This window comes from Streptococcus sp. 2022WUSS083, assembly GCF_044427155.1.
Classification (GTDB): Bacteria; Bacillota; Bacilli; order Lactobacillales; family Streptococcaceae; genus Streptococcus; species Streptococcus hashimotonensis.
This window is the reverse complement of the sequence record NZ_JAOTGK010000003.1, coordinates 346029-390502: the sequence shown is the minus strand read 5'-3', so window position 1 is coordinate 390502 and position 44474 is coordinate 346029. Positions and strand designations below refer to the sequence as shown.

Genomic DNA, 44474 nt, shown 5'->3' with positions numbered 1-44474 from the left:
GGTTCTGTTGCAAAGTTTTAAATCTACTATCAAATAAGGTAGAATAATAGAAAAAGATAGCAGGAGGAATGACGATGAATCATTTTAAAGGAAAGCAATTTCAGCAGGATGTGATTATTGTAGCCGTGGGCTACTATCTTCGTTATAACCTTAGCTATCGTGAAGTTCAAGAAATCTTATATGATTGTGGCATTAACGTTTCTCATACGACGATTTATCGTTGGGTGCAAGAATATGGCAAACTACTCTATCAAATTTGGAAAAAGAAAAATAAAAAATCCTTTTATTCATGGAAAATGGATGAAACGTACATCAAAATTAAAGGAAAATGGCATTATTTGTATCGAGCCATCGATGCAGATGGTTTAACCTTGGATATTTGGTTACGTAAAAAACGGGACACACAAGCAGCCTATGCTTTTCTTAAGCGGTTAGTGAAGCAGTTTGATGAACCGAAGGTTGTAGTCACAGATAAAGCCCCCTCTATTACAAGTGCCTTTAAGAAACTAAAAGAATACGGCTTTTATCAAGGGACAGAACATCGTACCATTAAATACCTGAATAATTTGATTGAACAAGACCATCGTCCAGTAAAGAGACGCAATAAATTCTATCGAAGTTTACGCACTGCCTCTACCACGATTAAAGGTATGGAAGCCATCCGAGGATTATATAAGAAAACCCGAAAAGAAGGCACTCTCTTCGGGTTTTCGGTCTGTACTGAAATCAAGGTATTATTGGGAATCCCAGCTTAAATCATAGATACCGTAAGGGATTTTATTCTTTATTTAAAACTTTGCAACAGAACCATCTCAAGTGATAACTAAGATACAGGCTTTAATTGTTATTTACTTTAAATACATGTTCTCAAAGTGAAAGTATTGATTTAAATGATTCTTTTGTAATTTACTCTTGATAAGATCCTTTAACCATAGTATAATAAATAATAGTAGTTAAAGTAGTTTAAGAGGAGATATTAAAGAGATATTTTACTTTAAATAAAAATTAACAAGGTTTATAATTTGTAGTAGTTAAAGTATTTAAAGAGGTGGGAACATGTGAAGGTTCAAAGGATAGAAGTGGAGAATAAGCCGTATCCATTGTATTTATTACTAGATAAAGAATACCAGCTAATAGAACCAGTAATGAAATTTATTAAATACTTAGATAATACTGGTAAGTCTCCTAATACCATTAAAGCATACTGTTATCATTTAAAGTTGCTGTATGAGTTCATGGAACAGAGAGGCGTTATTCTTAATGATATTAACTTTGAGTTGTTAGCAGACTTCGTAGGTTGGTTGAGATATCCAACAGCAACAAATGTAATTGATCTTCAGTCAAAAGAAGCCATAAGAGAAGAAACGACAGTGAATACAATTTTAAATGCCGTTATGAGTTTTCTTGATTATTTAAGTAGATTAGGAGAATTTAAATCAATTGATGTATTTAAACAAGCAAAGGGAAGAAATTTCAAAGGATTTTTACATCACGTTAATAAGGGTAGATACCAAAAGAATGTCTTAAAGTTAAGGGTTAAAAAGAAACAGATAAGAACATTGACATCAGAGGAAGTTAAGCAAATTATTGATGCTTGTCATACGAAAAGAGATAAATTAATTTTAATGCTTATGTATGAGGGTGGTTTAAGAATCGGTGAAGTGTTATCGCTTAGGCTAGCCATTGCGCTAGCGACTTGGTACAATAAGGTGGCAATTGAATTATATTAATAATCGATAGGAGGGAGAAGCAAATGAAATCTACAACTAAAGTAACATTTAAAGAACTCCATGTATAGGTGGCTGTGACAAGCTTTACATGGAGTAGAATAATTATTGTCCAAAGCCACCTTTGCAATTGCTAGTACTAACGCAAAGGAGGATATGAAAATGCAATACAAAATAATTAATGGTGCCGTTTACTATGATGGTAATATGGTGTTGGAAAACATCGATATTGAAATCAATGATAATGAAAAGATTGCTATTGTTGGTAGAAATGGATGTGGAAAAACAACCTTGCTAAAAGCTATTATAGGCGAAATTGAATTAGAAGAAGGAACTGGTGAAAGTGAGTTTCAAGTAATAAAGACCGGTAACCCTTATATTAGCTATTTAAGACAGATGCCTTTTGAAGATGAAAGTAGATCAATGGTGGATGAAGTCCGTACGGTATTTAAGACGCTTATTGATATGGAAAACAAGATGAAACAGCTGATAGATAAAATGGAGAATCAATATGATGATAAAATCATCAATGAATACTCTGATATCAGTGAAAGGTATATGGCTCTTGGAGGTCTAACCTACCAAAAAGAATATGAAACGATGATTCGTAGTATGGGTTTTACTGAAGCAGATGATAAAAAACCCATTTCTGAATTTTCAGGTGGTCAGCGAACTAAGATAGCTTTTATAAAAATACTTTTAACAAAGCCAGACATTCTATTACTTGATGAACCTACTAACCACCTTGATATAGAAACAATACAATGGTTGGAGAGTTATTTGAGAAGTTATAAATCTACATTGGTTATTATTTCCCATGATAGAATGTTTCTTAATCGAATTGTGGATAAGGTTTATGAAATCGAATGGGGAAAGACCAAATGTTATAAAGGTAATTATTCAGCCTTTGAGGAGCAAAAACGAGAAAATCATATCAAACAGCAAAAAGATTACGACTTGCAACAGATAGAAATTGAAAGGATTACACGCTTGATTGAACGTTTTCGTTATAAACCTACGAAAGCTAAAATGGTGCAATCTAAAATTAAATTATTACAGCGTATGCAAATATTAAATGCACCAGACCAATACGATACAAAAACTTATATGTCTAAATTTCAACCGAGAATCAGTAGTTCAAGGCAAGTATTAAGTGCTTCAGAACTTGTGATAGGCTATGATACTCCTCTTGCAAAGGTTAATTTCAACCTTGAAAGGGGACAGAAGCTTGGAATTGTTGGGAGTAATGGTATTGGTAAATCCACGTTGCTTAAAACACTTATGGGTGGTGTGGCAGCATTGTCTGGAGATTTTAAATTCGGATACAATGTTGAAATTAGCTATTTTGACCAACAGCTTGCTCAAATCAGTGGAGATGATACACTATTCGAAATTTTTCAAAGCGAATACCCTGAGCTAAATGACACAGAGGTCAGAACTGCTCTTGGCTCATTTCAGTTTAGTGGAGATGATGTTTTTAGACCGGTGTCCTCTTTGTCAGGTGGAGAAAAGGTTAGATTGACATTATGTAAATTATTATATAAACGTCCTAATGTTTTAATCTTAGATGAACCGACAAACCACATGGATATTATTGGAAAAGAGAATTTAGAGAATATCTTATGCAGTTATCAAGGTACAATTATTTTTGTGTCACATGATAGATATTTTACTAATAAGATTGCTGACAGATTACTTGTTTTTGATAAGGATGGTGTAGAGTTTGTACAATCTACTTATGGTGAGTACGAGAAAAAAAGGATGAATTCTGAAAAGCCATTTAATAACATTAAAGTTGAGCAGAAAGTAGAGAAAAATAACACAGTAAAAGGCGATCGTAACTCCATTGAGAAGGAGAAGGTTAAGAAGGAGAAACGAATTGAAAAGCTTGAAGTGTTAATAAATCAATATGATGAAGAATTAGAAAGATTGAATAAAATCATTTCTGAACCAAACAATTCTTCTGATTATATAGTACTGACGGAAATACAAAAATCAATTGATGATGTTAAAAGGTGTCAGGGTAATTATTTTAATGAATGGGAACAGTTGATGAGAGAATTGGAAGTTATGTAATTTTTGAGTTATGCAATAAGGATGTAAAAGTGTTAATGATACATTCTGGTTGTTGAAAATGTAAAAAAATTAATGAATTTTTATTAGATATAATCGCTATGTGAAGACCTTTTGAGTTTGCCGCATAGCGGTTTTTATTATCTATACTTTGGAATTGTCAAGAAAAGTGTAGTCGTATAAACTCACTAAATTTCCTTTGATTGTTATGCTGCCAGAAGTTGTTCTTCCAGTAGCCCTCTGTATATAACAGGAGGATTGAGCAGGTGGTTTCTGTCGTTGCAGAACCAGATTCTAAATATGGGACTGAAGTATTTGATGAATATGTCATAAGTAAAGAATTTGAAAATGTTCAAGAGGTTATGACGTCTCAAATACAGCAGAAAGGAAGGTTAAGATAAGAGAAACTGAAGTTCAACAATAGTATTTAGATATAGGGTGATAAATCAGATTATATTGTGATTTGTAGAATTGCTTGCCTTGGTGCTAAATAGGTATGGTAATAATGTACTAATCGATTGTTTTGTAGTAAAAAAGCAACAGATAATTAGGATATTTTTCTTGTATTGTTCGTTAAAAAGAGCCAAACGAAGTATATTTTCTCATAGAAGTTGAACATAGTAGACTGATTATTGCCACTGTAAAAAATGAGGAATGTATCCTGTGTTACAGTTATTCCATTAATGAGAGATGAGGATAAAGATAGATTTGTACAGGGAATTGAGAAATTGGTTCTGTTGCAAAGTTTTAAATCTACTATCAAATAAGGTAGAATAATAGAAAAAGATAGCAGGAGGAATGACGATGAATCATTTTAAAGGAAAGCAATTTCAGCAGGATGTGATTATTGTAGCCGTGGGCTACTATCTTCGTTATAACCTTAGCTATCGTGAAGTTCAAGAAATCTTATATGATTGTGGCATTAACGTTTCTCATACGACGATTTATCGTTGGGTGCAAGAATATGGCAAACTACTCTATCAAATTTGGAAAAAGAAAAATAAAAAATCCTTTTATTCATGGAAAATGGATGAAACGTACATCAAAATTAAAGGAAAATGGCATTATTTGTATCGAGCCATCGATGCAGATGGTTTAACCTTGGATATTTGGTTACGTAAAAAACGGGACACACAAGCAGCCTATGCTTTTCTTAAGCGGTTAGTGAAGCAGTTTGATGAACCGAAGGTTGTAGTCACAGATAAAGCCCCCTCTATTACAAGTGCCTTTAAGAAACTAAAAGAATACGGCTTTTATCAAGGGACAGAACATCGTACCATTAAATACCTGAATAATTTGATTGAACAAGACCATCGTCCAGTAAAGAGACGCAATAAATTCTATCGAAGTTTACGCACTGCCTCTACCACGATTAAAGGTATGGAAGCCATCCGAGGATTATATAAGAAAACCCGAAAAGAAGGCACTCTCTTCGGGTTTTCGGTCTGTACTGAAATCAAGGTATTATTGGGAATCCCAGCTTAAATCATAGATACCGTAAGGGATTTTATTCTTTATTTAAAACTTTGCAACAGAACCTAAAAAAGGATATGCTAACAATAACTTGATTAGTTAGCATATCTTTTTTATTTTTTTGTCACGATTACCTAGTGGGGCAGATAAAAGTTTTAATCTAAGTCTGTAGAAATAATAATTGTAATAAGACTAATCATCTCATCAAGAACATCTGCAAGTGAAATCCCCTTTGTATAGCTATATTTTTTTGAATAATTTTGCCATTGTTTATTCTGAATAGGGTCAGATTTGAACCTTTCGAGTAGTTCAATAATCTTTTCAAAATCGAGTTCTGTTTCGCGATATGAAAATGTTCTCTGACAGGCATTTTTCAATTGAATGAAGTCAATGTCTTCTTTCTTCAGTTTTGAAAGAATATAAACATCGTAAAAATCTTTGCTTCTGCTGTTCAAGAAGTTGCGTGAATAGATGGTTTGAAGTTTTTCAGCTAGAATTGTTTCAATTGTATAAGCAATGATTGGAAAATTGTCTTCATCAAAAATAGCTTTATAGTTGTATGTAATCGGCTGAGGAGTTACAACATCACCTGTCGCAATATCCAAATGGATAACTTGTTTAATATTCTCAAGTTGGCACAAAATGGTTGCACGATAGCCACCATAGTCATCACTTTCTTTTATAGCTGTGATAGATTGAATTGTGAAAGAAATACCTTTTTCAGAATCTGCTAAAACTTCTTCAATTTGCTGTTTAACAGTTTCTTCTGAGAGTGTTATTTGATGGAATAAAAAGTCAATATCAACAGTGCTACGAGATTCAACTCCGATGACATTCGACAGTAGGAATCCTCCTTTGAAGATATAGTGATTTGAATAAGAACTTTGACTTAATTTTTTCAAAATGACTTCTAGGAAGTAATAGGTCATCACGGAATTAAAGGTTAAACCAGTATTCTTTGATATTTTATGACAGAGTGCTGTTAGCTTAGCTTTATTCATACTAGGACCTCCAGAGTTTGTTTGACCTTGTCCAAGGTGTTCATTTTTGTCGCATATTCATAGAGTTTTGTAAGATTTTTTTTAGAATAGTTTCCGTAATGTTGAAGTGTTTTGACAAAAAGCTCAGTATCTATTTTTTCTCGATGAATCACAAAATCACAGATAATACGTTCTAAATCATACACTCTTACCTCGTTTCCCATAGGGGTTTTTACAAGTGTAATTCCTAGTTCGCTATATTCCTTAGAAACGGAATGAATGTTCAGATTTGCTGGAGGAGTATTAAAACGGTAGCCTCTAGGAATGGTTACGTCAAAATATTGAGGAATTTCATCTGTAAATTGTTGCAGGTAAAGCGCTGAGATATAAGAGAAAATAGCCTTGGGATAACGGTACTGAAAGAAGTAGTATTCGTCGTAGTCTCCATTCTGGGTTAGGAAAATTCCTTTTTCGACGCGGTATAGAATCCCTTCTTTTTCTAGTCTTGTCAAATATATTGTTGGAATCTTTAGAACTTTACAATCTTTATAGGTGATAATGCCATTGTGGTTTTCTATAAATTCAAGTAGAATCTCTTTTTTTGACATACTTACTCCTTCCAATGTTGCTTTTATACTACAATTTTACAATATTTGTAGTGCAAAAGCAACATTTCTTTTCCCTCAATTTATTGTGATAACAAAATCAAGCCTTCTTTTTTATTATGAGGAAAGAGTGACAGTTTGTTGCTACATAAAAAAGAAAAGAAGGACTATTTATGACCAAAACATGTAATCATCACTTTCTTGTCAATCAGGAAAAAGGCGAGAAACACGTCTTTCGTAAGAGTAAAAAATACCGTACTCTATGTTCGGTTGCCCTTGGAACGATGGTGACTGCCGTTGTTGCTTGGGGAGGAACGGTTGCACATGCTGATGAAGTTACATCAACAGTTGACACCATCATCCAACGAACGGAGAATCCGGCCACGAATTTACCAGAAGCACAGCCAACCCCTGTTTCTGAACAAACTGAAAGTTTAGCGTTAACTGGACAATCTAATGGAGCGATTGCTGTCATCGTACCACATGATACGGTAACACAAGCAGTTGAAGAAGCAAAGGCTGAAGGTGTTTCTACGGTTGAAGATAGTCCAATGGACTTGGGAAATACAAGATCTGCGGCAGAGACCAACCAACAAATTTCAAAAGCTGAAGCAGATGCCCAAAACCAAGTTGAGGCTATCAATGAAGTTACTGAAACCTACAAAGCTGACAAAGCGACATACGAATCGAATAAAGCACGCATTGAACAGGAAAATAAGGTACTGTCACAGGCCTACGAAGAGGCCAACCAAACTGGTAAAGAGACAAATGCTTGGGTTGATTCTAAAGTCAATGACCTAAAAACTCGGTATGCAGATGCTGATGTGACAGTAAAAGAACAAGTAGTTTCGTCAGGAAACGGGACATCTGTCCTTGACTATACAAACTATGGCAAGGCTGTTGAACCCATTCAATCAACTAACGAACAAGCTTTAGCGGATTATCTAACAAAGAAAACCAAGGCAGATGATATTGTTGCGAAAAATCAGGTCATTCAAAAAGAAAATGAGGCTGGACTTGCTAAGGCAAAGGCAGATAATGAAGCCATTGAAAGGCGTAATCAGGCAGGTCAAGCAGCTGTTGATGCTGAAAACCGTGTAGGTCAAGCCGCAGTAGATCAAGCGAATCAGGAGAAACAACAATTAGTTTCAAATCGTGCAGCCGAGATTGAAGCCATTACTAAACGAAATAAAGAAAAAGAAGCCTCAGCCAGAAAAGAGAATGAAGCGATTGATGTCTACAATGCCAAAGAAATGGAACGCTATCAACGTGACTTGGCCGAGATTTCAAAAGGTGAAGAAGGTTATATTTCTGAAGCCCTTGCTCAAGCCCTCAATCTCAATAACGGTGAGCCACAAGCACAACATGGAGCCATTACCCGAAATCCTAATCAAATCATTTCAACTGGTGATGCTATGCTGGGTGGCTACTCAAGAATATTGGATTCAACAGGATTCTTTGTCTATGATAGCTTCAAAACAGGTGAGACTCTTAGTTTTAGCTATCAAAATCTTCAAAATGCACGATTTGATGGTAAAAAGATTAGTCGAGTGACTTACGATATTACCAACCTTGTATCACCAGTGGGAACCGATGCCGTGAAATTGGTTGTGCCAAATGATCCTACCGAAGGCTTCATTGCCTATCGAAATGACGGAAATGGTGACTGGCGAACAGACAAGATGGAGTTTCGTGTAGTTGCTAAGTATTTCTTGGAAGACGGAACGCAGGTCACCTTTTCTAAGGAGAAACCAGGAGTCTTCACGCATTCTTCCCTCAATCATAATGACATTGGTTTAGAATATGTTAAAGATTCATCTGGGAAATTTGTGCCGATTAATGGTTCAACCGTTCAAGTGACTAATGAAGGTCTAGCACGTTCTTTGGGTTCCAACCGTGCAAGTGATTTGAATTTACCTGAGGAATGGGATACCACATCAAGTCGTTATGCTTATAAAGGAGCTATTGTCTCAACAGTTACATCAGGAAATACCTACACAGTAACCTTTGGCCAAGGCGATATGCCACAGAATGTTGGATTGTCTTACTGGTTTGCCTTAAATACCCTACCAGTTGCACGTACAGTGACACCTTATAGTCCCAAACCTCATGTAGCGGTGGAACTTGAACCCGTTCCAGAACCTATTACGGTAACACCAGATGTCTTTACTCCAAAAACCTTTACACCTGAAAAGCCTGTGACCTTCACGCCAAAGCCTTTGGAAGAAGTAGTGCAGCCTAGTCTAACTTTGACCAAGGTAAACTTACCTGTTAAACCTATTCCAAAAGAACTTCCAACGCCACCACAAGTTCCGACTGTCCATTATCATGCGTACCGTTTGACGACAACTCCAGAGATTATGAAAGAAGTAGTCAATAGTGACCAAGCTAATCTTCATGAGAAAACTGTCGCAAAAGATTCAACGGTGATTTATCCCTTAACAGTTGATGCCTTATCGCCCAATCGTGCCCAAACGACTAGTCTCATTTTTGAGGACTACTTGCCTGCTGGTTACCTATTTGATAAGGAAACAACACAAAAAGAGAATGGAAACTATGTCCTTAGCTTTGATGCGACTAAGAATTTTGTGACCTTAACCGCAAAGGAAAACTTGTTGCAGGAGGTAAATAAAGATTTAACCAAGGTTTATCAACTGAACGCCCCAAAACTCTATGGTTCTGTTCAAAATGATGGGGCAACCTATTCCAATAGTTACAAACTCCTTTTGAACAAGGGCACAACAAATGCTTACACAGTCACTTCAAATGTTGTAACGGTTCGTACACCAGGTGATGGGGAGACAACCACACTCATTACACCAGATAAAAACAATGAAAATGCGGATAGTGTCCTCATTAATGACACGGTCGTAGCCCTTGGCACAACCAACCACTATCGTTTGACTTGGGATTTGGACCAGTATAAGGGAGATCGTTCTGCTAAAGAGACAATTGCACGAGGCTTCTTCTTTGTGGACGATTACCCAGAGGAAGTGCTTGATGTGGTGGAAAATGGGACGGCTGTTACAACCCTTGACGGTCAGAAGGTATCAGGAATTACGGTTAAAAACTATGCTTCCCTAAATGAAGCCCCTAAAGACCTTCAAGATAAATTGGCTCGTGCTAAGATTACACCGACAGGTGCCTTTCAAGTCTTTTTGCCGGATGACAACCAAGCCTTTTATGACCAGTATGTTCAAACAGGAACTTCTTTAGCTCTTTTGACCAAAATGACGGTGAAAGATAGTCTCTATGGTCAAACTAAGACCTATACAAACAAGTCTTATCAAGTTGATTTTGGAAATGGCTATGAAACCAAGGAAGTGACCAACACCCTTGTTTCTCCAGAACCCAAGAAACAGAACCTCAATAAAGACAAAGTGGATATCAATGGGAAGCCCATGCTAGTGGGAAGTCAAAATTACTATACTCTCTCATGGGACTTGGACCAATACCGAGGGATTAAAGCAGACAACTCTCAGATTGCACAAGGTTTTTACTTTGTGGATGATTGTCCAGAAGAAGCTTTATTGCCGGATGAAGCAGCTATTCAGTTTATCACATCTGATGGCAAAACAGTTTCAGGAATCACGGTGAAGGCTTATTCTCAATTATCAGAAGCTCCTAAAATGCTACAAGCAGCCCTTTCGAAACAAAAAATTCAGCCTAAAGGAGCTTTTCAAGTTTTCATGCCTGAGGACCCACAAGCCTTTTTTGAATCTTATGTGACCAAGGGGGAGAATATTACCATTGTCACTCCGATGACGGTTTTGGAAACCATGCTTAATTCAGGAAAGTCTTATGAAAACGTGGCTTATCAGGTGGACTTTGGGCAAGCCTATGAAACCAACACGGTGACCAATTTTGTCCCTAAAGTAACTCCACATAAGTCTAATACCAACCAAGAAGGTATTTCAATTGATGGAAAGACTGTTCTTCCGAATACGGTCAATTATTACAAAATTGTCTTGGATTACAGTCAATACAAGGACATGGTCGTGACGGATGATGTTCTTGCCAAGGGATTTTACATGGTAGACGATTACCCAGAAGAAGCCCTTACCCTAATTCCTGATGGCATTCAAGTTTTGGATAAGGATGGCAATCGTGTATCTGGTATCTCCGTCAGCACCTACGCTAGTTTGTCAGAAGCTCCGAAAGTCGTCCAAGATGCCATGGCTAAACGTCAGTTTACACCTAAAGGAGCCATTCAAGTTCTTAGTAGCGATGATCCAAAAGCCTATTATGATACCTATGTGAAGACTGGTCAAACCTTAGTTGTCACGCTTCCGATGACGGTAAAAAATGAGTTGACCAAAACAGGTGGTCAGTATGAAAATACAGCCTATCAGATTGATTTTGGCTTGGCCTATGTCACGGAAACAGTGGTCAATAATGTTCCCAAACTAGACCCACAAAAAGATGTGGTGATTGACTTGTCTCATAAGGATGAGAGCCTTGACGGGAAAGAAGTGGCCTTGCATCAAACCTTTAACTATCGCTTGGTTGGAGCGATGATTCCAAGCAATCGTGCGACTGATTTATTTGAATATGGTTTTGAAGATAACTATGATGAAAAGCATGATGAGTATAATGGTGTTTATCGCAGCTATCTGATGACGGATATCATCCTCAAAGACGGTTCTGTCTTAAAAGAAGGAACGGAAGTCACGAAATATACCTTGCAGCAGGTAGATACAGAAAATGGCCTTGTGTCAATTTCATTTGATAAATCCTTCTTAGAGACTATCTCTGATGATTCAGCCTTTCAGGCAGATGTTTACCTTCAGATGAAACGGATTGCGGCTGGTCAGGTGGAGAATACCTATCTCCATACAGTGAATGGCTATGTCATCAGTTCAAATACAGTTGTAACACATACACCTCAACCTGAAGAACCAAGTCCAAATCAACCCACTCCACCTCAACCACCGATTGAGTCTCTTGAACCGCCTGTTCCAGCAAGCGTCTTGCCAAATACAGGCGAACAGGAATCCCTTTTGGGCTTGATTGGAGCTGGTATTCTGCTTGGTACGGCTTTTGGACTGAAGAAAAAGGAGGAGAAGTAGATGAATCCAAAAACCATTTATGAAATGGATTCAGACCAAGATGGTTTGACAGACGCTCAGGAACTGGCTCTTGGGACCAATCCATACGCTATTGACACAGATGGTGATGGTCAAGCTGATTTAGAAGAACTACAATCAGGACATTCACCACTAGTCCTACAAAAGGAGTTGTGTGATGGCTTGGAACTTTGACACCATGAAAGAGACTTTGTCTGAAATGGAAAAGGTCAATTACCAAGAGTTTATCAAGGCCTTTCTCTCATTGGAATTAAGTATTTCTGATAGAACAATCCTCAATCAAGTATACCAAGATTATATGGATGAGGATGACCTATCCTTGATTAGTGATGAGCTACGAGTTAAAGTTGATAGTTATCAGGATGAAGTACAGGCAGATATGACTGACATTCTGGAAAAGTTGTACCGAACAGGTGAAGGCTCTAATTTTATTATGGATTTAATGTCCTCAAATAGTCTTTCAGACACCTTGGAACAGTATGAGATTTTGGATAGTGACGATTATTCACCACTTAGCCTTGAAACCTTACAGGCCATGATTCAACAGGACTTGGCTATTTCTAGTCAGGATTATTTTGGAGATTTGGTTCACCTTGCCTTGCAAAAAGATTTACTAGACCAGAAAAGTCATTTCTTACAACACTATGTGGCAACTGTAATGGATGGTATTCCACAAGAAAGAGACCAACGAGCCTTGGTCCTAGATTAACACAAAGGGCTGAGAAACACTCTCAGCCTTTTTAAAATGGGAGGGAATAATGAATCAAGAAGTCTTACTACAAATGATGAGAGCAACCATTCCTCGTGATAGAGCCCTGCTTGAGGCATTTTTATATTACCAAGCAGAGCATTTTGATGAGGAGTGGGATAGTCTTATTCGTCAGTTTATGACCAATAGGCAAGAAATAAATAAATCTGTTCAAGTACTTCACTTTGAGACAGATGTTTCAGCTTTTGTCCAGGCTAGTCCTTATGATACTGCTCATGATCTATTGACCTATACACAAGTTTTCGGACAAACTGGTCTCCAAAAACTCGACAAACTATCGCCGTCTGAAAAAGCCTTGGTGATTGAAGTGGCCTTGTTCAATCTGGCCACTCGTTTTCAATTATTGGATTCCAATGGACACTACCAAACTATTTCACCAGATTCACTCTTACAAAAGAGTAGGGGAGCTAATTTGGTCAATGTGTATCGTGTGGCTAATAATTTAGCGGATCGGATTAGCCGAGATATTGAGCAGTTTCTCTTGACTTACGAGCCTGAGCTTGAAACAAGAGCTGATGAAACTGTTCTAGAAAATGAAAAAACTGTTGATGAGCACAAAGTGAGTAGTAATCAAGCTATATCATTTAGAGAAGAGGGATCGCTAATTATTGCTAGTTTGGATGTAGATTTGTCTCAACTGAATGTTCAAACAGGAAAAACAAGTCATCTGCCAGCTTATGAAGAGTTGTCATTACGACGTAAATTTGAGATTCTAACATATTTTGACCAAATTCGAAATGAACGTTCCAAAGTCCCAAGTTTTAGACGAGGTGATTTTGATACTGAGATGGAAATGACACCAGTTTTTGATGGAGAGGAGTTACTCGCCTATCTAGAGGCTGATGGCAGTCCCTATGAGTTGAAAAGAACATTGACTACAATCGAAGAAAAGGAATTAGAAAAAATTGGACAAGTCATTAGGATAGAAAATCAAGAAAAATTGACTCAGCTAGGGATTGAACTATCTCAGTTTGAATCAGACCAAGTCGATATTTTATTGGATGCGGCAGGTCGTTTTCGTTTAAAAAATGCTGACCTTGCTATATTAGGTGGTTATCCCAAAGCCTCGGTAACTCAACTAGCCCTTGCGACAGAACTACTCCAAATGGGACTAAGTCATGAAAAGGTTGAATTTTTCTTTGGTAGTCAGCTTTCCCTTGGAGAGTTGCGACAAGTTGCCTACGCCTTTTTACACCAAGAACTCAGCAGAGAAGATGCGGAGCAATTTGAAAAAAATAAAGGTAATCAGTCAGATTTAACCCTCAGAGATTGGAAGAGCAAGCTAGTGAAAGCTGAGAGAAAAGAAGTAGTTGATGAAGAATTTGCGGAAAATCCACTGGTTCAGAGAGTATTGGACACTTATCCTCTGGGGTCATTGGTTTCCTATAAGGGACAGGACTTTGAGGTCGTGTCGGTCAGCGATGCTCGATTGAACGGTTTGATTCGGATTGAGTTAGTCAATGACTTTTCGGATATCATTGAACAAAATCCAGTTCTTTATTTGAGGACCTGGGAAGAAGTCAGTCAGTCACTTCATCAGCCAAAGGCAGAACCACAAACAGAGTTAGAAGAAGCGGACCAAGGATTAAACCTATTCTCATTTCTGGAAGAGGAGCCAGTTCAGAGTATTGGACTATTGGAACCAGATAGTTCAGAAATAGGTCATAACGATACTGATCTTGAAGAATCAGATAGTCAAATTCCTGAAGAGGTAGTAGTCGAAACAATTCCAGAGATTCCAGTAATGGACTTTTATTTTCCAGAAGATATGACGGACTTTTATCCAAAGACTGCTAGAGATAAGGTTGAGACAAACATTGCGGCTATTCGTTTGGTAAAAAATCTAGAAGTAGAGCACCGCAATGCTTTACCAAGTGAACAAGAACTCCTTGCCAAGTATGTAGGCTGGGGTGGACTAGCCAATGAATTTTTTGATGACTATAATCCAAAATTTTCTAAGGAACTAGAAGAATTGAAAAGTCTAGTCACTGATAAAGAGTATTCGGATATGAAACAGTCTTCTCTGACAGCCTATTATACAGACCCTGCCCTTATCCGTCAGATGTGGGTTAAGTTGGAAAGAGATGGTTTTAAAGGTGGCAAAATCCTAGATCCTTCCATGGGAACAGGGAATTTTTTTGCAGCAATGCCCAAACACTTAAGAGAAAAGAGTGAGTTATATGGTGTGGAATTAGATACTATTACAGGAGCTATTGCCAAACACCTTCATCCCAATAGTCACATTGAAATTAAGGGCTTTGAGACGGTGGCTTTTAACGACAATAGTTTTGATTTGTTGATTTCAAATGTGCCCTTTGCCAATATACGAATTGCGGATAACAGGTACGATAGGCCTTACATGATTCATGACTACTTTGTCAAAAAGTCACTTGATTTGGTCCATGATGGTGGACAAGTAGCGATTATCTCTTCCACAGGAACTATGGATAAGCGAACAGAAAATATTTTACAAGATATTCGTGAGACAACTGAATTTCTTGGTGGGGTTCGACTGCCTGATTCTGCCTTTAAGGCCATTGCAGGAACGAGTGTCACAACGGATATGTTATTCTTCCAGAAACACTTAGACAAGGGATATGTGGCAGACGACTTAGCCTTTTCAGGTTCCATTCGTTATGAGAAGGATAGTCGCATTTGGCTCAATCCTTACTTTGATGGGGAATACAATAGCCAAGTGCTAGGAACCTACGAGGTCAGAAATTTTAACGGAGGAACACTTTCTGTTAAGGGGACTAGTGATGACTTGATTGCAAGTGTCCAAACTGCACTACATCACGTTAAGGCTCCAAGAGAGATTGATAGAAATGAGGTCATCATTAATCCAAATGTGTTGACCAAACAAGTCATTGATACTTCCATTCCAGTTGAAATGAGGGAGAATCTGGGTCAGTACAGTTTTGGTTACCAGGGTGCTACGGTCTACTATCGAGATAATAAAGGCATTCGAGTCGGAACCAAGACGGAAGAAATCAGTTACTATGTCGATGAAGAGGGCAACTTCAAAGCATGGGACACCAAACATTCTCAAAAACAGATTGATAGATTTAATAGCTTAGAAGTTACAGATAGCAGTGCTCTGGATGTCTATGTGACCGATGATGCAGCTAAACGCGGACAATTTAAGGGGTATTATAAAAAGACAGTTTTCTATGAAGCTCCTTTGTCTGATAAAGAAGTGGCACGAATCAAAGGAATGGTGGACATTCGAAATGCTTACCAAGAGGTCATTGCCATTCAACGCCATTATGACTATGATAAGAAGACCTTTAACCACTTGTTAGGCAAACTCAATCGTACCTATAATAGCTTTGTCAAACACTATGGGTATTTGAACAGTGCAGTGAACCGTAATCTTTTTGATAGTGATGATAAGTATTCGCTTCTTGCTAGTTTGGAAGATGAACGTCTGGATCCAAGTGGAAAGTCTGTTATCTATACTAAATCCCTTGCTTTTGAGAAGGCTTTAGTGCGTCCTGAAAAAGAGGTTAAAAAGGTACATACTGCCCTTGATGCCTTAAATTCGAGCTTGGCTGACGGACGTGGTGTTGATTTCGATTATATGATGTCTATCTATCAGGTTGAATCGAAGATGACCTTGATTGAGGAATTAGGCGACCTCATTATGCCTGATCCTGAGAAGTATTTGAATGGAGAATTGACCTATGTTTCTCGCCAAGACTTTCTGTCAGGGGATGTCGTTACCAAGTTAGAAGTGGTGGACCTATTTGTCAAACAAGACAATCAGGACTTTAACTGGTCGCATTATGCAGGGTTACTTGAGACGGTCAAACCAGCACGTATTACTTTAGCAGACATTGATTATCGAATCGGTTCACGCTGGATTCCTTTGTCTATTTACGGAAAATTTGCCCAAGAAACCTTTATGGGGAAAGCCTATGAATTGTCAGACCAAGAAGTAGCAACAGTCCTTGAAGTCAGTCCCATTGACGGGGTTATCACTTACCAATCTAAGTTTGCCTACACCTATTCCAACGTAACGGATAGGAGTTTAGGTGTCCCTGCTTCACGCTATGATAGTGGTCGAAAAATCTTTGAAAACCTCCTGAATTCCAATCAACCAACGATCACAAAACAAGTTGTTGAAGGGGATAAGAAAAAGAATGTGACGGATGTGGAGAAAACAACAGTCCTGCGTGCCAAGGAAACACACCTACAAGAACTCTTTCAAGGTTTTGTAGCAAGGTATCCAGAAGTCCAACAGATGATTGAAGACACCTATAATAGGCTCTACAATCGTACGGTATCAAAGACCTATGACGGTAGCCATTTAACCATTGATGGACTTGCTCAGAATATTTCATTACGGCCTCACCAAAAGAATGCCATTCAACGGATTGTCGAGGAAAAACGTGCCCTACTAGCTCATGAAGTTGGTTCAGGTAAAACACTTACCATGCTTGGGGCAGGATTCAAACTGAAAGAACTCGGAATGGTACATAAACCTCTCTATGTGGTTCCTTCTAGTTTGACTGCTCAGTTTGGTCAAGAAATCATGAAATTTTTCCCAACCAAAAAAGTCTATGTGACCACTAAGAAAGACTTTGCCAAAGCCAAACGCAAACAGTTTGTATCACGTATTATCACAGGGGATTATGATGCTATTGTCATTGGGGATTCACAATTTGAGAAAATACCGATGAGCCGAGAGAAGCAGGTTACCTATATCAATGACAAGCTGGAGCAACTCAGAGAAATCAAGCTAGGAAGTGATTCTGATTATACGGTCAAAGAAGCAGAGCGTTCAATCAAGGGACTAGAGCACCAGTTGGAAGAACTCCAAAAACTGGAACGAGATACCTTTATCGAATTTGAAAACCTTGGCATTGATTTTCTTTTTGTGGATGAAGCTCATCACTTCAAGAATATCCGTCCAATCACAGGACTTGGCAATGTCGCTGGCATTACCAATACCACTTCTAAAAAGAACGTGGATATGGAGATGAAGGTGAGACAAGTTCAGGCAGAGCATGGAGATAGAAATGTCGTTTTTGCGACAGGAACACCAGTTTCTAACTCTATTAGTGAACTTTTCACCATGATGAATTACATTCAACCTGATGTTTTAGAGCGATACCAGGTATCTAATTTTGATTCCTGGGTTGGGGCTTTTGGGAATATTGAAAACTCTATGGAACTAGCACCGACAGGGGATAAATACCAACCCAAGAAACGCTTTAAGAAGTTTGTGAACCTGCCTGAACTCATGCGGATTTATAAGGAAACTGCCGATATTCAGACCTCAGATATGCTTGATTTACCTGTTCCTGAAGCTAAAGTCATTGCGGTAGAGAGTGAACTCACAGAAGCTCAGAAATACTACCTTGAAGAGTTGGTTGACCGTTCAGACGCTATCAAGTCAGGCAGCGTTGATCCAAGTAGAGATAATATGTTAAAGATAGTGCGCTGTTAAGCGTAAAAATGTATCTCCCTCACAGAGGGATATTATTGAAAGTAAATAATAGGAACAACTAACTAACCTAGCGGGGAAACCCAAAGGGGACAATAGCATGTTAGTAAAGCGGATAAGGAGCGAGTTACAACGCTTTGATGTGCCGCAAGTTCCGTAACCTATGGTTAAGGCTAAACTGCTTGAACCTCAATTCTGACTAGGTGCAAAGCATCGCCCATCGGAAAGTAACTGAGACCGATGTTACTGTATATTCGTTGTTGTGATTTTGGACGAATAACTTTCTACAGTAAAAGAGCATACGATAAGTATGAATAAAGGAATGAGTGAGGAACCTAAGGGTTACTAGAACGTACATTTTTAACGAATAGCAGGATTGCCTAAGAGGGGAGACCCTTATGGTAACGGAGTCACCGTAGTAGTCCGAGCAAGGGAAATCCTTGTACATGGCGAAGGGTGACAGGTAATTTCGATTAGTTAGAAAGGATTAGGTGCGTGGGATGCGTACAGCCAAAACTATTTTAACGGTCATTCATGAACGTGGAAAACAAGATAAACCACTCGAAAGGGTTTATAAGTTACTATTTAATCGTGAACTCTATCTGATAGCCTATGCAAAGTTATACCCGAATAATGGAGCAATGACAAAGGGTGTTACAGAGGAAACGATTGATGGAATGTCTATTCAAAAAATAGATATGATTATTGAACAATTAAGACAAGAAACCTATTACTGGAGACCAGCTAGGAGAGAGTACATTCCTAAAAAGAATGGAAAACACCGTCCTTTGGGAATACCAGTATGGAGTGATAAACTTCTTCAGGAAGTAATTCGCATGATATTAGAAGCCTATTATGAGCCACAATTTAGTGAACATTCTCATGGTTTTAGACCAAAAAGAGGGTGTCATACAGCTTTACAAGAAATTCAGACCTGGAAAGGGACACGTTGGTTCATAGAAGGAGATATCTCTAGTTATTTTGACACGATTGACCACGATGTATTAATCACTATGTTGTCTAGACAAATTCAGGATGGTCGGTTTATTAGGCTTATCAAAAATATGCTTGAGGCAGGATGTCTTGATGATTGGAAGTTTCACAAGACTATTAGTGGAACACCGCAAGGTGGAGTTATTAGTCCTTTATTAGCTAATATCTATTTACATCAATTTGATAAGTGGGTCGGTGAAGAACTGATACCTCAATATACAAGAGGTAAAAAGCAGAAAGCAAACTCAGCCTATAATCGTTTGAGTAGAAGAATTAAATGCTATCAGGATAAAGGAGATTATAAAAAAGCTCATCAGTTAATTGTTGAGAGAAGAAATCTCCCTTCAGTTGATACTTATGATACCAGCTATCGGAGATTAAGATATGTTCGGTATGCGGATGACTTTATTCTAGGCTTTACAGGTTCAAAAGCTGAGGCAAAGGCTATAAAGAAGCAAATTGGAGACTTTTTAAATACTAAGTTATCTTTGGAACTTTCTCAAGAAAAGACTTTGATTACCCATGCGACTGGAGAATCAGCTAAATTTCTGGGATATGAGATAAAAGCACAACGTGTCAATGATTATATTGATAACAAAGGGAGACGGAGTGCCAATGGTGTTATCGCATTATTTGTACCTGCATCGGTTATTGAAAGCAAATGCCGCCAATACATGAAAAATGGTAAAGCTATTCATCGTAATAACTTATTGCATGATGATGACTTTAGTATCGTTCAAACTTACCAACAAGAATATAGAGGGCTGGTTCAATATTATATATTGGCACAAATTTTGTCATGGTTCTCAAAAGTCTATTGGTATATGGAAACATCACTCCTTAAAACATTAGCATTTAAACATAAGTCATCCATTAATAAAATGTTAGCTAAATATAAGACTACCACAACTAGCACGAATGGCCAAACTGTGCCGTGTTTACAGGTAGTTGTGCCTCGAGAAGATAAACCTCCTCTAGTTGCAACGTGGGGTGGCATTTCACTTTCTTATAAAAAGAAAGCTGTAATAGAAGATGCTCCGTATCAAGTTTATGGTGGTCGAACAGAGCTTATCAAGCGATTACTCGCAAATAAGTGTGAGCTATGTGGAAGTGAGGAGAACATAGAGGTACATCATATCAGAAAATTAGCAGACTTGAACAAACACAATGGGAAATTAGTTCCAAAGTGGAAAGAAATCATGTCAGCAAGATGTCGAAAAACGCTAGTGACTTGTCGGGATTGTCACCATGCAATACATAATGGTTCAATAAATACACGTTTATGAAATGAAATTACTGGAGAGCCGGATGATGCGAAAGTATCATGTCCGGTTCGGTGGGGGGATGATGGAAAAGGGGTCGCAATGACTACCTCGCTAGTATCCTACCCTACACCGGGGAAGCTAGAAAACTAGCTATTGATATGCGGTTGATTGACCCTGTTTATACCTTATCAGATAATCAGAAAATCCTTCAAGTGGTTGATAATGTCGAGCGAATCTACCTTGAAGGAGCAGGAGAAAAGGCTACTCAGATGATTTTCTCTGATATTGGAACACCTAAAAGTAAGGAAGAAGGTTTTGATGTTTATAATGAACTGAAAGCTTTGCTGGTTGATCGAGGGATTCCAAAAGAAGAAATTGCCTTTGTCCATGATGCCAATACCGATGAGAAGAAAAACTCTCTCTCACGAAAGGTCAATAGTGGGGAAGTACGGATTCTCATGGCTTCGACTGAAAAAGGTGGAACGGGTCTAAACGTACAATCACGCATGAAAGCTGTTCACCACTTAGATGTTCCATGGCGTCCCTCTGATGTAGGACGGATTTTGCGGACATTCAAAATAAAAAAGAATGTGGAGGTAACAGACAATGGCAAAGACAATTTTTGAGGAAATGGGCGGCAAATACGAAAGGCAAGGCGATTATTTAATACCGTGCTTAACTGTACCCGCCGAAGAAGAACAGCCGATAGGCATCTGGGGACAGCGGCATTTGGATTATCTGAAGCATCACTGCAAAGTTACATACACCAATCTTCTTACAAGCGGCAGACTTAACGCTTACCTTGCCGACATTGACAGACAGGCACAGGAACGCTTTGAAAGGCTCATAGAGGGTATGAAACAGGCACAGGGCATAACGGAACAGCTAAAGGCAGAAAACGCCTTAGAATGGACAGGATGCCTCAATAACATAAGGGCTTGTGCGAGGGAGATTGTGGAAAAGGAAATTATTTTTGCATAAACAGATGATTAGTGGCAGGGGGAAATCCTGCCGCTTTTTCTGCTTTAGTTTGTCAGCTTGACAAATAAAGGGTTAAGGAATATAATTAGATTCAGTATTATACAAGGAGTTAATAAATATGCGGCAAGGTATTCTTAAATAAACTGTCAATTTGATAGTGGGAACAAAAAGTAGCAGTCCCGTTTCACTTTTAATATGGGGCTTAGTTTTTTGTACCCAGTTTATGAATACTTTTATCATGTAATTTTATATGCCCGAAAACATATAAGTGTTTTGGGGCTATTGGAGTTATTTACCCAGTGATAGGAGTATTTATCACTGGGTATTTTTATGCCCTTTTTTGGGTGTTGATAGGAGGAAAATCACATGAAAATAATTAACTTAGGCATTCTGGCTCACGTTGACGCAGGAAAGACAACATTAACGGAGAGTTTATTGTATACCAGTGGTGCAATTGCAGAACCAGGGAGCGTAGATAAAGGCACAACAAGGACAGATACAATGAATTTGGAGCGTCAAAGGGGAATCACTATCCAGACAGCAGTGACATCTTTTCAGTGGGAGGATGTAAAAGTCAACATTATAGATACGCCAGGCCATATGGATTTTTTGGCGGAAGTATACCGTTCTTTATCCGTATTAGACGGAGCAGTATTATTAGTTTCTGCAAAGGATGGCATACAGGCACAGACCCGTATACTGTTTCATGCACTACAGACAATGAAGATTCCGACAATTTTTTTCATCAATAAAATTGACCAAGAGGGGATTGATTTGCCAATGGTATATCAAGAAATGAAAGCAAAGCTTTCTTCGGAAATTATAGTGAAGCAAAAGGTTGGGCAGCATCCCCATATAAATGTAACGGACAATGACGATATGGAACAGTGGGATGCGGTAATTATGGGAAACGATGAACTATTAGAGAAATATATGTCAGGGAAACCGTTTAAAATGTCAGAACTGGAACAGGAAGAAAACAGGAGATTCCAAAACGGAACGTTATTTCCCGTTTATCACGGAAGTGCTAAAAACAATCTGGGGATTCGGCAGCTTATAGAAGTAATTACAGGCAGGCTTTATTCATCAACGCCCAAAGAACAGTCTGAACTATGCGGGCAGGTTTTTAAGATTGAATATTCAGAAAAAAGGAGGCGTTTGGCTTATGTGCGTCTGTACAGCGGCGCATTGCATTCGAGGGACGTTGTCAGAATATCAGAAAAAGAGAAAATAAAAATTACAGAGATGAGTATTCCTACAAACGGTGAATTGTGTTTAGCAGATACGGCTTACTCTGGTGATATTGTAATTTTACCAAATGATGTTTTGCAGCTAAACAGTATTTTGGGGAACGAAATACTGTTGCCGCAGAGAAAATTTATTGAAAATCCGCTCCCTATGCTCCAAACAACAATTGAAGTAAAGAAATCCGAACAGCGGGAAGTGTTGCTTGAGGCACTTACAGAAATCTCAGATGGCGATCCTCTTTTAAAGTATTACGTGGATACTACAACGCATGAGATTATACTTTCTTTTTTGGGGAATGTGCAGATGGAAGTCATTTGTGCCATCCTTGAGGAAAAATATCATGTGGAGGCAGAAATAAAAGAGCCTACTGTTATATATATGGAAAGACCGCTTAGAAAAGCAGAATATACCATCCACATAGAAGTCCCGCCAAATCCTTTCTGGGCTTCTGTCGGGTTGTCCATAGAGCCGCTCCCTATTGGAAGCGGAGTGCAGTATGAAAGCAGAGTTTCACTTGGATATTTAAATCAATCGTTCCAAAATGCGGTTATGGAGGGGGTTCTTTATGGCTGCGAGCAGGGGCTGTATGGATGGAAAGTGACAGACTGTAAAATCTGTTTTGAATATGGATTGTATTATAGTCCTGTAAGTACCCCCGCAGACTTTCGGCTGCTTTCCCCTATCGTATTGGAGCAGGCTTTAAAAAAAGCAGGGACAGAACTATTAGAGCCATATCTCCACTTTGAAATTTATGCACCGCAGGAATATCTCTCACGGGCGTATCATGATGCTCCAAGGTATTGTGCAGATATTGTAAGTACTCAGATAAAGAATGACGAGGTCATTCTGAAAGGAGAAATCCCTGCTAGATGTATTCAAGAATACAGGAACGATTTAACTTATTTCACAAATGGGCAGGGAGTCTGCTTGACAGAGTTAAAAGGATACCAGCCAGCTATTGGTAAATTTATTTGCCAACCCCGCCGCCCGAATAGCCGTATAGATAAGGTTCGGCATATGTTCCACAAGTTAGCTTAACAGCTTGCAAAAGTCATATAAAATGAGATTTGAAAGGATTAGAGACTAATTATGATGAAATGCGAATGGATATTGTGTCCTGTTTGTGGGAGCAAAACCCGTAATAAAATTAGGAAGGACACTGTTTTGGAGAATTATCCCCTTTATTGTCCAAAATGCAGACAAGAAAGCTTGATTAAAGTTGACAACTTGAAGATAACTGTCATCAAAGAGCCAGACGCTTAAGACGCAGAGCCGATGAAATTGTGGAACAATTCACGAATCATCGGCTCTTTTTGTTTCGTATTTGAAAGAACAAACTCACCAAATAAAAAAAACGATATTCGGGTGGGTTATTTTGTTATACCCTAAATTACCCTCTGAATTTGTTTTTAAATTTGGAGGGATTTTTTTATGTCCTTTTTTCGGGCAGTTATCTATCTGCTCATACGAAGCAAAATTTATCAATACATAGCATATCAGAGAACGGCAGGTAACCAGTTAAAAAAATTTCTGCCAGTGCAACGGTACTTCTCACCTTGAAAGTAGAAGTACAATCTCCATACAATAGAATTACTATTTCCTATAACCGTAAAGGTCACAGAGCCTTTGCGGTTTTTCTTTTGTCGATTTTTGTTGGAAAGTGCCGTAGGGCTGTTTCTGATATGCGGTGTCGTTCTCCGCCTCTCCATCTGGATTTTTTACATTTCAAAAATTCAGATGGGAGGTATTTATGGTGAAATATGCACCAAGAAAGGTATATATCAGAGAAAGTGGCGGCTATGTGGAATTATCCTACACGGAGTTCTGCCGTTGCAGGGAATCCGACCAGACCTATATGGACAAGCTGTTTATCCCCATTCAAGGCTGTCTGCTTGAAGTCGTGAGGGAGCAATACACAGACTTCTACCGTGACAAGGAACGGTGGCGTTATCTGCAAAAATTAGATACAAAGAATAGACTGCTATCTCTCGACGGATTTACGGACAGCGAGGGGAATCCTCTGGACTTTATCACTGATGAAGCGGTGGACATTGCAGAAACCGTTGTCAATGCGGTCATGGTGGACAGGCTGAAAGCCGCCCTGCCTTTGCTGTCGGATAGTGAACAGGAGCTGATACAGGCAATCTTTTTTGACGGACTTTCCGAGCGTGAAGTCGGGGCGAGGTTGGGCATAACCCAGAGCGTTGTAAACAAACGCAAAGCCAGAATCCTAATAAAACTAAGAAAGATAATAGAAAATTAAAATTTAAGGCGTTCAGCCCCCTTGTTTTTTCCTTTGGGAAGATGAGGGGGCTTTTCTCTGCCCTCTCAATCAATTCTGATTGGAGGAAGTAAGAATGGCATACAACCACGGACGGGAGGACAGGAAATGGCGTATCTGGAAAGAAGCGGAGGAAAAGCTGCTGCGTGAGTGCGGCGTTGATGAAGCGACCATTGAGCAGATACGCATGGCGGACAGGGCAGACTTCAATTCCAACAGGCGGTTTTACCGATGGACGAATGACGTTGCGGAATATCTTGAGGACATGGCAGGCAGGGAGCGGCAGGCGGAAGTGGGTACGGTTGCGGAGTTACTGGAAGAGATTGAGAGCGAAAATCTCTATCAAGTATTAGTCACGGTGGACGGGCGTACCTTGAAAATCGTCCTGCTGAAAATGCAGGGGTATTCCACAAAGGAGATTGCCCCGCTTGTGCATTTGACGACTGGTGCCATCTATGCGAGGTTAGACCATCTGCGGAAGAAGCTGCGGAAAATTTTATAGCTTCTAAAACAGCCTGCCATCCTGCGGGCTACTGGGTGAGGGATGGAAATCCCCTCACTCATTTTTTGCAGGAGGACAACAGGATGGCATACAGGGTTAAGGCATACACGCTTCGGGAGGAATCCACGGAAAGCGGCACAAGGTATTTTATCAGCTTTAAGGACGGGCAGGGCAAATCCCACGAGTTGGAAGTGTCGGAACAGTTCTTTATGGAGTTTCGGCAGATGGAGCGCAGGAACAGGAATCTTTTCTAATGGGACGAGCGGCACAGGGAGTTTAACGAGGTATGGGACGAAACCCTTTACAGACGGGCGTTGCGTGTGCCTAAGAGCCTTGATGAACGCATGGTTGAGGAAGAACGGAATGAAACGCTCTATAAGGCGGTTGGGAGCCTTCCAGAGATACAAAGGCGGCGTTTCCTGCTCTACTACGAGTATGAGTTCAATTTTTACCAAATCGCCGCTATGGAGCATTGCACCGCTTCGGCAATACAGAAATCTGTTGCGATTGCAAAGGAGAAAGTAAAGGCGGAAATTGAAGAAATATCTCCAACCGTGACCGACACCGCCCGAAAAAGAAATGGCATTTAGCAAAAACGTATGTTGACGATGGCTATGATGTTTTAGCTCCCTTGGTTGAAAAAGAAGCAGAGATAGAGGAGATTGATGCGGCTTTGGCCAAGTTTAGTGAAGATACAACACCCCAAATGAAGCAACAAGTAGTACTCGAGATATAAGAAAAATGGCTGACAAATATTTTTGAACGCGGTAAAATGAAGTCAAGAAATCACATAAGGAGCACAGACCATGACCAAAACAGTAGAAGAAATACGTTATCAACTTGAACAATGGTTGGCACAAGGTTTTACAAGCCCAGAGGATAGAGCCAACTACCAAGCTTTAAAGGAACAGTATGAAGATGAAACTCTTGATTATAGCTTTTCAAAGCGTGAAATCACTGGACAGCTGGAACTCATCATCACAAGTCGTGAGAATGATTTTCCAAACTTAGATGAGGTGACGAAGGCAGAATACCTTGATTTGGTTGCCCAACTTGATGATTTAGACAAGAGACAGGCTGACTATTATCGCAAGCAATTAGCCTAGAAAGAGGTGTAAGATGTTGGAGCAAATTCTACAAAGCCTTTTGATTATCGCAGCAATAGGACTGATGTTGTTTGTCCTTTATCGGATTGTGAAAGTTTCAGGTGCTTTATTTCTTATCGGACTCATCAGTGGATTAGTCTTTATTGAAATATATGGAATTTACCTATTCTTCACAGAAAGACACCTATATTCAGAAGATTTAGCAGCTAATGGCATATGGAGTTTCACTGGATTTTATATTGCATTGAATTTATTTCTTGCTATTAGCTTAAGTATGAGGTGGTGGAGAAATAGAATCGTTTAACATGGGGATTACCTACTGGTAGTCCTTTTTCTTGTGATAAAATCTCCAAGCTAATCTTGATATGATGAAGCTATCACTAATAGAGGAGTAAGCCATGTTAAATAAAGTGAAAGCTCGATTTCTGATTGGATTAGGAGGTTTAATCGCAGTCAGTTTTATGGTCATGATTGGCTACACGATTGGCTCACAAACCATTTCAAAGCAAACAGAGAACCAAATACGAGCAGAAGCCAATAAACTTGTGTCAAAGAAAAAGCAGGAGGAAAGAGCGACAGTCCTATCAGATGAGCTTGTCAATGAATTTCTCACTCAATATTTCACCAAGGTCCAGCTGGGTGAAAATAACGCTCGTATCAAACCCTACATGACGGACTCGGCATTTTCAGAAGAGGAAGCAAATCAGAATAAAGCGATCAATCAAGTTTATAAAGACTATATGCTTGACTACCGATTTGAATCAGCCAGTATCTATGTCAATACAGAAAGTAATGTTGCACTTGCGGAAGTTACCTATCAAGTGACCTATGTATCTGATTTGAGTGAGCAACAACAGCGAACCTCTCAAACAGAAACCAAGACGGTTATGTTATCCTACTCCAAAGTTTCCGACAAGCTCCTGGTTAATCAGTTGACCATTTGGAATGGGAAACTGGAGGACATGAAAGAAGTAACAGATGGAGCCAATTCCAGCATACCAACGATCCAAGGAACTACAACAAGCGAGAACAACTAGCAGGAGACAGTCTTCTGCTTTTTTTGATAGGGAGACAAGATGACACGAATTAAAGCAGTAAAACAAAAGGCCATTTTAGATGTGGCTGAAAGTCTGGGTTATTCCTTCAGACGTTTATCAGGACAAATTTTTGAACACCCAGACCATGATTCCTTTCGGATTTTTGCCGATACCAATACTTTCAAATGGTTTTCAAGAGATATACAAGGGGATGTGATAGACTTTGTTCAATTAGTAGCAGGTGTTACTTTCAAATAGGCTGTATCCTATCTTGAAACTGGGGATTTTGAACAAGCTAAGGTGATAGAAGAAACTTATCAACCGTTTTACTATTATTTGCGTGAAGAACCCTTTCAGCAAGCACGTACTTACTTGAAAGACATCCGTGGACTAAGTAATCAGACTATCAATTCCTTTGGCAGACAAGGATTGCTTGCTCAAGCTACTTATCAAGCGGAGTCAGTTTTAGTGTTTAAAAGCTATGACCATAATGGTAGATTACAGGCCGCAAGCTTTCAGGGTCACGTCAAAAATGAAGAAAAACACGATCGAGGTTATCTCAAAAAAATCATGAAAGGATCTCATGGCTATGTCGGTATTAGTTTCGATATTGGGAATCCTAAGCGACTCATTTTTTGTGAATCAGTTATCGATATGATGAGTTATTATCAGCTTTACCAAAAGCAATTATCCGATGTTCGCCTGATTTCAATGGAAGGTTTAAAACTTTCTGTGATTGCTTATCAGACCTTGCGTCTAGCAGCAGAGGAACAGGGGAAATTGGCATTTCTAGATACAGTAAATCCAAGCAGACTTAGTCATTATCTTCAGGCAATACAAGAGACGACAACCTTCTTCCAAACTCATTCAAATGCATTAACATTGGCTGTTGATAACGATGAGGCAGGAAGAGAATTTTGTCAGAAACTGTCAGATAAAGGACTTCCGCTTTATCAAGATTTACCACCATTGCAAGGACTTGAAACAAAGTTAGATTGGAATGATATTGTGAAACGACAAAAGGAATTATCTTTAAGAGATCTTATCCAGTCAGCCCAAACAAAAGTCATTAGAGATCATCCTCCACCTAAACGAGAGCACACTTTTGATGTGATAACAAAATCAAGTCCGCTATCATAATCTAGAATGTGACAAGGAGGACACCCTATGAGTGTGATTGAACGTCTGGCTGAAAAAGTAGCTAGACAAGAAGAAAAGGTCTCACGTGAGACGGAGAAATTGGAACACTATCGTGACCAACTACAAACAGCTATGTACAGTACCTTTATCAAACGGCAACAATCTAGTCAGTTGTCATTTCATGAAGCACTAGAGCAAGCCTTTGGTAAAGAAACCACACTACACCCAAATTACAGAAATGAGGATACAGAATGAGTAAAACATGGAATTTTGATCAGCCACTAGATGATGTGAAACCAACATCATCCCATGAAGAACGAGCAAAAATTGCAGCACTTTTCCATAAACAAGATGAAAAACCAATTGAAGAAGTAGACTATGTGGCTGCTTTTGAACAGCAACAAAAGGAGTCAGAATCTAAAGATGTACAGACGCCCGAATCAAAAGTTAAACAAAGCCAGCCGAAGAAAGTAAATATCACAAGCGACTATAAACAACACTTGGCAGACACTATTGCACAAAACAACAAGGATATTTCAGCCTGTCAAAAGCAAATTGAAGAACTTCATCAATTGATTGATGAAAAGAAAATCCAAAATAAAAAGTTGCAGGCTATTTCAGTAGCCATTGATGATTTATAAGTCAGGTAGTCCTATGCGGGCTACCTGACTTATAATTGAAGGAGAAGATAATGAAATTTTTTCAAAAGAAAAAACAGAACCAGGATCAATTTAAACGACTGATTCATCGACTATCAGAGATGTCAGATAGTGAACTAACCAAAGTAGAGCAACTCCTAGATGTGGTCTTTGATTCAAGTTTCAAGTCTAGTGAGAGAGTGGAAATATCTAGGGACATTATAACCGATGAGGAACAAATTCTTGATAAGTCAATCCAAGAAGCGAAAAATAAACTGAATACTGAGCAGTTGGAGAAGCGAATAGAGGAGTTTAAGCAATCGAAGAAACCTAAAAACGGATAATGCACCAAATATGGTGCGTTATCCGTTTTTTATGGTATAATGAAAGCAAATATGAGGAGGTCTTTATCTATGATCGGAGACAATATAAAATCACTACGCCGAACACACGATTTAACACAGCCAGAATTTGCGAAAATGGTTGGGATTTCACGCAATAGCCTGAGTCGCTACGAAAATGGTACCAGCACTGTTTCAACTGAACTCATCGACCGTATTTGTCAGAAATTTAACGTTTCTTATGTCGATATTGTAGGAGAGGACAAGATGTTAACACCTGTCGAAGATTACCATCTGACTTTAAAAGTAGAAGTGATAAAAGAACGTGGAGCAGCCATTTTATCAAAGCTTTATAGATACCAGGATAGTCAAGATATTGTTTTTGATGATGAATCTAATCCTTGGATTTTGATGAGTGATGACTTGGCCGAATTGATCAATACGAAAATTTACCTTGTCGCTACTTTCGATGAAATAGAGCGTTACAATGGCTATTTAGATGGTATAGAGCGGATGTTAGACATGGTGCATCATCGGGTGGTGGCTTAATGAGACTGGAAGAATTTAGTGAGGCTGAGTTTCAGAAGGCCTTGCAGCGAACCATTCGGGCCTTAACCCGAGGAAAGACGATTCCAGATCAACCGAAAGCTATCTTGCTTGGTGGACAAAGCGGAGCAGGTAAGACGACTATTCATCGTATCAAGCAAAAGGAATTTCAAGGTAATATCATTATTATCGATGGTGACAGCTACCGTTCTCAGCATCCCAATTACTTAGCCCTGCAAGAAAAGTATGGCAAGGATAGCGTGGACTATACCAAGGGATTTGCAGGAAAAATGGTAGAACAGTTGGTTGATGAACTCAGTACGCAAGGCTACCATTTGCTGATTGAGGGAACCTTGCGAACTACTCAAGTTCCTCGTCAGACTGCTCAATTATTATCTTCTAAAGGTTACCAAGTTTCCTTAGCAGTGATTGGTACCAAACCAGAGCTTTCTTATCTCAGCACCTTGATTCGTTACGAAGAGCTTTATGCCATCGATCCGACTCAGGCTAGAGCAACACCAAAAGAACACCACGATGGGATTGTTGAGAACTTGGTTGATAACTTGAGGGAGTTAGAAAGTGAAAATCTCTTTGACCAGATTCAAATTTATCAAAGAGATAGAACTTGTATCTATGATTCTGAAACTGCTGAAGGTTCCGCAGCAGAAGTGCTACAAGAATGCCTATTTGGAAAATGGAGCAAGGTAGAGGAGGAGATGGTGAAGGAGAGTGAACTCCTACTTAAGGAATTACTTGAGAAAAATAAATAAATTTTGTATAATAGGAATTGAAGTTAAATTAGATGCTAAAAATTTGTAATTAAGAAGGAGGGATTCGTCATGTTGGTATTCCAAATGCGTTATCAAATGCGTTATGTAGATAAAACATCTACTGTTTTGAAACAGACTAAAAACAGTGATTACACAGATAAATAAATACGTTAGATTAATTCCTACCAGTGACTAATCTTATGACTTTTTAAACAGATAACTAAAATTACAAACAAATCATTTAACTTCTGTATTTATTTACAGATGTAATCACTTCAGGAGTGATTACATGAACAAAAATATAAAATATTCTCAAAACTTTTTAACGAGTGAAAAAGTACTCAACCAAATAATAAAACAATTGAATTTAAAAGAAACCGATACCGTTTACGAAATTGGAACAGGTAAAGGGCATTTAACGACGAAACTGGCTAAAATAAGTAAACAGGTAACGTCTATTGAATTAGACAGTCATCTATTCAACTTATCGTCAGAAAAATTAAAACTGAATACTCGTGTCACTTTAATTCACCAAGATATTCTACAGTTTCAATTCCCTAACAAACAGAGGTATAAAATTGTTGGGAATATTCCTTACCATTTAAGCACACAAATTATTAAAAAAGTGGTTTTTGAAAGCCATGCGTCTGACATCTATCTGATTGTTGAAGAAGGATTCTACAAGCGTACCTTGGATATTCACCGAACACTAGGGTTGCTCTTGCACACTCAAGTCTCGATTCAGCAATTGCTTAAGCTGCCAGCGGAATGCTTTCATCCTAAACCAAAAGTAAACAGTGTCTTAATAAAACTTACCCGCCATACCACAGATGTTCCAGATAAATATTGGAAGCTATATACGTACTTTGTTTCAAAATGGGTCAATCGAGAATATCGTCAACTGTTTACTAAAAATCAGTTTCATCAAGCAATGAAACACGCCAAAGTAAACAATTTAAGTACCGTTACTTATGAGCAAGTATTGTCTATTTTTAATAGTTATCTATTATTTAACGGGAGGAAATAATTCTATGAGTCGCTTTTCATTCTTTTAGAAAGTAACAATCAGTTCAACAAACGAAATTTGAATAAAGTGAGATGTTTTTAAGATATATATTTATGTTACAATAATATTGACTTTTAAAAAAGGATTGATTCTAATGAAGAAAGCAGACAAATCAGCCTCCTAAATTCATTTTAGATAAAAATTTAGGAGGCATATCAAATGAACTTTAATAAAATTGATTTAGACAATTGGAAGAGAAAAGAGATATTTAATCATTATTTGAACCAACAAACGACTTTTAGTATAACCACAGAAATTGATATTAGTGTTTTATACCGAAACATAAAACAAAAAAGATATAAATTTTATCCTGCATTTGTTTTCTTAGTGACAAGGGTGATAAACTCAAATACAGCTTTTAGAACTGGTTACAATAGCGAGGGAGAGTTAGGCTATTGGGATAAGTTAGACCCACTATACACAATTTTTGATAGTGTATCTAAAACATTCTCTGGTATTTGGACTCCTGCAAGGAATGACTTCAAAGAGTTTTATGATTTATACCTTTCTGATGTAGAGAAATATAATGGTTCGGGGAAATTGTTTCCCAAAACACCTATACCCGAAAATGCTTTTTCTATTTCTATTATTCCATGGACTTCATTTACTGGGTTTAACTTAAATATCAATAATAATAGTAATTATCTTCTACCCATTATTACAGCAGGAAAATTCATTAATAAAGGTAATTCAATATATTTACCGCTATCTTTACAGGTACATCATTCTGTTTGTGATGGTTATCATGCAGGATTGTTTATGAACTCTATTCAGGAATTGGCAGATAGGCCTAATGACTGGCTTTTTTAATATGAGATAATGCCGACTGTACTTTTTACAGTCGGTTTTCTAATGTCACTAACCTGCCCGTATTGTATAAAATCGACAAAAAAGATGCTTCTCCTTCTTTAGTGATGGCACCATTTAGTTGAAAAAACACGCTCTATTTCAAATTTTTCTAATACACGTTTATCCATTAATTCATTTTTATATTTCAATGTTCTAGCAAACTTTTTAACTTCTGTATTGTTCCTAGTTGTTACTAAAAAATCTGTTGTCATCACTATTGGTTCTCCACTTTTAAGGTCTGTGGGGTGTTTAATTCCTAATTCATTTGCAATAATAATCGTTTCCTCAATTGGTAGCAAAGGGTACTGTTCTTGAATATCTTCAACTAAATCGGAATATTCCAATAAATAAAAGTAATTTCGTTCTAAATCTGAAAGAAATTCAAATTGTCTTGGAATCTTATGTCCTTTTAATCGAGTAACCCTTCCCAATGAAGGTACATCCTGAATAGTTATCCATGGTTTATAATCGATTCCAATACCTTGTCCGTAACCCTCTTTCATTTTTTTCTCATACGAACTTGAACGTTTTCTTTTAGCCATATACTCCCTCCACCTTATTAATTTTTAATTCTAAAAAAAAAACAACCTCTTATGGACATCATACCCATAGAGGTTGCTTTAATCAAACTTTATTATAAAAAATCAAACTTTGTTTTAAATGAACGAACTTTATTATAAATGATCAATCTTTTTTATAAAACTACATTAGAATCGCTTTAGGAAACACGATCCAGTCCAATAATCGTCGATAAAAACTTTTGAAAAAGGTTGGTGAAATTACCTACTTTTGGAATAATCACAAATCACAAGTGATTAATCACAAATCACTTGTGATTTGTGATTCCTAATGATACAATATTACTATACAAAAAAAGAATGGGGCGTAGTTATGGAGAAGGAAGAACTCAAAATACTTGAAGAATTAAGACGTATTTTAAACAGTAAAAATGAAGCGATTGTTATCTTAAACAATTATTTTAAAGGTGGTGTTGGAAAGTCAAAATTATCGACTATGTTTGCTTACTTGACAGACAAATTTAATTTAAAAGTTTTAATGATCGATAAGGACTTACAAGCAACATTGACAAAAGACTTAGCAAAAACATTTAAGGTAGAATTGCCACGTGTTAATTTTTATGAAGGACTGAAAAATGGAAACTTGGCTTCTTCTATTGTTCATTTGACTGATAATTTAGACTTGATCCCTGGCACGTTTGATTTGATGTTACTGCCAAAATTAACTCGCTCATGGACTTTTGAAAATGAAAGTAGATTGCTTGCTACTCTTTTAGCACCTTTAAAAAGTGACTATGATCTCATTATTATTGATACTGTACCAACGCCAAGCGTTTATACAAATAATGCAATCGTGGCAAGTGATTACGTTATGATCCCTTTACAAGCAGAAGAAGAAAGTACAAACAACATTCAAAACTATATTTCCTATTTGATTGATTTACAAGAACAGTTTAACCCTGGACTAGATATGATCGGTTTTGTTCCTTATTTAGTTGATACGGACAGCGCAACGATAAAATCAAACCTGGAAGAACTGTACAAGCAACATAAAGAAGATAACTTGGTTTTCCAAAATATTATCAAGCGAAGTAATAAAGTAAGTACCTGGTCTAAAAACGGAATTACAGAACACAAAGGCTATGACAAAAAAGTTTTATCCATGTATGAGAACGTATTTTTTGAAATGCTTGAGCGAATCATTCAATTAGAAAACGAAAAAGAATAGAATCACAAATCACAAGTGATTAATCACAAATCACTTGTGATTTGTGATTGTTGATGATAAAATAAGAATAAGAAGAAATAGAAAGAAGTGAGTGATTGTGGGAAATTTAGGCGCACAAAAAGCAAAACGAAATGATACACCAATCAGTGCAAAAAAAGATATAATGGGAGATAAGACGGTTCGTGTTCGTGCTGACTTGCACCATATCATAAAAATCGAAACAGCAAAGAATGGCGGAAACGTAAAAGAAGTTATGGATCAAGCCTTAGAAGAATATATACGGAAATATTTACCTGACAAACTTTAAAAGGAGTGAAAATGAAATGGCAGTTACGTATGAAAAAACATTTGAAATAGAGATCATTAACGAATTATCGGCAAGCGTTTATAATCGAGTATTAAACTATATACGATCATGAAAAAGAATCTTGGGTTAATCAATGGTTATGTGAAAATATTATAAGTGAAAAAGATGGAAGTTATCAGCATTCGTTGACTATCATGAAAGATTTTAATAATCAAAACATAATTAACTACATTGCTCATTTCAATAGTTATAATATTTTGAAAAAAGGTTCTCACTTGTCGGGTGCATATAAGAGACAAGTTTTTACAAAAGAAAATACACGATTTATTGGTGTAAAAAATATAAATTCTGTTGAAGGATCGAAAAATCGTTTATTGACAGATTTTAATTGTGAACCAAATTTTTTATTAGATAATGATTCACATGATATTGATTCAGTCGGAAAGAATAATATGTGGATAAAAGGTGGAAAGATTTCTTTTAAAATGTTCCAAGAAGCTTTGCTTGATTACACTGTATCAGTAAGTTTATTTGAACCAAATTTTGAACAAAAGTCTTATTGTTATATTAGCTAGCGGTTCTGTGTCATCAGGAGTAAGTGCTAATGAAAATAAGGAAATTAGTTATAATGTTTTAGTTAGTGAAAATAAATCTATTGAGGATGTAGAAGATGTTTTACAAAGTCAAGGAATTAAAGTTACTGATAAAATACCTGAAATAAATTTTTTAACTATTTCTACCGAAAAAAGTGAAGATACAATAAAAAAAGAAAACTCTAATTATATTGATGACATAGTTATAGATAATACTATGACTGTAAAGCCTAATATTACTTATTTGTATGGGGACAAGGTTTATACAAATACTAATTTAGATTTTTGGGGAAATCAGTGGGATATGCAAAAGAGTATTAGTACTGGAAGTAAATTTCAACATAAGTCTTCTGGTAAAGCAACAATTGGTGTAATAGATTCTGGTATTACATATGATAATCCAGATATTTATTCACACATTATTTCAGTACAAAATTTCACATCAGATTTGGAAACAGGAATAGTTGATAACCAAAATGTTGTAGATAAAATTGGCCATGGGACCTCTGTTGTGGGACAAATTTCATCAAGTGGAGAATATTTAGGGATAGCACCTGACATGAAAATACGAATGTATCGTGTTTTTGATGAAGGGAATGCTCAAGACCAATGGATTCTCAAAGCGCTCATTCAAGCAGCAAAAGATGATGTTGATGTTATTAACCTTAGTTTAGGAGAATATTTGTTAAGAGATTCCACTGATGAAGATGATGATACAGCTTTGATCAATATCTATCAACGGGCAATTAATTATGCTCATAATCAAGGTTCCGTTGTCGTTGCTTCAGTAGGTGATGAAGGGATGGATTTACAGAATCAAGATGAATTAAAAAACTATCTTGGTAGTTTAAGAGGAAAAGATTATAGTCAAGTTGATGGAACTGTACAAGATATTCCGGCTGAATTAGACAATGTTGTTACAGTTGGTTCAGTAGATGATAATGATCTTGTATCTAGTTTCTCAAATCAAGGGAATGGCGACATTGATATCTATGCAACAGGAGGTGGAAGTCAAGCGCTTTCTAAAGTAGGATATGATAAATGGGTAGCTGATAAATTATATGAAAAAGAATGGATTCTTGTTCCAACGCTTGAAGGAAAGTATACATATGCATATGGGACTTCAATTTCGACTCCTAAAGTCTCTGCAGCTTTAGGATTGATTATAGAAAAGTATAATTTGAAGGACCAACCAGATGAAGCTATTCGAATTTTATATGATAATTGTTTTCTTAGTAATAATGGAAACAATGGACAAATTAGGCTACTAAATATTACAAATTTTGTGCAATAATAGTGTAAAATAGTAGTATGAGATAAAAGAGGTACCTAGTATGTATAAGATTTTGGTAGTTGATGATGATTTTGAAATTGTAAAATTGATGCGAACAATTTTAGAAATGAAAAACTATAATGTGACGACTTATCAAGAAGTTAGGCTTCCTATAAAAATAAGTGATTTTGATGGATTTGATTTAATATTGCTTGATGTTATGATGCCAAATGTTGATGGTCTGCAAATCTGTAAACAGATTCGTAAATCAGTATCCTCTCCGATTATTTTTGTCAGTGCAAAAGATTCTGAAGATGATATTGTATCTGGCTTAAATCTCGGTGGTGACGATTATATCACAAAGCCATTTAGTGTTAATCAACTAGTTGCTAAGGTTGCAGCGCATTTAAAACGAGAAGAACGTTATAGAAATGCTGAATCTAATGAATCTGTTATTCGAGAATTATTTCCACTAACATTTTACCTTCAAGAAAAACTCGTGTGTGTTAATGGTGAAGCTATTTCTCTTACTAAAAGGGAATATGATATTTTAGAGCTATTATCTAGTAAGACAAATAAGGTTTATACAAGAGAAGAAATCTATGAATGTGTCTATGATGATGAAGCAGATGCATTATTTCGTTCAATTTCGGAATACATTTATCAAATTAGAGTCAAGTTTGGTTCCTATGGAATTAATCCCATTAAAACAATAAGGGGGATGGGATATAAGTGGAATGATGAAAAGATATTCAATTAATAAGCGGATTTTAAGGACAGTTCTTGAAATAGTGATTGGTACAGTTGCAAATGTTATTATGTTGCTTGTATTGAGCTACGTTCTTATTTTTACAGGTCAGTTGAATACATATGGAACAGACTATCATATTTCAATTAGTGATAGTAAATCTGCTAACGGTATTAAGAATCAAATGGATTACTCTGTCTTTGATTATGTATTGTTTGATAGCGATAATGGCGAATTGGTCTCTGGAAAATATCAAAAACAGGATTTACAACATTATAAAGAAGTTTTTGATACTGGAAGTTCGGTTAGCGAGGGTTCTATATTGTTTACAGAATATGAAAACTCAGATTTTATTTTGGTTATTAGAAGACCAACAGTGCCCGAATTTGTAAATCAAAACTTTCGACATATTTCCTATAATTTAGTCTCTTATTTGTTTTTTATAGTGCTAGAATTACTACTCATCTCTATCTCCGTTATCAGGCTCTTAAGAGAATTTACAAAAAATTTTCGTTTAATTGAAAAAATATCTCTGAATATGGGAATATCAGGAATGGATATTAGACGTAAAGAAACTGAAATCTTAGAATGTAATAACATTTTATTGACGCTTTATCAAAAAGACGAAGAGTTGACAAAGTTATTAGAAATGGAGAAAAAAGATAAAGAAGATTTGTCATTTCAAGTTGCTGCATTAGCACATGATATTAAAACACCATTAACTGTTTTAAAGGGGAATATCGAGTTGCTTGAGATGACTAATCTAGATGAAAAACAATTAGATTTTATGTCCTCAATAAATCATAGTGTTGGTATATTTGAAAAGTATTTTAATTCAATGGTTAATTACTCAAGGTTGCTAATTGAGGATAAGAATTATCAGGAAGATATTGAATTAGCAAAATTTCTTGATGAATTATCATTAGAATGTCGAGATATTATGTCTTCAAAAAAAATTAATTTTCAAATAGTTAATGAATCCCATACCAGAGTGATTAAAGGAAATCGTCTCAACTTAGATCGAGCTTTGATAAATATCTTATCTAATGCGACTAGATTTTGTTCAGAAGAGGGCAAGGTGGTACTGACTATATCTGAAAGTTCTAACTTTATCAGTTTTGAGATTTGGAATAATGGTTTACCATTTACAGAAGAGTCTCTTAAAGATGGAGGAAAACTTTTTTACACAGAGAATAAAGGAAGAAATGATAAGCATTACGGAATAGGACTTTCATTTGCTCAAAAGATAGCTATGAGACATCAAGGTCAATTAATACTCTCAAATCCACAAAATGGTGGTGCACAGGTCACTTTATTAATTAAAAAAATTTTACGGGCTGGTCAAAAAGCCTAATATAAACAAAAACGCATGAAATCTTTCATTTACAAACGTTGATTTTATGCGTTTTTTTGTTTCGAAAATTTGAAAAAATCAATGAGATATCGACTTTTTGCTCAATTTTTTTCTGAACAAATACTGAAATTTCTTTTGTATTATAATAAAAGAAATGGAGGCAGAAAAAATGGAAGTTATCATTCAAAATCTAAGAAAAAGCTATAAAGACAAAGAGGTTTTAAAAGACGTTTCATTTAAAATTGAAGAAGGTACTATTTGTGGTCTTCTGGGAGTAAATGGGGCTGGGAAATCCACCATTATGAAAATTCTTTTTGGGTTAGAAAGAGCTGATAGTGGAGAAGTCATTTTCAATGGAAAGCATAAGGATATTGTAGAAGAAAATAGATTTGATATTGGAGCGTTGATAGAATCTCCTGCTATCTATTTGAATCTTTCTGCATTTGACAATTTAAAAACACGAGCATTGCTACATGATATTCCAGATGAAAGAATTTATGAGGTACTTCAGTTGGTTGGTTTATCTGATACTGGAAAAAAGAAGGCAGGGCACTTTTCATTAGGAATGAAGCAACGACTTGGTTTAGGAATGGCAATTATTACCAATCCTGATTTATTAATTTTAGATGAGCCAACTAATGGTCTAGATCCAGATGGGATAAAAGAATTGCTAAATTTAATTAGGGATCTAAAAAAATCTGGAATGACAGTCCTCTTGTCCAGCCATCAACTAAGTGAAGTCAGCAAAATTGCGGATCAAATCGTTATACTGAATCAGGGCAAGATTTTTTACGATGATATTAATAAGAATTCAAATGATTTAGAAAAACTATTCTTTAGAATTGTCCATGGAGGTGATGGAAATGACTAATATTTTTAAATCTGAGTGGCTGAAGCAAAAATCTAGTTCTGATAAAAAATTACTAATCCTTATTCCTTTGCTAGCAATTTTTATAGCTTTCATACTAGCAGGACCTCTCAATTTAGAAAGTTTTTCAATTTATTGGTGGGAGGGAGGATTCCTTTTCACTCTCCTTGGGTTATTGTTTTTAGCTGATTATAGCGCGGAGGAGAATGCAGGTGCGTTTCAAAATATTAGCTTGGGTAGATATACGTTTACTATTTATTTAGCGAAGATACTGTTGAAGTTCAAGGATGTTTTGATTTCAACCTTTATTTTTACGATAATATTTTATGGCATCTCATTTCTTTTTTCAGGTGTGATATCAGTAGACATTGGTAAAGATTTGATTTGTTTATTACTTATTGGTGTTTCTTCTGCTTGGGTATTACCACTATTATATTTTCTAGCAAAGTGGATAAATCCCTACTTGTTGTTGGCTACAAATTCTCTTATTTGCTTATTAGTTGCTCCTCTAATAGCTCAGACATCGGTTTGGTTCATATTTCCTTATACTTATCACTATAAAATTGCTTATGCTCTTTTACATTTAAAACCCTCAGGTGATTTAGAGGCAGCATTAAGTGGAGTTGAAATATCGACAATTTTAATATCAGTATCTCTTTCAATCTTAGTTTTTGTGAGTTTCCTTAGTTTGTTGAAGTGGAGGATAACTAATGAACAAAATTCTAAAAAGTGAGTTGCTAAAGTTGAAAGGCTCTCTTACTTTAAATCTTATTTTAATTTTATCAATTATTCAATTATTCACAATTCCTCTTTATTTACAGTTTACAAATAATTCAGTTGTAATTGAAAATATCATTTTTTTACCTATGTTAGGATATTGTATATTAGCATCAATTTTCTCTATTTTTCTTCATGAACAAGAGGAAAAAGCAAATTTCTTTCAAAATATTAAAAGCGAAAAAAATAGTGGAATTATTTGGGGAATAAAGCTTATTTCGACAGACTTACTTATGGTTTTATTGGGAGTTCCAGTTTGGATAGTGGTAGGAGTTGAATTTAATAGACTCTCTTACTTTGCGTATGTTGGTGTGATTACTTGGTTATTATTAGTCTTACTTAACCATTTCCATATGTTACTTAGTCTTATCATGGGAAAGGGAGGGAATCTAGTAATTTCTTTTATCGAATGTCTGTTTATTATATTTGCAACCAATAAAGTATTTTTAAATATCTTCTGGTTGCCTATCGTTTTACCTGTTAATATGATCCTAGAAATTGGGAAAAATGAAATTTTTATGATTCTAGTATACTTAAATGGTTTTATCATATTATCGTATTTTTGTAATTTAGCTGTTATGAATAATGTTGAAATTCAAAAAATATGTAAAAAGAGGTAAATTGGTTAGAGGTCACTAAAAGAGTAGAATACAAAATCTCTTAAGGAAAAGTTAATTAGTGATTTTAGAGAAGACATGACATATGGTTTTAATACTACCGCGGAATTTGAAAATATAAAAACAAAAGATAATCTTGGTTATTTAGATGGAATAATTGGAATTCTGTTAACAATGATCGAACTAAATAACTTAAAGGTTACAACAAATTGGCAAAGGGCACTCTTATTATTTGATGATGTTATAAAGGAGGTGAAGTAGCATGAGGAAAATTTTATTTAGCTTAGTTGTTCTTATTGTAATTTGTAGTTTATATGTGGTAAAATGTTTTAATCAAGTTTAGGAGGAATTAATTATGAAGTGTAATTAATGTAACAGGGTTCAATTAAAAGAGGGAAGCGTATCATTAACCCTATAAACTACGTCTGCCCTCATTATTGGAGGGGTGAAATGTGAATACATCCTATTCACAATCGAATTTACGACACAACCAAATTTTAATTTGGCTTTGCATTTTATCTTTTTTTAGCGTATTAAATGAAATGGTTTTGAACGTCTCATTACCTGATATTGCAAATGATTTTAATAAACCACCTGCGAGTACAAACTGGGTGAACACAGCCTTTATGTTAACCTTTTCCATTGGAACAGCTGTATATGGAAAGCTATCTGATCAATTAGGCATCAAAAGGTTACTCCTATTTGGAATTATAATAAATTGTTTCGGGTCGGTAATTGGGTTTGTTGGCCATTCTTTCTTTTCCTTACTTATTATGGCTCGTTTTATTCAAGGGGCTGGTGCAGCTGCATTTCCAGCACTCGTAATGGTTGTAGTTGCGCGCTATATTCCAAAGGAAAATAGGGGTAAAGCATTTGGTCTTATTGGATCGATAGTAGCCATGGGAGAAGGAGTCGGTCCAGCGATTGGTGGAATGATAGCCCATTATATTCATTGGTACTATCTTCTACTCATTCCTATGATAACAATTATCACTGTTCCGTTTCTTATGAAATTATTAAAGAAAGAAGTAAGGATAAAAGGTCATTTTGATATCAAAGGAATTATACTAATGTCTGTAGGCATTGTATTTTTTATGTTGTTTACAACATCATATAGCATTTCTTTTCTTATCGTTAGCGTGCTGTCATTCCTGATATTTGTAAAACATATCAGGAAAGTAACAGATCCTTTTGTTGATCCCGGATTAGGGAAAAATATACCTTTTATGATTGGAGTTCTTTGTGGGGGAATTATATTTGGAACAGTAGCAGGGTTTGTCTCTATGGTTCCTTATATGATGAAAGATGTTCACCAGCTAAGTACTGCCGAAATCGGAAGTGTAATTATTTTCCCTGGAACAATGAGTGTCATTATTTTCGGCTACATTGGTGGGATACTTGTTGATAGAAGAGGTCCTTTATACGTGTTAAACATCGGAGTTACATTTCTTTCTGTTAGCTTTTTAACTGCTTCCTTTCTTTTAGAAACAACATCATGGTTCATGACAATTATAATCGTATTTGTTTTAGGTGGGCTTTCGTTCACCAAAACAGTTATATCAACAATTGTTTCAAGTAGCTTGAAACAGCAGGAAGCTGGTGCTGGAATGAGTTTGCTTAACTTTACCAGCTTTTTATCAGAGGGAACAGGTATTGCAATTGTAGGTGGTTTATTATCCATACCCTTACTTGATCAAAGGTTGTTACCTATGGAAGTTGATCAGTCAACTTATCTGTATAGTAATTTGTTATTACTTTTTTCAGGAATCATTGTCATTAGTTGGCTGGTTACCTTGAATGTATATAAACATTCTCAAAGGGATTTCTAAATCGTTAAGGGATCAACTTTGGGAGAGAGTTCAAAATTGATCCTTTTTTTATAACAGGAATTCAAATCTTTTTGTTCCATTAAAGGGCGCGATTGCTGAATAAAAGATACGAGAGACCTCTCTTGTATCTTTTTTATTTTGAGTGGTTTTGTCCGTTACACTAGAAAACCGAAAGACAATAAAAATTTTATTCTTGCTGAGTCTGGCTTTCGGTAAGCTAGACAAAACGGACAAAATAAAAATTGGCAAGGGTTTAAAGGTGGAGATTTTTTGAGTGATCTTCTCAAAAAATACTACCTGTCCCTTGCTGATTTTTAAACGAGCACGAGAGCAAAACCCCCCTTTGCTGAGGTGGCAGAGGGCAGGTTTTTTTGTTTCTTTTTTCTCGTAAAAAAAAGAAAGGTCTTAAAGGTTTTATGGTTTTGGTCGGCACTGCCGACAGCCTCGCAGAGCACACACTTTATGAATATAAAGTATAGGAATCATAAAGAATGAAAAATATAAAGGCGATATTCTAATGGGCAAAACTTTTACAGTGGATCCAATAAGCAAGAGACGTTTAAGTAATTTTGGTGAAGAAGATAAGTACTACATCAAAGATAATCATGAACCTATAATATCTAAAGAAGACTTTGAGAAAGCTCAGGAGATAAGACTTCGTCGAGCAGGAAATAAGAAGACTGCTGCAAATGTAAATGGCAAGCGTGAACGCTATTCAAAAATGTATGCTTTTAGTAGCATGTTAGAATGTGGTTTTTGTGGTTCAATATTATCTAGAAGAAGTTGGCACTGCCGTTCAGATTATCGCAAGGTTGTGTGGCACTGTGTTACATCGATAAAGAAAGGAAAGAAATTTTGTAAGCATAGTAAAGGATTAGAAGAGCTCGCTATTGAGGGGGCTTTCATGGAAGCTTACAGAAAACTTTATCATTCAAATGAAAACTTAATGACAGACTTACTTGAAACGATTGAATCTGAATTGAATGACAATAGCCTTAATAAGGAACTAAAAAGGATTACAAACAAACTTCGAACATTACTAAAAAAAGAGGAAAATCTTGTAAATCTAAGGCTCGAAGGGAAAATTAGCGATACCATATACAATGAAAAGTACAATGAAATTTCCTCAGAAAAAGAGTTTCTAGCAGAAGAGAAGGTAAATATTGAAACAACCTTAAAATCAGAAATCGATGTAAAGAAAAGACTAACTGAGTTTAAGCACTTGCTATCTTCACAGAAAATGCTTACGGAGTTTGATCGTGCAGTTTTTGAAAGTATTGTTGAGAAAATTATTGTAGGTGGAGTTAATAGCGAAGGAGAAATTGATCCTGCAATGTTAACCATAATATTCAAAACAGGTGAAACTCAAAACAAGGATGGAAAAAAATTTAAAAGTAAACGTAAAAATGCTAAACTAGAAACAGATAAATTGTGTC

The 44474-nt window shown here is 36.7% G+C and carries 38 protein-coding genes and 8 pseudogenes (1 of these 46 only partly in view); 43 read left to right on the top strand and 3 right to left on the bottom strand.

Annotation, left to right across the window (positions count from 1 at the left end; genetic code table 11):
* The first annotated feature begins 74 nt into the window (after positions 1 to 74).
* From ODU41_RS05875 to ODU41_RS05855, 5 genes and pseudogenes are all read left to right on the top strand, one after another.
* Positions 75 to 755, top strand: a complete 681-nt coding sequence (locus tag ODU41_RS05875; RefSeq protein WP_161941131.1) for an IS6-like element IS1216 family transposase — start codon at positions 75 to 77, stop codon at positions 753 to 755.
* 303 nt (positions 756 to 1058) lie between these two features.
* Positions 1059 to 1712, top strand: a pseudogene (locus ODU41_RS05870) (tyrosine-type recombinase/integrase); the annotation flags it as partial.
* Between the two features lie 123 nt (positions 1713 to 1835).
* A complete protein-coding gene (gene optrA, locus ODU41_RS05865; protein ID WP_398578758.1) occupies positions 1836 to 3803 on the top strand; it encodes an ABC-F type ribosomal protection protein OptrA in 1968 nt (655 codons plus the stop codon).
* Between the two features lie 263 nt (positions 3804 to 4066).
* Positions 4067 to 4201: a hypothetical protein gene (locus tag ODU41_RS05860; protein ID WP_002415371.1), complete on the top strand. Its 135-nt coding sequence runs from the start codon at positions 4067 to 4069 to the stop codon at positions 4199 to 4201.
* A gap of 403 nt (positions 4202 to 4604) precedes the next feature.
* Positions 4605 to 5285: an IS6-like element IS1216 family transposase gene (locus tag ODU41_RS05855; RefSeq protein ID WP_161941131.1), complete on the top strand. Its 681-nt coding sequence runs from the start codon at positions 4605 to 4607 to the stop codon at positions 5283 to 5285.
* A gap of 143 nt (positions 5286 to 5428) precedes the next feature.
* Here ODU41_RS05855 and ODU41_RS05850 read toward each other — a convergent pair whose 3' ends face one another.
* Together ODU41_RS05850 and ODU41_RS05845 are read right to left on the bottom strand one after the other, a co-directional pair.
* Positions 5429 to 6274, bottom strand: a complete 846-nt coding sequence (locus ODU41_RS05850) for a nucleotidyl transferase AbiEii/AbiGii toxin family protein (protein WP_398578757.1) — start codon at positions 6272 to 6274, stop codon at positions 5429 to 5431.
* A complete protein-coding gene (locus ODU41_RS05845; protein WP_044761347.1) occupies positions 6271 to 6861 on the bottom strand; it encodes a type IV toxin-antitoxin system AbiEi family antitoxin domain-containing protein in 591 nt (196 codons plus the stop codon). The genes ODU41_RS05850 and ODU41_RS05845 overlap by 4 nt, the downstream gene beginning before the upstream one ends.
* Before the next feature lie 170 nt (positions 6862 to 7031).
* On the opposite strand from ODU41_RS05845, the gene ODU41_RS05840 reads away from it, so the two are divergent.
* The 25 genes and pseudogenes from ODU41_RS05840 (at position 7032) to ODU41_RS05720 (ending at position 32887) form a co-directional block, all read left to right on the top strand.
* Positions 7032 to 11927: an SspB-related isopeptide-forming adhesin gene (locus tag ODU41_RS05840; protein WP_398578756.1), complete on the top strand. Its 4896-nt coding sequence runs from the start codon at positions 7032 to 7034 to the stop codon at positions 11925 to 11927.
* Positions 11928 to 12119 (top strand): thrombospondin type 3 repeat-containing protein, encoded by a 192-nt coding sequence (locus ODU41_RS05835; protein ID WP_001068450.1) that lies wholly within the window; start codon positions 11928 to 11930, stop codon positions 12117 to 12119.
* Positions 12103 to 12654, top strand: coding sequence for a hypothetical protein (locus ODU41_RS05830; RefSeq protein ID WP_398578755.1), 552 nt, complete (start codon positions 12103 to 12105; stop codon positions 12652 to 12654). Before ODU41_RS05835 ends, ODU41_RS05830 begins: the two co-directional genes overlap by 17 nt.
* A gap of 49 nt (positions 12655 to 12703) precedes the next feature.
* The gene (locus ODU41_RS05825) at positions 12704 to 18166 is read left to right on the top strand and encodes a DEAD/DEAH box helicase family protein (RefSeq protein WP_398578754.1); all 5463 of its coding nucleotides are present in this window, start codon (positions 12704 to 12706) and stop codon (positions 18164 to 18166) included.
* Between the two features lie 497 nt (positions 18167 to 18663).
* Entirely contained in the window at positions 18664 to 20442 is a 1779-nt protein-coding gene (locus tag ODU41_RS05820) for a reverse transcriptase domain-containing protein (protein ID WP_398578753.1), read from the top strand.
* Between the two features lie 92 nt (positions 20443 to 20534).
* Positions 20535 to 21047, top strand: a pseudogene (locus ODU41_RS05815) (hypothetical protein); the annotation flags it as partial.
* Positions 21028 to 21402 carry a TnpV protein gene (locus ODU41_RS05810; protein ID WP_001140406.1) on the top strand — a complete coding sequence of 125 codons (375 nt, stop codon included), beginning with the start codon at positions 21028 to 21030 and terminating at the stop codon, positions 21400 to 21402. The pseudogene ODU41_RS05815 and the gene ODU41_RS05810, both read left to right, overlap by 20 nt.
* A 366-nt stretch (positions 21403 to 21768) precedes the next feature.
* The gene (gene tet(O), locus ODU41_RS05805) at positions 21769 to 23688 is read left to right on the top strand and encodes a TetM/TetW/TetO/TetS family tetracycline resistance ribosomal protection protein (RefSeq protein WP_248029508.1); all 1920 of its coding nucleotides are present in this window, start codon (positions 21769 to 21771) and stop codon (positions 23686 to 23688) included.
* A 51-nt stretch (positions 23689 to 23739) separates the two neighbouring features.
* Positions 23740 to 23913, top strand: coding sequence for a cysteine-rich KTR domain-containing protein (locus ODU41_RS05800; protein ID WP_011528024.1), 174 nt, complete (start codon positions 23740 to 23742; stop codon positions 23911 to 23913).
* Between the two features lie 490 nt (positions 23914 to 24403).
* Positions 24404 to 24913, top strand: a complete 510-nt coding sequence (locus ODU41_RS05795) for a sigma-70 family RNA polymerase sigma factor (protein WP_105116765.1) — start codon at positions 24404 to 24406, stop codon at positions 24911 to 24913.
* A 94-nt stretch (positions 24914 to 25007) separates the two neighbouring features.
* Positions 25008 to 25433, top strand: a complete 426-nt coding sequence (locus ODU41_RS05790) for a sigma-70 family RNA polymerase sigma factor (RefSeq protein WP_000323895.1) — start codon at positions 25008 to 25010, stop codon at positions 25431 to 25433.
* An 83-nt stretch (positions 25434 to 25516) separates the two neighbouring features.
* Positions 25517 to 25991: pseudogene (locus ODU41_RS05785) on the top strand (RNA polymerase sigma factor).
* A gap of 55 nt (positions 25992 to 26046) precedes the next feature.
* A pseudogene (locus ODU41_RS05780) lies at positions 26047 to 26169 on the top strand (helicase SNF2); the annotation flags it as partial.
* Between the two features lie 70 nt (positions 26170 to 26239).
* Positions 26240 to 26539 (top strand): DUF5962 family protein, encoded by a 300-nt coding sequence (locus ODU41_RS05775; RefSeq protein WP_000169469.1) that lies wholly within the window; start codon positions 26240 to 26242, stop codon positions 26537 to 26539.
* Positions 26540 to 26552: 13 nt separating this feature from the next.
* Positions 26553 to 26843, top strand: a complete 291-nt coding sequence (locus ODU41_RS05770; protein ID WP_000893083.1) for a DUF5966 family protein — start codon at positions 26553 to 26555, stop codon at positions 26841 to 26843.
* Between the two features lie 94 nt (positions 26844 to 26937).
* Entirely contained in the window at positions 26938 to 27576 is a 639-nt protein-coding gene (locus tag ODU41_RS05765; RefSeq protein ID WP_398578752.1) for a peptidylprolyl isomerase, read from the top strand.
* 39 nt (positions 27577 to 27615) lie between these two features.
* Positions 27616 to 28716: pseudogene (locus tag ODU41_RS05760) on the top strand (DNA primase).
* Positions 28717 to 28743: 27 nt separating this feature from the next.
* On the top strand, positions 28744 to 28971 hold the full coding sequence (locus ODU41_RS05755) for a DUF5965 family protein (protein WP_000110922.1): 228 nt from the start codon (positions 28744 to 28746) through the stop codon (positions 28969 to 28971).
* Positions 28968 to 29357, top strand: coding sequence for a DUF5945 family protein (locus ODU41_RS05750; protein WP_000048066.1), 390 nt, complete (start codon positions 28968 to 28970; stop codon positions 29355 to 29357). Before ODU41_RS05755 ends, ODU41_RS05750 begins: the two co-directional genes overlap by 4 nt.
* A 50-nt stretch (positions 29358 to 29407) precedes the next feature.
* A complete protein-coding gene (locus tag ODU41_RS05745; RefSeq protein ID WP_000667951.1) occupies positions 29408 to 29698 on the top strand; it encodes a hypothetical protein in 291 nt (96 codons plus the stop codon).
* Between the two features lie 69 nt (positions 29699 to 29767).
* A complete protein-coding gene (gene pezA / locus ODU41_RS05740; RefSeq protein ID WP_000578719.1) occupies positions 29768 to 30244 on the top strand; it encodes a type II toxin-antitoxin system antitoxin PezA in 477 nt (158 codons plus the stop codon).
* Entirely contained in the window at positions 30244 to 31011 is a 768-nt protein-coding gene (gene pezT / locus ODU41_RS05735) for a type II toxin-antitoxin system toxin PezT (RefSeq protein WP_001235242.1), read from the top strand. Before pezA ends, pezT begins: the two co-directional genes overlap by 1 nt.
* Before the next feature lie 69 nt (positions 31012 to 31080).
* The gene (locus ODU41_RS05730) at positions 31081 to 31176 is read left to right on the top strand and encodes a 23S rRNA methyltransferase attenuation leader peptide (RefSeq protein ID WP_010722831.1); all 96 of its coding nucleotides are present in this window, start codon (positions 31081 to 31083) and stop codon (positions 31174 to 31176) included.
* Positions 31177 to 31300: 124 nt separating this feature from the next.
* Positions 31301 to 32038 (top strand): 23S rRNA (adenine(2058)-N(6))-methyltransferase Erm(B), encoded by a 738-nt coding sequence (erm(B), locus tag ODU41_RS05725; RefSeq protein ID WP_002321849.1) that lies wholly within the window; start codon positions 31301 to 31303, stop codon positions 32036 to 32038.
* 198 nt (positions 32039 to 32236) lie between these two features.
* Entirely contained in the window at positions 32237 to 32887 is a 651-nt protein-coding gene (locus tag ODU41_RS05720; protein WP_039139170.1) for a type A-9 chloramphenicol O-acetyltransferase, read from the top strand.
* A gap of 98 nt (positions 32888 to 32985) precedes the next feature.
* Here the strand turns inward: ODU41_RS05720 and ODU41_RS05715 are convergent, their stop codons facing one another.
* Complete coding sequence (locus ODU41_RS05715) at positions 32986 to 33468, bottom strand: TnsA endonuclease N-terminal domain-containing protein (protein ID WP_398578751.1); 483 nt, start codon at positions 33466 to 33468, stop codon at positions 32986 to 32988.
* A gap of 307 nt (positions 33469 to 33775) precedes the next feature.
* On the opposite strand from ODU41_RS05715, the gene ODU41_RS05710 reads away from it, so the two are divergent.
* From ODU41_RS05710 to ODU41_RS05650, 13 genes and pseudogenes are all read left to right on the top strand, one after another.
* Positions 33776 to 34672 carry a ParA family protein gene (locus tag ODU41_RS05710; protein ID WP_002304405.1) on the top strand — a complete coding sequence of 299 codons (897 nt, stop codon included), beginning with the start codon at positions 33776 to 33778 and terminating at the stop codon, positions 34670 to 34672.
* 91 nt (positions 34673 to 34763) lie between these two features.
* The gene (locus tag ODU41_RS05705) at positions 34764 to 34979 is read left to right on the top strand and encodes a peptide-binding protein (protein WP_001835296.1); all 216 of its coding nucleotides are present in this window, start codon (positions 34764 to 34766) and stop codon (positions 34977 to 34979) included.
* A 16-nt stretch (positions 34980 to 34995) separates the two neighbouring features.
* Positions 34996 to 35082, top strand: a pseudogene (locus ODU41_RS05700) (antitoxin); the annotation flags it as partial.
* A gap of 91 nt (positions 35083 to 35173) precedes the next feature.
* Entirely contained in the window at positions 35174 to 35554 is a 381-nt protein-coding gene (locus ODU41_RS05695) for a hypothetical protein (protein ID WP_398578750.1), read from the top strand.
* Between the two features lie 7 nt (positions 35555 to 35561).
* On the top strand, positions 35562 to 36866 hold the full coding sequence (locus ODU41_RS05690) for a S8 family serine peptidase (protein WP_341783275.1): 1305 nt from the start codon (positions 35562 to 35564) through the stop codon (positions 36864 to 36866).
* A 40-nt stretch (positions 36867 to 36906) separates the two neighbouring features.
* A complete protein-coding gene (locus ODU41_RS05685) occupies positions 36907 to 37605 on the top strand; it encodes a response regulator (RefSeq protein ID WP_172087419.1) in 699 nt (232 codons plus the stop codon).
* The gene (locus tag ODU41_RS05680; RefSeq protein ID WP_398578749.1) at positions 37583 to 38947 is read left to right on the top strand and encodes a sensor histidine kinase; all 1365 of its coding nucleotides are present in this window, start codon (positions 37583 to 37585) and stop codon (positions 38945 to 38947) included. Before ODU41_RS05685 ends, ODU41_RS05680 begins: the two co-directional genes overlap by 23 nt.
* 169 nt (positions 38948 to 39116) lie before the next feature.
* Positions 39117 to 39818, top strand: coding sequence for an ABC transporter ATP-binding protein (locus tag ODU41_RS05675; RefSeq protein WP_000452012.1), 702 nt, complete (start codon positions 39117 to 39119; stop codon positions 39816 to 39818).
* Positions 39811 to 40548 (top strand): lantibiotic ABC transporter permease, encoded by a 738-nt coding sequence (locus tag ODU41_RS05670; RefSeq protein WP_000181737.1) that lies wholly within the window; start codon positions 39811 to 39813, stop codon positions 40546 to 40548. The genes ODU41_RS05675 and ODU41_RS05670 overlap by 8 nt, the downstream gene beginning before the upstream one ends.
* Entirely contained in the window at positions 40526 to 41212 is a 687-nt protein-coding gene (locus tag ODU41_RS05665) for an ABC transporter permease (protein WP_398578748.1), read from the top strand. Before ODU41_RS05670 ends, ODU41_RS05665 begins: the two co-directional genes overlap by 23 nt.
* A gap of 367 nt (positions 41213 to 41579) precedes the next feature.
* Positions 41580 to 41627: pseudogene (locus tag ODU41_RS05660) on the top strand (tetracycline resistance efflux system leader peptide); the annotation flags it as partial.
* Between the two features lie 34 nt (positions 41628 to 41661).
* A complete protein-coding gene (tet(L), locus tag ODU41_RS05655; RefSeq protein ID WP_024399185.1) occupies positions 41662 to 43038 on the top strand; it encodes a tetracycline efflux MFS transporter Tet(L) in 1377 nt (458 codons plus the stop codon).
* 475 nt (positions 43039 to 43513) lie between these two features.
* A pseudogene (locus tag ODU41_RS05650) lies at positions 43514 to 44474 on the top strand (recombinase family protein); its annotated part runs 110 nt beyond the window's last position; the annotation flags it as partial.

Excerpts from the sequence above, each read along its gene's own strand:
- ODU41_RS05835 (WP_001068450.1), top strand. The coding sequence starts at position 11,928 with ATGAATCCAAAAACCATTTATGAAATGGATTCAGACCAAGATGGTTTG.
- ODU41_RS05665 (WP_398578748.1), top strand. The coding sequence starts at position 40,526 with ATGAACAAAATTCTAAAAAGTGAGTTGCTAAAGTTGAAAGGCTCTCTT.
- ODU41_RS05730 (WP_010722831.1), top strand. The coding sequence starts at position 31,081 with ATGTTGGTATTCCAAATGCGTTATCAAATGCGTTATGTAGATAAAACA.
- ODU41_RS05820 (WP_398578753.1), top strand. The coding sequence starts at position 18,664 with ATGCGTACAGCCAAAACTATTTTAACGGTCATTCATGAACGTGGAAAA.
- ODU41_RS05770 (WP_000893083.1), top strand. The coding sequence starts at position 26,553 with ATGTTGGAGCAAATTCTACAAAGCCTTTTGATTATCGCAGCAATAGGA.
- ODU41_RS05670 (WP_000181737.1), top strand. The coding sequence starts at position 39,811 with ATGACTAATATTTTTAAATCTGAGTGGCTGAAGCAAAAATCTAGTTCT.
- ODU41_RS05845 (WP_044761347.1), bottom strand. The coding sequence starts at position 6,861 with ATGTCAAAAAAAGAGATTCTACTTGAATTTATAGAAAACCACAATGGC.
- ODU41_RS05840 (WP_398578756.1), top strand. The coding sequence starts at position 7,032 with ATGACCAAAACATGTAATCATCACTTTCTTGTCAATCAGGAAAAAGGC.
- ODU41_RS05850 (WP_398578757.1), bottom strand. The coding sequence starts at position 6,274 with ATGAATAAAGCTAAGCTAACAGCACTCTGTCATAAAATATCAAAGAAT.
- ODU41_RS05745 (WP_000667951.1), top strand. The coding sequence starts at position 29,408 with ATGAAATTTTTTCAAAAGAAAAAACAGAACCAGGATCAATTTAAACGA.
- ODU41_RS05715 (WP_398578751.1), bottom strand. The coding sequence starts at position 33,468 with ATGGCTAAAAGAAAACGTTCAAGTTCGTATGAGAAAAAAATGAAAGAG.
- ODU41_RS05790 (WP_000323895.1), top strand. The coding sequence starts at position 25,008 with ATGGCATACAACCACGGACGGGAGGACAGGAAATGGCGTATCTGGAAA.
- ODU41_RS05855 (WP_161941131.1), top strand. The coding sequence starts at position 4,605 with ATGAATCATTTTAAAGGAAAGCAATTTCAGCAGGATGTGATTATTGTA.
- ODU41_RS05750 (WP_000048066.1), top strand. The coding sequence starts at position 28,968 with ATGAGTAAAACATGGAATTTTGATCAGCCACTAGATGATGTGAAACCA.
- ODU41_RS05685 (WP_172087419.1), top strand. The coding sequence starts at position 36,907 with ATGTATAAGATTTTGGTAGTTGATGATGATTTTGAAATTGTAAAATTG.
- pezT (WP_001235242.1), top strand. The coding sequence starts at position 30,244 with ATGAGACTGGAAGAATTTAGTGAGGCTGAGTTTCAGAAGGCCTTGCAG.
- ODU41_RS05720 (WP_039139170.1), top strand. The coding sequence starts at position 32,237 with ATGAACTTTAATAAAATTGATTTAGACAATTGGAAGAGAAAAGAGATA.
- ODU41_RS05775 (WP_000169469.1), top strand. The coding sequence starts at position 26,240 with ATGACCAAAACAGTAGAAGAAATACGTTATCAACTTGAACAATGGTTG.
- ODU41_RS05765 (WP_398578752.1), top strand. The coding sequence starts at position 26,938 with ATGTTAAATAAAGTGAAAGCTCGATTTCTGATTGGATTAGGAGGTTTA.
- pezA (WP_000578719.1), top strand. The coding sequence starts at position 29,768 with ATGATCGGAGACAATATAAAATCACTACGCCGAACACACGATTTAACA.
- ODU41_RS05755 (WP_000110922.1), top strand. The coding sequence starts at position 28,744 with ATGAGTGTGATTGAACGTCTGGCTGAAAAAGTAGCTAGACAAGAAGAA.
- ODU41_RS05680 (WP_398578749.1), top strand. The coding sequence starts at position 37,583 with ATGATGAAAAGATATTCAATTAATAAGCGGATTTTAAGGACAGTTCTT.
- ODU41_RS05675 (WP_000452012.1), top strand. The coding sequence starts at position 39,117 with ATGGAAGTTATCATTCAAAATCTAAGAAAAAGCTATAAAGACAAAGAG.
- ODU41_RS05875 (WP_161941131.1), top strand. The coding sequence starts at position 75 with ATGAATCATTTTAAAGGAAAGCAATTTCAGCAGGATGTGATTATTGTA.
- ODU41_RS05695 (WP_398578750.1), top strand. The coding sequence starts at position 35,174 with ATGAAAGATTTTAATAATCAAAACATAATTAACTACATTGCTCATTTC.
- ODU41_RS05710 (WP_002304405.1), top strand. The coding sequence starts at position 33,776 with ATGATACAATATTACTATACAAAAAAAGAATGGGGCGTAGTTATGGAG.
- ODU41_RS05830 (WP_398578755.1), top strand. The coding sequence starts at position 12,103 with ATGGCTTGGAACTTTGACACCATGAAAGAGACTTTGTCTGAAATGGAA.
- ODU41_RS05800 (WP_011528024.1), top strand. The coding sequence starts at position 23,740 with ATGATGAAATGCGAATGGATATTGTGTCCTGTTTGTGGGAGCAAAACC.
- ODU41_RS05825 (WP_398578754.1), top strand. The coding sequence starts at position 12,704 with ATGAATCAAGAAGTCTTACTACAAATGATGAGAGCAACCATTCCTCGT.
- ODU41_RS05810 (WP_001140406.1), top strand. The coding sequence starts at position 21,028 with ATGGCAAAGACAATTTTTGAGGAAATGGGCGGCAAATACGAAAGGCAA.